This is a genomic window from Actinomycetota bacterium, from assembly GCA_040757835.1.
In the GTDB taxonomy this organism is placed as follows: Bacteria; Actinomycetota; Geothermincolia; order Geothermincolales; family RBG-13-55-18; genus SURF-21.
In genome coordinates this window covers 54,150-111,114 of sequence record JBFLWJ010000009.1, presented here as the reverse complement: position 1 = coordinate 111,114, position 56,965 = coordinate 54,150, and the positions used below count along the sequence as shown (strand labels likewise).

Annotated in this window: 51 protein-coding genes and 1 pseudogene (1 of these 52 running past the window's edge); 28 read left to right on the top strand and 24 right to left on the bottom strand. The window is 63.8% G+C overall.

Translation table 11 applies throughout. The features are described 5' to 3' along the window. Positions 1-527 carry the beginning of a hypothetical protein gene (locus AB1384_09260; GenBank protein MEW6554460.1) on the bottom strand. The gene continues 559 nt to the left of window position 1, outside the view, so the window shows 527 of its 1,086 coding nt (coding positions 1-527); the start codon lies at positions 525-527; the stop codon falls past the left edge of the window. A gap of 202 nt (positions 528-729) precedes the next feature. On the opposite strand from AB1384_09260, the gene AB1384_09255 reads away from it, so the two are divergent. Both AB1384_09255 and AB1384_09250 read left to right on the top strand, forming a co-directional pair. Further along, positions 730-2,145, top strand: a complete 1,416-nt coding sequence (locus tag AB1384_09255; protein ID MEW6554459.1) for an aldehyde dehydrogenase — start codon at positions 730-732, stop codon at positions 2,143-2,145. Positions 2,146-2,303: 158 nt separating this feature from the next. Then, the gene (locus AB1384_09250) at positions 2,304-3,575 is read left to right on the top strand and encodes an NAD(P)/FAD-dependent oxidoreductase (protein ID MEW6554458.1); all 1,272 of its coding nucleotides are present in this window, start codon (positions 2,304-2,306) and stop codon (positions 3,573-3,575) included. Here the strand turns inward: AB1384_09250 and AB1384_09245 are convergent. Continuing rightward, positions 3,547-4,635 carry a lipocalin-like domain-containing protein gene (locus AB1384_09245; GenBank protein ID MEW6554457.1) on the bottom strand — a complete coding sequence of 363 codons (1,089 nt, stop codon included), beginning with the start codon at positions 4,633-4,635 and terminating at the stop codon, positions 3,547-3,549. The genes AB1384_09250 and AB1384_09245 overlap by 29 nt on opposite strands. 94 nt (positions 4,636-4,729) lie before the next feature. Beyond that, a complete protein-coding gene (locus tag AB1384_09240; GenBank protein MEW6554456.1) occupies positions 4,730-5,938 on the bottom strand; it encodes a M28 family peptidase in 1,209 nt (402 codons plus the stop codon). Between the two features lie 199 nt (positions 5,939-6,137). Here AB1384_09240 and AB1384_09235 point away from each other — a divergent pair, with 199 nt between their 5' ends. Further along, positions 6,138-6,983 (top strand): hypothetical protein, encoded by an 846-nt coding sequence (locus AB1384_09235; GenBank protein ID MEW6554455.1) that lies wholly within the window; start codon positions 6,138-6,140, stop codon positions 6,981-6,983. A gap of 15 nt (positions 6,984-6,998) precedes the next feature. Here the strand turns inward: AB1384_09235 and AB1384_09230 are convergent, their stop codons facing one another. Genes AB1384_09230 through AB1384_09220 form a run of 3 tightly spaced genes read right to left on the bottom strand, consistent with a single transcriptional unit; the run spans position 6,999 to position 9,322 of the window. Then, positions 6,999-7,349, bottom strand: a complete 351-nt coding sequence (locus AB1384_09230; GenBank protein MEW6554454.1) for a DUF3795 domain-containing protein — start codon at positions 7,347-7,349, stop codon at positions 6,999-7,001. 16 nt (positions 7,350-7,365) lie between these two features. Beyond that, entirely contained in the window at positions 7,366-8,664 is a 1,299-nt protein-coding gene (locus AB1384_09225) for a radical SAM protein (GenBank protein MEW6554453.1), read from the bottom strand. Positions 8,665-8,710: 46 nt separating this feature from the next. Beyond that, a complete protein-coding gene (locus AB1384_09220) occupies positions 8,711-9,322 on the bottom strand; it encodes a hypothetical protein (GenBank protein MEW6554452.1) in 612 nt (203 codons plus the stop codon). Between the two features lie 221 nt (positions 9,323-9,543). Between AB1384_09220 and AB1384_09215 the strand changes: the two genes are divergently transcribed. The 4 genes from AB1384_09215 to AB1384_09200 all read left to right on the top strand — a co-directional run bounded on the left by AB1384_09215 (position 9,544) and on the right by AB1384_09200 (position 13,958). Beyond that, positions 9,544-10,794 (top strand): alkyl sulfatase dimerization domain-containing protein, encoded by a 1,251-nt coding sequence (locus AB1384_09215; protein ID MEW6554451.1) that lies wholly within the window; start codon positions 9,544-9,546, stop codon positions 10,792-10,794. Beyond that, on the top strand, positions 10,794-11,540 hold the full coding sequence (locus AB1384_09210; GenBank protein ID MEW6554450.1) for a sulfite exporter TauE/SafE family protein: 747 nt from the start codon (positions 10,794-10,796) through the stop codon (positions 11,538-11,540). The genes AB1384_09215 and AB1384_09210 overlap by 1 nt, the downstream gene beginning before the upstream one ends. A gap of 125 nt (positions 11,541-11,665) precedes the next feature. Further along, positions 11,666-13,390, top strand: a complete 1,725-nt coding sequence (locus AB1384_09205) for a thiamine pyrophosphate-binding protein (GenBank protein ID MEW6554449.1) — start codon at positions 11,666-11,668, stop codon at positions 13,388-13,390. A gap of 142 nt (positions 13,391-13,532) precedes the next feature. After that, positions 13,533-13,958 carry a hypothetical protein gene (locus tag AB1384_09200; protein ID MEW6554448.1) on the top strand — a complete coding sequence of 142 codons (426 nt, stop codon included), beginning with the start codon at positions 13,533-13,535 and terminating at the stop codon, positions 13,956-13,958. Between the two features lie 53 nt (positions 13,959-14,011). On the opposite strand, the gene AB1384_09195 is transcribed toward AB1384_09200, so the two are convergent. From AB1384_09195 to AB1384_09185, 3 genes are all read right to left on the bottom strand, one after another. Beyond that, a complete protein-coding gene (locus tag AB1384_09195) occupies positions 14,012-15,232 on the bottom strand; it encodes a M24 family metallopeptidase (protein MEW6554447.1) in 1,221 nt (406 codons plus the stop codon). Positions 15,233-15,319: 87 nt separating this feature from the next. Then, on the bottom strand, positions 15,320-15,718 hold the full coding sequence (locus AB1384_09190) for an SCP2 sterol-binding domain-containing protein (protein MEW6554446.1): 399 nt from the start codon (positions 15,716-15,718) through the stop codon (positions 15,320-15,322). A gap of 229 nt (positions 15,719-15,947) precedes the next feature. Further along, complete coding sequence (locus tag AB1384_09185) at positions 15,948-17,246, bottom strand: DUF362 domain-containing protein (GenBank protein MEW6554445.1); 1,299 nt, start codon at positions 17,244-17,246, stop codon at positions 15,948-15,950. 147 nt (positions 17,247-17,393) lie between these two features. Between AB1384_09185 and pruA the strand changes: the two genes are divergently transcribed. The 3 genes from pruA (at position 17,394) to AB1384_09170 (ending at position 21,423) form a co-directional block, all read left to right on the top strand. Continuing rightward, on the top strand, positions 17,394-19,025 hold the full coding sequence (pruA, locus tag AB1384_09180; protein ID MEW6554444.1) for an L-glutamate gamma-semialdehyde dehydrogenase: 1,632 nt from the start codon (positions 17,394-17,396) through the stop codon (positions 19,023-19,025). Positions 19,026-19,503: 478 nt separating this feature from the next. Further along, positions 19,504-20,898, top strand: a complete 1,395-nt coding sequence (locus AB1384_09175; protein MEW6554443.1) for an FAD-dependent oxidoreductase — start codon at positions 19,504-19,506, stop codon at positions 20,896-20,898. 15 nt (positions 20,899-20,913) lie between these two features. Next, entirely contained in the window at positions 20,914-21,423 is a 510-nt protein-coding gene (locus AB1384_09170) for a DUF2284 domain-containing protein (protein ID MEW6554442.1), read from the top strand. 168 nt (positions 21,424-21,591) lie between these two features. Here the strand turns inward: AB1384_09170 and AB1384_09165 are convergent, their stop codons facing one another. Together AB1384_09165 and AB1384_09160 are read right to left on the bottom strand one after the other, a co-directional pair. Next, on the bottom strand, positions 21,592-23,094 hold the full coding sequence (locus tag AB1384_09165) for an NAD(P)/FAD-dependent oxidoreductase (protein ID MEW6554441.1): 1,503 nt from the start codon (positions 23,092-23,094) through the stop codon (positions 21,592-21,594). 36 nt (positions 23,095-23,130) lie between these two features. Beyond that, entirely contained in the window at positions 23,131-23,382 is a 252-nt protein-coding gene (locus AB1384_09160; protein MEW6554440.1) for a hypothetical protein, read from the bottom strand. A gap of 611 nt (positions 23,383-23,993) precedes the next feature. Between AB1384_09160 and AB1384_09155 the strand changes: the two genes are divergently transcribed. Then, on the top strand, positions 23,994-24,521 hold the full coding sequence (locus AB1384_09155) for a hypothetical protein (protein ID MEW6554439.1): 528 nt from the start codon (positions 23,994-23,996) through the stop codon (positions 24,519-24,521). A gap of 108 nt (positions 24,522-24,629) precedes the next feature. Here AB1384_09155 and AB1384_09150 read toward each other — a convergent pair whose 3' ends face one another. The 4 genes from AB1384_09150 to AB1384_09135 all read right to left on the bottom strand — a co-directional run bounded on the left by AB1384_09150 (position 24,630) and on the right by AB1384_09135 (position 27,154). Continuing rightward, on the bottom strand, positions 24,630-25,436 hold the full coding sequence (locus AB1384_09150) for a methyltransferase domain-containing protein (GenBank protein MEW6554438.1): 807 nt from the start codon (positions 25,434-25,436) through the stop codon (positions 24,630-24,632). A gap of 34 nt (positions 25,437-25,470) precedes the next feature. Then, positions 25,471-26,151, bottom strand: a complete 681-nt coding sequence (locus AB1384_09145) for a DUF975 family protein (protein ID MEW6554437.1) — start codon at positions 26,149-26,151, stop codon at positions 25,471-25,473. Between the two features lie 98 nt (positions 26,152-26,249). Further along, positions 26,250-26,699: a DUF3795 domain-containing protein gene (locus tag AB1384_09140; GenBank protein ID MEW6554436.1), complete on the bottom strand. Its 450-nt coding sequence runs from the start codon at positions 26,697-26,699 to the stop codon at positions 26,250-26,252. A gap of 2 nt (positions 26,700-26,701) precedes the next feature. After that, positions 26,702-27,154: a GNAT family N-acetyltransferase gene (locus AB1384_09135; protein ID MEW6554435.1), complete on the bottom strand. Its 453-nt coding sequence runs from the start codon at positions 27,152-27,154 to the stop codon at positions 26,702-26,704. 217 nt (positions 27,155-27,371) lie between these two features. Here AB1384_09135 and AB1384_09130 point away from each other — a divergent pair, with 217 nt between their 5' ends. Together AB1384_09130 and ilvD are read left to right on the top strand one after the other, a co-directional pair. Beyond that, positions 27,372-28,235 carry a Sir2 family NAD-dependent protein deacetylase gene (locus AB1384_09130; protein ID MEW6554434.1) on the top strand — a complete coding sequence of 288 codons (864 nt, stop codon included), beginning with the start codon at positions 27,372-27,374 and terminating at the stop codon, positions 28,233-28,235. 54 nt (positions 28,236-28,289) lie between these two features. Beyond that, positions 28,290-29,933, top strand: coding sequence for a dihydroxy-acid dehydratase (gene ilvD / locus AB1384_09125; protein ID MEW6554433.1), 1,644 nt, complete (start codon positions 28,290-28,292; stop codon positions 29,931-29,933). A gap of 22 nt (positions 29,934-29,955) precedes the next feature. Here ilvD and AB1384_09120 read toward each other — a convergent pair whose 3' ends face one another. Then, entirely contained in the window at positions 29,956-30,120 is a 165-nt protein-coding gene (locus tag AB1384_09120; protein MEW6554432.1) for a hypothetical protein, read from the bottom strand. Between the two features lie 183 nt (positions 30,121-30,303). Here AB1384_09120 and AB1384_09115 point away from each other — a divergent pair, with 183 nt between their 5' ends. Then, positions 30,304-31,419 carry a radical SAM protein gene (locus AB1384_09115; GenBank protein ID MEW6554431.1) on the top strand — a complete coding sequence of 372 codons (1,116 nt, stop codon included), beginning with the start codon at positions 30,304-30,306 and terminating at the stop codon, positions 31,417-31,419. Here AB1384_09115 and AB1384_09110 read toward each other — a convergent pair. Next, positions 31,416-32,372 carry an MBL fold metallo-hydrolase gene (locus AB1384_09110; GenBank protein ID MEW6554430.1) on the bottom strand — a complete coding sequence of 319 codons (957 nt, stop codon included), beginning with the start codon at positions 32,370-32,372 and terminating at the stop codon, positions 31,416-31,418. The genes AB1384_09115 and AB1384_09110 overlap by 4 nt on opposite strands. Before the next feature lie 145 nt (positions 32,373-32,517). Between AB1384_09110 and AB1384_09105 the strand changes: the two genes are divergently transcribed. The 3 genes from AB1384_09105 (at position 32,518) to AB1384_09095 (ending at position 34,618) form a co-directional block, all read left to right on the top strand. Continuing rightward, the gene (locus AB1384_09105; protein ID MEW6554429.1) at positions 32,518-32,814 is read left to right on the top strand and encodes a hypothetical protein; all 297 of its coding nucleotides are present in this window, start codon (positions 32,518-32,520) and stop codon (positions 32,812-32,814) included. 23 nt (positions 32,815-32,837) lie between these two features. Continuing rightward, entirely contained in the window at positions 32,838-34,022 is a 1,185-nt protein-coding gene (locus AB1384_09100) for an acyl-CoA dehydrogenase family protein (protein ID MEW6554428.1), read from the top strand. Positions 34,023-34,126: 104 nt separating this feature from the next. Next, positions 34,127-34,618, top strand: a complete 492-nt coding sequence (locus AB1384_09095) for a PaaI family thioesterase (GenBank protein MEW6554427.1) — start codon at positions 34,127-34,129, stop codon at positions 34,616-34,618. Between the two features lie 15 nt (positions 34,619-34,633). Here AB1384_09095 and AB1384_09090 read toward each other — a convergent pair whose 3' ends face one another. Further along, positions 34,634-35,116, bottom strand: coding sequence for a GNAT family N-acetyltransferase (locus tag AB1384_09090; GenBank protein ID MEW6554426.1), 483 nt, complete (start codon positions 35,114-35,116; stop codon positions 34,634-34,636). Positions 35,117-35,290: 174 nt separating this feature from the next. Here AB1384_09090 and AB1384_09085 point away from each other — a divergent pair, with 174 nt between their 5' ends. Further along, a complete protein-coding gene (locus AB1384_09085; GenBank protein ID MEW6554425.1) occupies positions 35,291-35,977 on the top strand; it encodes a DNA alkylation repair protein in 687 nt (228 codons plus the stop codon). Between the two features lie 99 nt (positions 35,978-36,076). Here the strand turns inward: AB1384_09085 and AB1384_09080 are convergent, their stop codons facing one another. Continuing rightward, a complete protein-coding gene (locus AB1384_09080) occupies positions 36,077-38,884 on the bottom strand; it encodes a hypothetical protein (GenBank protein ID MEW6554424.1) in 2,808 nt (935 codons plus the stop codon). A gap of 126 nt (positions 38,885-39,010) precedes the next feature. Continuing rightward, positions 39,011-40,159 carry a nitronate monooxygenase gene (locus tag AB1384_09075; GenBank protein ID MEW6554423.1) on the bottom strand — a complete coding sequence of 383 codons (1,149 nt, stop codon included), beginning with the start codon at positions 40,157-40,159 and terminating at the stop codon, positions 39,011-39,013. A 259-nt stretch (positions 40,160-40,418) separates the two neighbouring features. On the opposite strand from AB1384_09075, the gene AB1384_09070 reads away from it, so the two are divergent. From AB1384_09070 to AB1384_09030, 9 genes and pseudogenes are all read left to right on the top strand, one after another. Further along, a complete protein-coding gene (locus AB1384_09070; GenBank protein MEW6554422.1) occupies positions 40,419-41,270 on the top strand; it encodes an SDR family NAD(P)-dependent oxidoreductase in 852 nt (283 codons plus the stop codon). Between the two features lie 20 nt (positions 41,271-41,290). Further along, positions 41,291-42,142, top strand: coding sequence for an SDR family NAD(P)-dependent oxidoreductase (locus tag AB1384_09065; protein MEW6554421.1), 852 nt, complete (start codon positions 41,291-41,293; stop codon positions 42,140-42,142). After that, positions 42,142-43,422 carry a saccharopine dehydrogenase NADP-binding domain-containing protein gene (locus AB1384_09060; protein ID MEW6554420.1) on the top strand — a complete coding sequence of 427 codons (1,281 nt, stop codon included), beginning with the start codon at positions 42,142-42,144 and terminating at the stop codon, positions 43,420-43,422. The genes AB1384_09065 and AB1384_09060 overlap by 1 nt, the downstream gene beginning before the upstream one ends. Positions 43,423-43,616: 194 nt before the next feature. Further along, entirely contained in the window at positions 43,617-44,564 is a 948-nt protein-coding gene (locus AB1384_09055) for a polysaccharide deacetylase family protein (GenBank protein ID MEW6554419.1), read from the top strand. A 155-nt stretch (positions 44,565-44,719) separates the two neighbouring features. Beyond that, the gene (locus AB1384_09050) at positions 44,720-45,724 is read left to right on the top strand and encodes a cation diffusion facilitator family transporter (protein MEW6554418.1); all 1,005 of its coding nucleotides are present in this window, start codon (positions 44,720-44,722) and stop codon (positions 45,722-45,724) included. A 153-nt stretch (positions 45,725-45,877) separates the two neighbouring features. Continuing rightward, positions 45,878-46,348 carry a helix-turn-helix transcriptional regulator gene (locus tag AB1384_09045; GenBank protein MEW6554417.1) on the top strand — a complete coding sequence of 157 codons (471 nt, stop codon included), beginning with the start codon at positions 45,878-45,880 and terminating at the stop codon, positions 46,346-46,348. 270 nt (positions 46,349-46,618) lie between these two features. Beyond that, positions 46,619-46,744, top strand: coding sequence for an RCKP-type rubredoxin-like domain-containing protein (locus AB1384_09040; GenBank protein MEW6554416.1), 126 nt, complete (start codon positions 46,619-46,621; stop codon positions 46,742-46,744). 116 nt (positions 46,745-46,860) lie between these two features. Beyond that, positions 46,861-47,232 (top strand): annotated as a pseudogene (locus AB1384_09035) (cation transporter). Between the two features lie 412 nt (positions 47,233-47,644). Further along, a complete protein-coding gene (locus tag AB1384_09030; protein ID MEW6554415.1) occupies positions 47,645-48,088 on the top strand; it encodes an Hsp20/alpha crystallin family protein in 444 nt (147 codons plus the stop codon). 145 nt (positions 48,089-48,233) lie between these two features. On the opposite strand, the gene AB1384_09025 is transcribed toward AB1384_09030, so the two are convergent. Both AB1384_09025 and AB1384_09020 read right to left on the bottom strand, forming a co-directional pair. Beyond that, positions 48,234-49,784 carry an NAD(P)/FAD-dependent oxidoreductase gene (locus AB1384_09025; protein ID MEW6554414.1) on the bottom strand — a complete coding sequence of 517 codons (1,551 nt, stop codon included), beginning with the start codon at positions 49,782-49,784 and terminating at the stop codon, positions 48,234-48,236. A gap of 28 nt (positions 49,785-49,812) precedes the next feature. After that, positions 49,813-51,309: an NAD(P)/FAD-dependent oxidoreductase gene (locus AB1384_09020; GenBank protein MEW6554413.1), complete on the bottom strand. Its 1,497-nt coding sequence runs from the start codon at positions 51,307-51,309 to the stop codon at positions 49,813-49,815. Between the two features lie 372 nt (positions 51,310-51,681). Between AB1384_09020 and AB1384_09015 the strand changes: the two genes are divergently transcribed. Then, a complete protein-coding gene (locus AB1384_09015; protein ID MEW6554412.1) occupies positions 51,682-52,509 on the top strand; it encodes an ATP-binding protein in 828 nt (275 codons plus the stop codon). An 18-nt stretch (positions 52,510-52,527) separates the two neighbouring features. Here AB1384_09015 and AB1384_09010 read toward each other — a convergent pair whose 3' ends face one another. Further along, entirely contained in the window at positions 52,528-53,850 is a 1,323-nt protein-coding gene (locus AB1384_09010; GenBank protein ID MEW6554411.1) for an MFS transporter, read from the bottom strand. Positions 53,851-54,014: 164 nt separating this feature from the next. Next, on the bottom strand, positions 54,015-56,965 hold a 2,951-nt coding region (locus AB1384_09005), incomplete at its 5' end, for a hypothetical protein (GenBank protein MEW6554410.1).

The following is a 56,965-nucleotide window of genomic DNA, read 5'->3' as shown; positions in this document are numbered from 1 at the left end:
TCCGGCTTCTTTTCGGAGACGGTGATGGCGATGACGTCGTTTCCGTCGATCTCCATCCAGGTGTGTTCGAACGGCTTCTGCTCCAGGCTCTCGAAGGCGCCGAGGATGATCGCCGCCATCAGCTCGCGGTTATAGGGGTTTCGGATGAGCGCCTCGCCTTCGTGACCCGGGCGGTAGCGGATGGCCTTGGCATAGGACTGCCCGGTCACCAGGGCGATGGTGCAGAAGACGCGCACGACCAGCTTCTTGTTGTAGCCCACCCGGCCCAGCGAGAAAGGGAACTTGTTGAGGACGCCGTCTATGACCTCCTTGGCCGCGTTCCTCTGGGCTTCGAAGATGAGGTGGGAGAGGGATATGCCCATCTTCTCCTCGATGCGCGCGAAGAGGTCGTTGAAGAGTTCGGCCTCCAGCAGGACGGCACGCAGGTCCGGCATCATGCGTTCGCATATGGTGCCGTTGGAGTTCCACCTGATTATCCTGGAGAACATGAAGGGGAAACCGCATTTCGGGCACTTGAGTGTGCGCAAACGACTCTCCTTTTACCGAGAAGCCCCACAACTGACATCGCCAGGCCAGCTGGAAGCCGGCGGCAGGCCTATTTAATATTCGGCACAACGCCGCCGGCTGTTAAGCGTGCTTGCTCAACTCTGGGTGCACCCTTTTTAAGAGCGGCGGTTTAAAGGCGCCGTGCCCTACCCATAATAGATGTGGACAGCAGAGGGGGGGAAGATGGCATCCTCACGCGAAGAGATAATAGAGCTGGTGGGGGAACAGCGCCGGTATTTCAGCACCGGGATTACCAGGGAGGTCTCTTTCCGCCGCGAGCAGCTCGAGAAGCTGCGTTCCATGATCCGGCAGAACAAGGGCAGGATCACGCGGGCCGCCATGGAGGACCTGCGTAAGCCTCCCTTCGAGATGTTCGTGAGCGAGATCGCTTTCCTGCTGGCTGAGGTCGATTATGCCCTCAAGAAGCTGGATTGCTGGACCTCTCCCTCAAGGGTGCCGGGCCCGCTCATCTTCCTGTGGGCGGAATGCCGCATCCATCCCGAACCGTACGGCGTGACCTTGATCATCTCCCCCTGGAACTACCCTTTTATGCTGCTCTTTGCCCCGCTCATCGGAGCGGTGGCCGCCGGTAACTGCACCGTGCTCAAACCATCGGAGGTCTCCCCCCATTCCTCACGGGTCATCGCGGAGCTGATCCGAGATACCTTCGACCCGCATCACATCGCGGTAATAGAGGGAGGCATGGAGGTCAACGGGCCGCTGCTGGAGCAGGAATTCGACTATATCTTCTTCACCGGAAGCACCGGTGTGGGCAAAGAGGTCATGAAGGCGGCGGCCGAGAACCTCACCCCGGTCACCCTGGAACTGGGCGGCAAATCACCGTGCATAGTGGATGAGTACCCACGCCTCAGGTATGCGGCGCAGCGCATCGCCTTCGGGAAGTGGCTGAATGCGGGCCAGACCTGCATCGCACCCGACTACGTTCTGGTACACCACGAGATGAAACCGCGGCTCCTGGAGGAATTGATCAAGGCCGTCCGCTCCTTTTACGGACAAGACCCCCGGTACAGCCGCCACTATTCCCGCATAATAAACGATCGTCACTTCGAACGCCTGACGCAACTGCTGGGGGAAGGTACGATAATATCGGGGGGAGAGATCGACGCCGGCGGGCTGTATATCGCCCCGACCATCATCGACGAACCGGGGTGGGAGGCTCCGGTGATGTGCGAGGAGATCTTCGGACCCATCCTCCCGGTCATCTCCTATCATGAGCTAGACGAGGCTATCGGACTGGTAAACTCGCGCCCGAAGCCCCTGGCCCTTTACTTCTTCTCAAATGATAAGAGGAAGCAGCGAAGGGTGTTGCGGGATACCTCGGCTGGCGGGGTCTGCATCAACACCACCATGTTGCAGGAGTCAACCCAGACCCTGCCCTTCGGTGGGGTGGGCAACAGCGGCATGGGTGCCTATCACGGCAAGGCGAGCTTTGATACTTTTTCCCATTGCAAGGGCGTGTTCGATCAGAGACTGCCCCTGGATATGGTGCTGCGGCCGCCCTACCCCCGCTCGAAGATACTGGACCGCATACTGCAGCAACTGCTGCTCAATGGCAGGAAGTGCCGTACCCGAGGTTAGTGCGGCCGGGTTCCTGCCAGCGTGGTGAAATCCTCTCCGGGCTGACATCCATCGCTACGGTTTGTTGACCAATTAGCCGAAATTTGTATAGTAAGGGTGAGTGTAATGGTGATCGGAGCCTGGAACAGCGGCAAATCCGGGGAGACGAGATCATACGGATGGACGCAAGAAGATACAAGGTAATAGTGATCGGGGGAGGACCGGCGGGTTCCATGACCGCCCTCTCCCTCGTGCGCCTGAGGCCCGAGCTTGCGGGGGATATCCTTATCCTTGAGGCAAAGGCTTTCCCGCGTGAAAAGGTATGCGGCGGGGGGATCAGCGGCAGGGTCACCGACGCCCTGTATAAGCTGGAGATCCCCATTGATGGATTGCCCAAGGTGCCGGTTGAGAGGTTCTCGGTCCACTTCGAGAAGGAGATAGGCAGCCCCTCGTTCGGGAACGACAGATGCTTCATCACCAGGCGCAGCTCCTTCGACGACCTGCTGCTCTCCACAGCGGCGGAACGCGGCGTCGAAGTGCGCACCCTCACGCCGGTGGTGGGGGCTTATCGCGAGCGTAACCGCGTGGTGGTGCTGGACAAGGCGGGAAATACCTATCGTGCCGAGATACTGGTGGGGGCCGATGGGGTCAACGGCCGGAGCCGCATCTGGTTCGGCTCGCCCCACCGGGGGCGCAAGACCCTGCTGCTGCAGACGGAATTTCCCCGCGACCCCGCATGCGAAATCCTCCAGGACAACATGCTCATGGACTTCAGCGTCACGAAGCGCGGCATCCCCGGCTACGCGTGGTTCTTCCCCTCGCTGGGGAGGGACGGCGAGCCGGTGGTAAACGCGGGCATATCCGGGGGGTCATTCAGCAAGGGGATATACGCCAGGATGAGGGAAGCCTTCCTGGCCTCCCTCGGCAACTACCCGGAAATAGAGAGGATGGCGCCGTCGCAGATCCACTTCAAGCCCTACCCGGAGCGCGAGTTCTCCCCCTTCCAGGCGGGAGCGCGGGAGAGGGTGATCTTCGTGGGCGAGCAGATAGGCACCGATCCGTTCACCGGCGAGGGCTTGAGCTTCTGCGCCGATTCGGCGGATGCGGCCGCGCGGGAGATCACCTCGGGCCTTGAGCGGGGGGAGTTCTCGTTTAAGGGCTACAACCGCAGGATAAGGACGGCGGGGTTCTTCCCCCTTTACGTGGTCGGCAAGGCATACTGCCTGCAGAACAACGGCATACAGCCCAACTTCTTCCTCACCATGGCCACCCGGGAGAAACCGGCGGGCAGGTGGAACGTGGTGGACTTCTATACCCGCGCCTTCTCTGGGAAGGAGAGGAGCGAGATACTCTATTCCCCTAAGTACTGGGGGGTGGCGATGCGCGATATCGCCGCGGTGCTGCCCCGGTGGATGCGGGAGGTCAGTGGAACATCATCTTCTCGAAGATGACCCTGCCGCTCGTCTTCTCCTTCACGCCCGCGAGGTCCACGCTCAGCTCAAGCTCGGCATCGAAGTCGTAATACAGCGGATTTCCGAAGATGTGGGCGAGGGATCTCCGCCAGTGGGACAAGTCCTCCGTCATGTCCAGGACCTCGATGAGCTTGGGATCGCGGATGGCCATCTCGACCCTGCCCTCCTCGGCCTCCCAGGTGAAGTCGAGTTTCCTGGGGTAAGTCTGTCCCATCGGTCCATCCACCTCGTCTGCCGTCTCCAGCCTGAGGGGCAGGCCGTCGTCGGTGAGGATCCGGTCTCCCTTGGAGAGGAAGAAGACGGGGAGCTTGATGCCGCCGAGGCCGAAGACCTTGATGGTCACCAGTTGGGAGAAGATGATGCTGAAATCACCGACATGGGCCCGGCCCCAGAACCAGTGGTCCAGCATGTTGCCCATCACCGCGTTGCCCCAGTTGTGGTCGTGGTAGACAGATCCCTTGACCGCCGTGGTGGCGCCGCCGCGGGTTATGGTGCCCTCGACGGTGCCGTAGGGCACCGGTACCACCCAGGCGAGGTACTTGGTCTTCGCGGAGTTGAAATAGCTCACCGCGGCCCCGGGGCGCCATGATGGTCCCTGGCGCTTCAGGGCCAGGTCCACCGCCATGTCCTCAGCCTCCGCGTGCAGTTCGTAGGAGGCGAGGTCGCCCTTGACCCAACTGGGCCCGATGCGCACGTCGCAACCCTCACTGGACGCCGCAAGCTCCTCCGGCGCGTACCCGGGGCTGTATCTCACGCTCTCACCTTGCGGAGACCGGTACATGATCAAGACTATCGGTGCGAGAGGGCCCTTGGGTTTGGTGTGTGGCTTGGTGGAGAAGGTGACCACCGCGGTCGAGCCGTTGTCAAACTGGGCATCGAAATACCACCATTCGAAGGCGTCCTTTTCCTCGGCCGTGCGGTAGCCGTCCTCCCACACCTCCACCGTGTCCGGCTTCAGGCCCATGCGCGCCAGGGAGGCGGCGTTGTCCTCGGCGGCCTTCTTCCTGAACTCCGGTGTTACTTTAAGTTCCCCGCCCATGTCCTCTCCTTCTCGTCCCGGTGATGCTAGCCTTGCGGCCATCACGATATAAAATCGGCCTATATATGGTTATCGGAGCAAACGGGAAGGTGTCTTAATCAAGACCCTGGTCGATGCGGTGGAGCATGTCGATGACCAGTTGCAGGGCGACCGCAAGGGACTCGGGCCGCACGTTCTCGATGACGTCGTGGCGGGTATGGTAATTGGGCATGAGGCGGCTGGAATCGTAGCAGCAGATAGAGACGGAGGGGATGCCTTCGCGGGCGAAGGCGCTGCCGTCGGTGGCTCCTACCGCCATCACGGTGGTGATGAGTTCGCGGCCGTTCGCCGCCGCCGCTTCCCGGGCCATATCGACCAGGTAAGGGTCCATCTTCGCGCCGCACCAGATCTCGCGCTTGAAGGCGGTGAGGAAGTCCTCGTCCGCGATGTTGTCCAGGAAGATGGCATAGGTGGGAAAGTCGGTGTATTCGCTCTTGTGCCTCGCGGCGTAGCGTTTGGCGCCTCGCAAGCCTGCTTCCTCGGAGGAGAGCGCCAGCAGGACCACCTCGGTGTTCTCGGGATAGAAGCCGCCGCTCTCCCTGGCTTCGCCCAGGTATTTGGAGAGTCCCGCCAGTACGGCGATGCCGGACATGTCGTCCATGGCGCCCGGGACCACATCCCGGGTGTGGAAGAAGAAGAAGACCGCCACTATGGGGGAGAGGGCTATGAGGATGATACCCAGGACCCAATATACGATGCTGTCGGGTGCTCCGCTCGAGTCTGTTATGGTCCGTGCCAGGCTGGCGCCGAGGACCAGAAGGGGCGCGAGGAAGGCCACGGCCATGGCGGGCACGGACAGCCCCTTCAGCCAGTACCACACCTTGAACTCGTATGCGGAGTCCAGGTGGGCGGAGACGATGAGCCTCCTCTTCGCCTCGCCCCTCGGCGGAACGAAACCGGCCACGTTCTCGCCGCTGCGCCTGGGAAAAGCGAAGTCTATGAACTCGCGGTAGCGCACTACCTCGTAATAGAGGATGGCGATTCCGATGGCGGCGAGGATGACAGAGACGGGGGGGTAGACGAAATAGAGGACCACGCCGCCGAGGTAGAGGAGCACCAGGAAGGGAAAAGAGCCCAGGAAAGCCTTGGGGTGACAGTTGAACTCCTCCACCTCTACCCGCTCGCATACCGGCGCGATCTCCTGGGCGTACATGCGCCCGAGGCGCTTCTCTTCCTCGCCGCACGATTCACGCGGCCCGATCTCGGCTACCGCGCGGTCCACCAGCCCGTACATATAATCGGTGTATGCGTCCGCAGTCGCCATGGTCCCCTCCGTTTCCGCCCGGCAGAGACGTCCCGCACCAGTTTAACACGACCGCGTGACGGCAAGGCAGCACTAATGACAAGGGGGACCCGATCGTGCCGCTTCTCTGACGGCCCGCCTTCATATACTATATTCGCAAAGTTTCCGCCCGGTCTCGGGGAGGCATGCAAAGCCGGGCCATCTATTGTCTGGAGGGATCATGGAGGAGATAGCAGAGGTCGAGAGCCCGCTTACCCCCACGGAGGAAGCGCTGCGCGGTATCACCGGCAGGGTGGTTACCGCGGCCATCATCGCGGACGCCCCCGGGGTCATATCGGGGTCTGCCGCCGTCGCGGAGGCGGCCCAGGAGCTGGGTCTTGGGATGGAGATGATGGCGGAGGAGGGGAGCGAGGTCTCGCAGGGAGAGGAGGTCACCCGCTTCACCGGCACCCCCGCACAGATGGTCCAGGCGGATGGGCGCCTCATCGGGGCGCTGGCCAAGACCTCGGGCATCGCCACCTCCGCCCGCGATTTCGTGAAGGCGGCCGGCAAGAAACCCAGGGTCGTATGCGGGGCCTGGAGCAGGATGCCGCCCGCCGACCAGGAGGCCGTCCGTCGGGCGGTGGTCGCGGGAGGAGCTGATCACAGCATCACCGAGAAACCCCACGTCTACCTGGACGTGAACCTTATCGAGATGATCGGGGGCATCAGGGAGAGCATCGAGGCCGTCTCGCGCCTGGCATCCGGGCGGACCATCGTGGTGCAGGTCAAGGGCAGGCATTCCAGCGTCGCCAGGGAGGCGCTGGAGGCGGCGGAGTGCGGTGCGGGGATCGTCTTCATAGACACCGGCGCCAACCTCGACTTCATGGAGGCGGCCTTCGAGCTGGACCGTGCCGGCCTGCGGAGGAAGGTCAAGATCGCCTTCGGCGGAGACCTCGACCTCAAGGGCTTGCGCGGCATCAAGAAAGACAAGTTCGGGATAGAGATCGTCGATGTCGGCAAGAGCATCGCGGACGCGCCGCTCCTGGACATGCACCTTGAGATCATCTCCGTGCAGGAGGCATGACCCCAGGCTGCTGGCCTACCCCAACTTGTCGCGGATCTCGTCCAGCCGGTCCTTGCCCTCGGCGCTGTAAGCCGGGCAGGCCCGCAGCGTCTCGCAGCCGTACTCGTCGCAGTGGGCGCAGGTGACGACTCCCCCCTCCAGGGCACAGATACGCACTTGGCACGTGTCGCAGTAACCTGACCTGCGTGCTCCTTCGCCCGACTTGCAGCTGTCACAGAGGATGCTCTCGGGAGGTATCTCCATCTTGAACTGCTCGCTCCACTCCTTCGCCACGCGGGCCAGTTCCTCCATGTCTCCTGCCTGGGTGGCGCGGTAGGCCGGACACTCCGAGCAGTCCAGCCCACAGAAAGATATCATCTCGTACATCCGCCTCTCCTTTCCGTCACAGGCTCCAGCCCGTATGGCGGTCGCATACTTCGCGCATATATGGGTAGAGCCAGGGCTCGACCTCCGGGGATAAGTAGAAAGCGGGAAAGAGCAGGTTCTGGCCCGGCTCGACAACTCCCTCGCGCAGGGCGATGCAGTGCAGCTCACAGTCGGGGTATATGCGTATGCCGGCGGTGACCCCCAACATGTCCGGGTCGAGCTCCTCCATGAGCTCCACACTCTCCTTGACCGTATCCTCGCTCTCACCCGGACCCCCCAGCAAGAGAAAACAGTTGATGCGAAAACCCAGCTTCTTCGCGCCGGTTATGGACTCGATGACCTGGTCGCGGCTGAAGCCCTTCTTCAGGGAGGCGAGGATGTCTTCCGAGCCGCTCTCGTTACCGATGCTCAGCCCGCTGCACCCGGCCTCACGCATCAGTTCCATCATCTCGAGGTCGCAGTATAGAGGGTTGAGGTTCGCGATCCAGTGCAGGGACGGCCTGGCCGCGATGATATGGCGGCAGAGTTCCTTCGTATAGTCAGGGGGGTAGTTGAAGAGCGAATCCACGAAGGCGGCGGTGCCTATGCCGTAGCGGGTCTCGAGGGACGCCAGCTCGTCCGCGACCTCGGCGGGCTCGCGTACGCGCACCAGCCGGCCTTCGACCGTGGGAGAACTGCAGTAGATGCAGCACATGTGACATCCCCGCCGCGATTGCAGGTTGGCGATGAAAGGGAACCTGCTCCCCGGTCTCAGGTTATAGCGGGTGACGTCGAAGAGGTCGCGCTCGGGGGGCGGGAAGAGCCCCGGCCAGGTGTGGGGGCCGGGTGGGTTAACGCGGGAAATGGCTCCGCGGCGCAACGCCAGGCCCGCCATGTCGTCCACTTCCGCCCCCGCCTCCATCCTTTCCAGCAATTCCACGCAGGCCCTTTCGCCCTCACCGACGATGCCCATCTCCACCCCCATGTATTCCAGGCACTCCAGGGGGAAGATGGTGAACCCGGCGCCGCCAAGCACTATGGGGGCATCCGTCTCGGATCTTATTGCGTCAGCCACTTCCTTCGCCGCCGGAGGGTAGAACTCGCTTGCGTACTTGTCCTGGTTGTCGATATTGCGCAGGGAGAGGCCTACACAGTCGGGGCGGAAGTCGCGGATCCGCTCCACGGTGTCCGCGGCTGCGTCCTCCGAGAACATGAGGTCGAGGCAGGAGATGTCGTGGCCCGCCTGCCTTGCCGCCGCGGCCACACAGGCGATGCCCAGCGGGAAGGGTATGAGGTTGTCGCGGCAGCGGTTCTCGCTGATAAAGAGGACTCTCATCCGTGTTCCGTTCCCCGGGATCGGTCAGGGTCTGCCCTTGATGGTATCACGCGGCGGCAGGTTTCTTCCTTGCGTGCAGACGGATGGCCAGCTGTGTGCGGTAGATGAAGCCGGCGGCGACCAGCGCAGCATAGAAGTAGAGCAGGACCGTGAGGAAGCCCCCATCCGCCAGGTCCGTGCCCACCTGGAAGGCGTGGATGAGGGCGACGGTGAAGACGGCGTAGTTCAACCGGTGTACCATCCTCCAGGAACGCTTAAGGTATTTCCTCAGCAGAACGACGGTGGTGGTCACGGTGAAGATATACAGCGCGACCGGCCCGAGCTTCTGAAACCCCGGCCACAGGCCTTCCGCGATCACCAGCACCATGTGGGCCACGGCCATGGAGAAACCCACGATGCCGGCGGTGTTGTGCAGCCGGAAGAGGAGCCGGGGCTTGAAGACCTTGACCAGCAGGGGCCGGAAAGAGCCGGTGATGATGTTGAGGAAGAGCACCGTAAGGGCGTAAAGAGCCAGTATGCGCAGTGCGGTCCAGGAGGCGGAATAGGAAGCGGTCCCGGAGGCCGCGACCACCAGTGGCGGAACGACCAGGGTCCCCGCCGCCAGTGCGGCGAGCACGGTCTGAACCGCGATGCGCCGGCTACCCTGCAGTGCTTTCAATCCGTCACCTGCCTGTCTTCCGCGAGTTCGTCTCCATGTCCCGGGCGCCGCCGGCACCGCGGCGGCACGCACTCAACTCCTTTATTCCCGCCCCGGAGAGGTTTTTATCGCCCCACCGCCACCTTATAATTACCACACCGGTGCGATGCCGGGGGAACCGAGCGACGACCGGCGGGAGGCCAGGCCGGGATTCCCCCGCTGAGCGAAATGGAGGTGGATGGATGGCAGGGGACACATCTCTCGGGAGCCAGGCGCTTTTCTCCGATGCGGGCGGCATGCGGGACTTCGGGGACGGCGTCTTTATGCTGCAGGGGTTCGCCAACGTCTGCCTGATCGAGACCGGCGAGGGCCTGGTCCTCTTCGACGCCGGGCTGCCCACGGACGGGTGGCGAATCGTCAAAGAGCTGAGGGCAGTCAGCGAGCGGCCGGTGCGCTACATCGTCTACGGCCACGGCCACGCCGACCATGCCTTCGGCGCGAGGCCGGTGCTGGAGGACGCTGAGCAGCGGGGAGACGGCAAACCGGTCATCCTGGCCCACGAGGCCCTGCCGGCGCGCTTCGACCGTTACCAGAGGATGCTCCCGTACCACGAGCACATCAACCGCATCCAGTTCGCCATCCCCGAGGGCATCCCGGCCTTTCCCTGGGACTACATCTATCCGGACGATACCTTCCGCGAAGAGAAGTCCTTTCGCCTCGGAGGCACCACCTTCGAGCTGAAACATGCGCGGGGGGAGACGGATGACCACGTGTGGATGTGGGTGCCGGAGAGGAAGGTGGTTTGCGCCTCCGACTTCTGGGTGTGGTCCTGCCCCAACGTAGGCAACCCCTTCAAGGTGCAGCGCTACGCCCTGGAATGGGCGCAGGCCCTGGAGGACATGGCGGCATTGTCCCCGGAGCTGCTGCTGCCGGGCCACGGCGCAGCCATCAGGGGTAAAGCGGGGGTAGAGGAAGCCTGTACAACGGTGGCCAGTGCCCTCAGGTATCTCGACGGCCAGGTGGTGGACATGCTCAACCAGGGAAGGTGGCAGGAGGACATCCTGGAGTCCTTCACCTGGCCGGAGGAGTTCGCCGCAAGCCCTTACCTGGCCCCCATCTACGGTCACCCCTATTTCGTCGTGCAGGCGCTTCTGCGGCAGTACCACGGCTGGTACGGAGGCAACCCCTCCCGGCTCTTTCCCTCCCCACGGTCCGAGCTGGCGGCCCAGATGCTCGAGCTGGCGGGAGGAGCAGATGCCGTCATGGACAGGGCTCGCGGGCTCGGGGATGAGGGCAGGGCGCAGCTGGCGCTGCACCTGGTGGACCTGGTGCTGGACGTGGGCGCCGAGCCGCGCCGGGAAGCCCTGGAGCTCAAGTCCTCTCTCCTTGAAACCCTGGCTGCGCAGGAGAAGAGCCTCATCGCGAGGAACATATTCCTGGGAGGAGTGCGGCAGATAACAAAAGAGTTGCGGGAAGGGGAGAAGCCGGGATAATGCAGGTCTTCACCATCGCGCTGGCCGCCTTCGCGGTATCCTTCGTCTTCTCCATGATGGGGGCGGGTGGTTCCCAGATCCTCGTGCCCATCCTCTTCTGGCTTGGCCTCGACTTCAAGACCGGCGCCATCCCCGTAGGCCTGCTCGCCGCGGCCGTCACCTGTTTCTCCGCCGGGGGGCTGTACTGGCGGCGAGGGATGGTGCGCCTCTCCACCGCCTGGCCCTTCGCCCTGGCGGTACTCGCCGGCAGCCCCCTGGGAGCCCTGCTGGCCAGGCCCACGTCCTCCACCGCTTTGATGATCGTGTTCGCGGTGGTGAACATCGCCGTGGGCCTGTTGGTGCTGCGGGACCGCAGCATGGTCAAAGGCGAGGAGCTGCCGCGCCGCAAGGAGCTGACCATCGCCCTGCTGGTGGGGTTCGGGATAGGTTTCTTTATCGGCTTCATCGCCCGCGACGGAGGCCCTTTTACCATGGCCATCCTGGTGCTCATGGGCTTCGAGGCCAGGGAGGCGGCGGGGACCGCACCGGTGATCGTCGCCCTGGGCTGCCTGGTCGCCTTCGCCGTGCACGCCTTCGATATGACCGCCGGCTGGGCCATCGTGCTGGCGGTGTCGCTGGCGAGCCTGGTGGGTTCGCAGGTGGGCGCCCGTTACATGAGCGAGCGCATGGAGTCCCGTTCCATCCGCATCCTCTTCACCACGGTAATGGTCCTCGTGGGCGTGGTCATCCTCATCCAGGCGCTGTAGAGCCAGGCGGTCGGTTTGCGGCGCTGCGTACTTGTCCACTGGCTGTATTTGGGTTATTTCACCCCGCATGATGAAGGTTTGCTTGCTCTGGATGCTAGAATATCTTCAGCAGGGGAACGGATACGATGGATGCGCAGACCGCCGTCCGGGGGACGGCCGCATCGAAGGGGGTAAGGGTCATGGGAGAGGTGCACGGAGGCAGCATCACCGCCAGGTATCTGAAGGAAGTCGAGGGCGTAGATACTATATTCTCGCTATCCGGAGGGCATATCCTCCCCATCCTGGACGGCTGCATCGACCGCGGCATCAGGGTCATCGACGTGCGCCACGAGCAGGCCGCCGCGATGATGGCCCATGCCTGGTCCATCTACAAGGGGCAGCCGGGGGTGTGCCTGGTCACCGCCGGCCCCGGTTTCACCAATACCCTGACCGGCGTGGCCAACGCCTACCATGAAGGCGCGCCCATGGTGGTGATAAGCGGCGTGGGCTCCATCCGCGAGCTGGACAAGGGGGCCCTGCAGGACGTGAACCAGGTGGACATGATCAAACCCGTCACCAAGTGGACGGGGAAGTGCCACGATATCACCAGGATTCCTGAATACCTGCAGGCGGCTTTCCGGCACGCTATATCGGGCAGGCCGGGCCCCGTCTACCTGGAGCTGGTCCCGGATATCCTCTTTGACCGGGTCGATGAGGATGCCGTCGGCTTTCCCGCGGGGCCGAGTGCCGCGACGCCGGTGCCGGCCGACGGGGCTGCGGTGGCGGAAGCCGCCGCGCTCCTGAACGGGGCCGAGAAGCCGTTGCTGCTGGGCGGAGACGGCATCTGCTGGAGCCGTGCCGGAAATATACTCCAGACCCTGGTGGAGAAGGCGAACATCCCCACCCTGCTGGCGAACTGCGGGCGGGGCGCCATCCCTGACGAACATCCCCTCTCCCTGTGGCGCGGCGGCTTCGGGGGGCTGATCACCGCCCTGTCCATGGCCGACGTGGTTCTGGCGGTGGGGATAAGGTTCAACTGGCTGCTCAACTACGGCGACTATATCGCAAATGCCAGGGTGATCCGGGTGGACATCGATCCCGTGGAGGTGAACCGCAACCGCACCGCGGACGCCGCCCTGGTGGGCGACGCCGGCACGGTGCTGAGGCAGCTGGAGCCCGCGGTGGAGGCGAAGGACCGCGGCGGGTGGCTCGCCGAGCTCGACGGCCTCCTGACAACATTGAGCGCGGGCGACCGGCAGCAGATGGAGACCCCCGTCCACCCCATCCACCCCTTCCGGCTCATGCACGGCCTCAGGCAGGGAGTAGGAGACGACGCCATCTATATCATAGACGGGGGAGACACCGTCTACTTCGGCCTCGTCTCCCTGCGCGCCGGCGAGACGGCGGGGGTAATAGCCAACGGCCTGCAGTTCGGCAGCCTGGGGATAGGGCTGCCCTTCGCCATGGCCGCCAAGCTGGCCCAGCCCGAGAAGAAGGTGGTGGTGGTCTCCGGCGACGGCTCCTTCGGCTTCAACGCCATGGAGTTCGAGACCGCCGCCCGCCACGGCATACCGGTGCTGGCCGTGGTCTGCAACGACCAGGCATGGGGCTCGGCCAAACACTCCCAGGAGTTGTGCTTCGCGCCGGACCGCGTGTGCGGCACCCAGCTGGGCGCTGTGCACTACGAGGGCATGGTCGAGTCCCTGGGGGGTTACGGTGAGCTGGTGGAAAGGGACGAGGATATAGTGCCAGCCCTGGAGAGGGCGCTCGCTTCAGGCAAGCCCGCCTGCGTGAACGTGCTCACCGACCCCACCGTGACCAGCCCCTCGACGCTCATCTACGCCGAGAGCATCAAGAACTGGTCGGCGTAACCGCCTGGCGCGGGGTCAGTGTCCCCCCGCCGGCAGGGTATAAGTCAGACCGCCCAGCTCCGGGCACGCGGCTGAGTCATATGTGGTCGTTCCCACGATATCCCTGCCGGGGATGTTAGAATTATGGCATCAGGAGGTGGGAATGGAACCAGGGCAAGCAGACATTGATATTCTAGTGGGTTTAAGGGAGCAGGAGCTACGTTTCTTCGCAAAGTGGTCACTCATAGCTGGTATCGGGGCATTCGGTATCCTGATATTGATTATTGCCGTGGGCGTAATAATAGAAGTCCTAATAGCTCATGTTTCAGACGATGGAACTCTGAGGATACTGTGGTCACTTTCCTTCTTCATTGCACGGATTATGATTGTGTCGACCTCTTGTCCAACAATCATAGCAATAGTGCTAGCTGTTCTAGGCAAGAGACGCCTTACACCCGATTCCGAAAGGGGGATACGTAGAAGATTGAATGCAGGTCTGGTCCTCGGGATAATATACCTTTCGCTCGTCCTCATCGCCATTTTCATTTCGAGCATAGTCTACTTTCAACGACTCAGTTGGTACTACTAGGTTAAGGGGCCGGGCGAGGAATGAACCGCCCGGCCTTTGTTGTTTCTAATGTCCTATGAGATCTCGTCGATGGTGAGGGGGGTCTTCGAGGTCAGCTCGCAGCCGTCCTTGGTGATGACGATGGGGTTCTCGTAGCGGAAGCCCACGTCGTCCTCCTGCGCGGCGTACTGCATGGCCAGGATGACCATCTCGTTCTCCTGGTAGGAATGGTCGGGGTCGGTCCAGTAGGGGATGGGTATGTCCATGCTCGCCCCCACCCGCCACTCATCGCCGAAGAGGCCGATGCCGTGTTCCACCCCGGGCAGGATGAAGTCGGAGCAGCCGCGGTCCTCCGCGAACTTCCCACACTCGGTGATGAGGTCGCCCGGCGTGGCTCCGGCCTTATAGCTGTCGGCCACGAACTGCACGCAGGCCACGAAGTTGTCGGCGTGCCAGCGTGCCCTCTTCGAGGCCGGTGCGATGATGTAGTTGCGGGAATGGTCTCCCAGGGCCAGCTTGAACATGGCGTGCAGGTCGAACATGAGCGCGTCCCCCGCCTCGAACTCCTTGGTGGTGGGAGGGGTGCAGGCCCCCAGCCCGGTGCGCCAGCCGCTGGAGATCTCGTTGAGGCCGGCGAAGTTCCACTCCGAGACGCTGCCCTCGCGCCGCATGGCCAGGGCGGCGATGCCCGCCAGCTCGGTCTCGGTCATCCCCTTCCAGCCGCCGTTCTCGATGGCCTCGCGCGCCGCCTTGTGGCCCGCGTCCACGATGCGTCCCGCCTCGCGGAAGCGGTTGATGGTGCCCTCGTCCTTGATGAGGGAGGCTTGGTCCACGATGTCGTGGGCGTTCACGAACTCGAAGTCAGGCAGGGCGTCCCGGAAGCGCTCGTACTCGTAATGGGTCATCCAGCCTTCGGCGGTGTAGGTAGCCATCCCGGTCTCGTAGCCGATGCGCCCCTTGGAGAGGCTCAGCTCGTCCTCGATAAAATACTGTATGACCTCGATCTGGTCGGCCCCGCCGGCGCCGAAGTAGCCGCGCACGTGGTCTTCGTCCAGCCAGGTCTCGCTGAGCAGGCGCGCCGAGTCGATGACGAAGGTGAAGACGGTGGGCAACCCCTCGGCGGGGATGACCATGAAGCTGCGCCAGGGCACGAAGGCGTCCAGCACGAAGCTCATGGTGCGGATGCGAGAGGCGAGGTAGACGTCGATGTCGCGGGCGTGCATCCCGGCCTGTATGTCCACCAGGCGCGTGTCCAGGTCTACGGCGTAGGGGTCGTTGGGGTCGTATTCGGGCATGGTCATCATCTCCTGTGCTCATCCCGCGATGCGCGTTGCACCGGGGGTCCCTGCTGCTTCGCTATGTACAAGCCAGCGGTTGCCTTATCAGTAATCGGTGGGGATGGTCGCGAGGACCTTGTTGAGCTTGTCCACCAGGGGGGCCAGGCGCAGCGCCTTGGCCATGTTGCCCCGCAGCGCCAACTTGCGCGAGGTCAGCGCCCTCACCGCGCCTAGTTCGGCCCGGCTTATCTTGGCGAAGGTGTCGTAGTCCGCGATGATCTTGAACTCCGCCTTGGGGCCCTCGCCCTCACCGGTCTCGAAGGCCGCTATCTTGCCGTCCTCGAAGGCCACGTAGAAGTAGTGCTCTTTCCCGTCGGGGCAGTTCCTGTAGATGTTGTTCATGGAGCTGGTCACGTGATGCAGCGCCTCCTGCGTCAGCTCCGCCTCGACGCGCCTGCGCCCTTCCTCCGCCCACTCCGGGCTCAGATAGACGAAATTCGCCATAGCGTCCTCCCCTCCTATTGGATGAACCTCTCGGTCGTCAACCATTCCTATGGTACCACGCGTTTCATTGTGTGGTGTCAGCTTCAGTATCTTCTGCCAGACGTATACGTGCCAGGCCTTAACGCTCGGAAGCATTAAGGCACTGGACACCGTCGCGCTGTAGACGGCGCTGTCGCTTACGCGATGCAGACTGTCGAGCGCGGAAATGACAATCAGACCCTTGAACCTGCTAGCGCGGGAAAGAATAGCGCAGGCCGTTCAGCTTACCCCAGACGAAGAGCAGGCCGACCTTGGGCGCCTTCACCGGGGACATGGCGAAGGCGCTGACCCCCAGGCGCCGCAGGGCGATGTTTAGGATGTTGTCGCAGTGCCCGCAGGTGTTCAGCTCGTCCACCACCTTATAGGAGTCGCTGATGCGGGGAAGCACCTCCTTGCAGGCGCACTTGCCCAGCACCATCACCGGTTCCTGCAGGCCTGCCAGCTGCTCATCGTCGAAGCCTTTCCCGGTCAGGATGGTCAGCGGCCGCCCCTCCAGCTCTTCCGGCGTGCCGGACTCGTTGACCACCAGCTCCAGGGTCTGCTCCGCGTGGCCCAGGCAGCCCTCGTAGCAGGCGCCGTCCCTGCCGACCACGAAGCGTATGCTCGATGGCAGGTGCGCCTCGAACTCCCAGGGGACCTTCTCCTGCGGTGGCAGGTCGCCGTCGATGGTGATGGCGTCCATATCCGCGATGCCGAGTCCTTGTTCCGCCGCCAGCTTCACGTGCTTTATCTCGTGGGGCTCGTGGCCGAGGACGCGTGCGGCCACCGCGTCAACCGCCACCGTGTCGGTGCCGCCGAAGACCATGTCGCGGTCGCGCAGCAGTCCCGCGACGTAGCGCCCCGCCGGCATGGGCCCGCGCGCGACCACCTTGATGGCGTCGACGAGGGTGAAGTCGGGCTGGATGTAGGCATAGATGTCCACGATCTTATGGTGCAGGTCGCGGTTGTGATGGCGGGCGCGGTCCGCGTCGTAAAGCAGGCCCATCTGGTTCTTGAGCCCGGCCGTCATCTGGGCCTGGCAGTGCGCTTTTAGCACCGGCAGGTTGAGGTAGAAGGAATCCTCCCGGTTCTCGACCAGGTGCCGGTAGAGGATGCCGGGGAACTCGTAGCTCTCGTCGGAACCCTCCCGGAGGGAGACGGCTACCGGCTTCTCCTCGTCCAGGTAGAGGCACTTAGCCCCCATCTTCCTGGCCTCCTTGGCGATGCTGGTGGCCGCGAAGCAGTGGCGGGTGAAGTTGCCCTGCGAGCAGTTGTCCATGATAAATATCTTCTTGCCGGCGCCGTGCTCGCGGATGACGGCTACCGCCGCCTCGATTATCGGGAGGGACGTGAAGAGGTGCTGGTGGTGCCAGACCGCGTTGATCTTTATGAACACCGTGCTGCTCTTGATCAACTTGGATTTGGCGTCATCGAAACAGCCCAGGACCTCCCTCACGGCCTGGACGGGGTCGTTACCGACCTTGCGGACCGCTACGCGAGACCTCTCCATGGGCACCTCCAGCCGTTTCCACCTACCCTACCGTCTCCAGGATTATACTACGGGGCAGCGCCGGAAGTTTCATCGCGGTCGCCCTTGCGGTATCATATGCGCGTATTGTTTTTAATCCCCGGTAACCATAGAGAAGGAGGATGGCCCATGTTCAACGGGATATTCCACATCCGCAAGCCGGAGAACGAGCCGGTTTACGGCTATGCCCCCGGCAGCAAGGAGCGCGCCGAGCTCAAGGCGGCGCTCCAGGACATGCTCGACAACCCCGTCGAGGTGCCGTGCATCATCGGGGGTCGCGAGGTTGAAAGCGGCGACCTGGTGGAGATGCGCTGCCCGCATAACCTGTCGCAGGTTCTCGGGTCCTACCACCGTGCCGGCCCCAAGGAGGCGGAGATGGCCATCGATGCCGCCAACGTGGCCAAGGTGGCGTGGAGCGAGATCGAGTGGTCCTCGCGGGCCACGGTGCTGCTCAAGGCGGCGGAACTGCTCTCGGGCAAGTACCGGCAGACCCTCAACGCCGCCACCATGCTGGCCATGAGCAAGACCTGCCACCAGGCCGAGATCGACTCCGCCTGCGAACTCATCGATTTCTGGCGCTTCAACCCCTACTTCATGACCCAGATCTACGACGACCAGCCCATCTCAACCCACGGCGTGCTCAACTACATGGAGCACCGCCCCCTGGAGGGGTTCGTCTTCGCCATCACCCCCTTCAACTTCACCTCCATCGCGGGCAATCTGCCTACGGCGCCGGCGCTCATGGGAAACGCCGTGGTGTGGAAGCCGTCATCGGACGCGGTGCTCCCCGCCTACTACATCATGAAGATCCTCGAGGAGGCGGGGATGCCGGAAGGCGTCATCAACATGGTGCCCGGGCCCGGTCCCGTGGTGGCGCCGCCCGCCCTCAACCACCTCGACCTGGGGGGAGTGCACTTCACCGGCTCCACCTACGTCTTCTCCACCATCTGGCTGACCATCGGCTCGGATATCCGCAAGTATTTTTCCTACCCGCGCATCGTGGGCGAGACGGGGGGCAAGGACTTCATCTTCGCGCATGTCTCCTCCGACATAGACGTGCTGGTCGCGGCCATCGTACGCGGCGGCTTCGAGTACCAGGGACAGAAGTGCTCCGCCCCCAGCCGCGTCTACATCCCGGACAGTATCTGGCCCAAGGTCAAGGAGCAGATGCTTGACGAGATCGCCACCATCAAGGTGGGGGACGTCTGCGATTTTTCGAACTACGTGAATGCGGTCATCGCCAAGGACTCCTTCGACAAGATCGCCGGTTATATCGAGTTCGCGCGGCAGGACCCGAACATGGAGATCCTGTGCGGCGGGACCTGCGATGACTCGGTGGGATATTTCGTCCAGCCCACGGTGGTGCTCTCCAGGGACCCCCGCTCTAAGTTGATGTCGGAGGAGATCTTCGGTCCCGTGGTCACCGTCTACGTCTACCCGGAGAAGGAATACGAAGAGACCCTGGAGCTGTGCAACACCACCAGCCCTTACGCCCTCACCGGCGCCATCTTCGGACAGGACCGCTACGCCATCGTCAAGGCGGTGAAGAAGCTGCGCCACGCCGCGGGCAATTTCTATATAAACGACAAGCCCACCGGGGCAGTGGTGGGCCAGCAGCCCTTCGGCGGCTCGCGCGCCTCGGGCACCAACGACAAGGCGGGGAGCTGGCTCAACCTGGAGCGCTGGATCTCCACCCGCTGCATCAAGGAGAACTTCCTGCCGCCCGCGGACTACCGCTACCCGTTCCTGGGAGAAGAGTAATGGGGTCTTGGACTTTGGATACCATAATATGCCAGGCGCGGTATAATGCCAGCTTAGAGGGGATGTATTTAGCCGTTTTGCACGAACATACCAGAGTATCCAAGATCCAAGACCTGGCCCCCTAAACGTCCTTGGGGGGGACATGAAGCCGCCGGCGGTGCGTTCCGCCAGGGGAGTCATGCTCCGGCATTCCTCGAGTTCCACTGCGGTACCGGTGAGGAACTCGCCCAGACGCAGAGCCTGTTTCCCGATCTGCTTGTGCACGTATGGCTCCGTATCCAGGTCTTCCCGGGAGAAATCATCCCGCGCCAAGGAACACCCCGCCTTTCCCCTCTCTTATGCGTTCACCCCTTGTTCAACCACGGGAACCTCTCGCGGGGCACGTGCCGCCGGCCGCTGGCCCTGCCACTGGCCGCCGGCAATGTTATATATTAGAACCTGCATGGGAGGGGGAAAGGAGCACGGCGGGAGGAGAGTAATGCGGGAGGATTTCGACAGCATAGTGGTGGGGGCGGGGATAGCCGGCCTGGGGGTCGCGTCCATACTGGCCTCGGAGGCCGGAGAGAAGGTGCTGGTGCTCGACCGCAACGACCGGCCCGGCGGTCGGCTCATGAGCTACGCGGACACGCCCGGCAAGGGCTGGAAGGTGGATATCGGCCTGCACATGACCGAGTTGGGCGACGCCTCCTCCATCCACGCCCTCAACGCGAGGGTGGGGGTGGACGTGGCCTGGGGTCCGTTCTCCGAGACGGTGCAGTTCTACCACGAGGGGAAGTTCGTGAACATCGCGGAGCTGGTCCCTATGAGCGGAGAGGAGCGGCGTGCCTTCGGCTCCACCTTGCGCCTCATCGCCGAGATGGAGGACGCGGAGATCGCCGCCTGGGACGACCGTTCCCTGGCGGAATGGCTGGCCGAGAACGTGCCCAGCGAGGCGGTGCGGGACCTCTTCACCGATATGGGGATGATCATGACCACCATCCCCGAGGCCATAGACATGGCGGCGGGGGAGGTGCTCTACATCGGCCGTGACAACCTGCGCAAGAAAAGCCAGCTCCTCACCTCCAGCTACCCCATCGGCGGCATGGAGGCCTTCACCCGCGGACTGGTCAAGGTCATCGAGGACAACTGGGGCAGGGTCGAGACGGGCCGCGAGGTCGCGGAGGTGATCATCTCCGGGGGTGTTGCCCGCGGTGTCAGGGTGGCGAAGAGCGGCGGCGGTCCCTATCCCGGTTACTACGCCATGCCGCAGCTGGAGGAGATCACCGCCGGTAAGGTGATCTGCGCCCTCCCTATCTACCAGCTTCCGTCCATCATCGACTTCTCACCCGCCACCTCGCCCATGCCGTCGTGGTGGACGAAGCGCATCGCGGACATCATGCACGAGGTGACCTGCCTGGTGGGTTTCATGTTCGGGCTCTCCGAGCCGGTGACGGACAAGCTGTGCTTCTTCAGCGCCCTCGAGACCCCCCATGCCGGCCTGCCCTTCCAAGCCTTCCCGGCCTCCAACTTCGATCCCGGTATAGCTCCCGCGGGCAAACAGCTCCTCCATACCGACGTGGTCTGCGAGTACCCCGAGGCGTCGGACCCCTTCGAGCGCCGGCGCATCCTGGACGCCCTGTGGCTGGACCTCGGCGAGATGTTCCCCGGTATCGCGGACGCGGTGGAGTGGAAGGTGCCATATTACGTGGCCGGATGCGACGGGCTTGCCCGCAAGCCCGGCCTGGTGGGGGAGTTCAAGCCCAAACTGCAGGCGCCGGGCGTGGACAACCTCTTCTTCGCGGGCGACACATATATCGGACGCGGCCTGGCCATGAACGGGGCGGCTCTCTCGGCCATGCAGTGCGCTGATCTTATCCTGAAGGGGATGGAATAAGGGAAAGGAACAGAGATGCCCATCGAGAGAGACCTCGAGGCCTTAAAAGACTTTGCCCTGGAGGAGGGTGCGGTATCGGCGGAAGTCATACCGGCACACGAGGTGGTCTTTGACGAGAGGACGGTCCACAAGTGCCAGTTCGGGTGTCCCTCCTACGGGTGCTACCTCACGTGCCCGCCTTTCACGCCCACGCCATCCGAGTTCGAGAAGGCCCTGCGCACCTATAAGTGGGCGGTCATGGTTGAGTGCGACCTTGCCGACCTCAACCGGCTGGTAGTGGAGGTCGAGAAGGAGGCAATGCGGCGCGGTTACTACCTGGCGCTGGGGCTGAAGGGACAGCGCTGCCTGCTGTGCGAGGAATGCGTCCCCCCCGGCGAAACCTGCCGCGACCCCCTGAACGCGCGCCCCTCCATGTCCGGGCTGGGGATCAACGTCTTCGCCACGCTCAAGAAGGCCGGCATGGAACGCAGACTGGCCACCGGCGGGGAGGACTACGCCTCCTGGGGCATGGTCCTCGTGGACTAGCTAGGGGCCGTATCTTAGTTCTTCTGTCCCCCGCCCTACCCGGCATCTTATCGATCCCGTTGCATGGGGATTGAAGAACGAAGATACGGACCATCTATTCCCCGGCCCGTGCCACAACCAACCGAGCCTACGCGGGTAAGATCTCGCTGCGATGTTGCGTCCTGATACTCAGGCCTCGGTGGTGATAAAGGGACGCTTGTCCCGGTGGCAGATGATCTGGATGACCTCGCGGCCGGAGGAGGCGGCAGGGGGCAGCCCTCCGCCGGGCTTTACCCACTGCCCGATCATGTAGAAGCCCTGCAGGCCGGGCAGCGTCATGTCCATCCCCTTGACCACCTCGCCGATATTTCCCGTCGTGAGCATCCAGCCCTCGTAGCTACCCTGCCAGTTATTGGTGTACCGCTTGTAAGTCATGGGCGTGGCCACATCCACCATCTCGACTTTCCCTGCAATAGCGGGAAATCTCCCTTCCATAGCTGTCACGATGGTGTCCGCGATACGCTGTTTCTCTTCCCTGTATGCGTCGCGGTCATCGTAAAGCCTTTCCCAGTATGCGTAGGCCGTCGTGAAGGTGGTGATAAGGACCGTTTTCCCCGCCGGCATCTGGACGGGATCGAACCTGTGGTTTACCACTTGCATGCGCCGGTGCTCCTGTCCGGCGATCTCTACGGGGCCGGGCAGGGGGAAGTTGATCGTCTGCGGCTCATCGGGCAGTTCATCCGCTATACCCAGGGCGACCTGCACCAGGGGCTCGAAGATAGGATGGCTGCGGTAACGCTCGCGCAGCTTCTCGTCCACGTACTTTCCCTCCAGCATGCCGAAGATGGTTGCGTGCCCGTCGGCGGCTGAGACCACGATGTCGGCACGGTGTTCGCTGCCGTCCTCCAGCCGCACCCCTACCGCGCGGCCGCTCTCCACCAGGACCTTCTCCACCCGTGACTTGTAGGTTATCTCGCCGCCCAGGTCCAGGTAACGCTTCTCGATGGCGCGGGAGAACTCGAGGGACCCTCCCACGGGATATCCGGCGTCGCGGTTGTTCAGCCACGCCATGGTGAAGAGGAGCCCGAGGAGAGGAAAGTCGGGGAGGTCGAATATCGAGGCGAAGAACTCATGCAGCAGGGGGTCGGTGAAACGCTCCCCGAACGCCTTGGCGGTCGTCCTGCGGTATTTCAACAGGGGCCGCAGCAGCGGCAACATCCTCGGCAGCATTTTCAGCCCGTCGAGCGGGGAGGAGATCTCCCGCGGCTTGGCCAATGGCATGTCCACGCGGCTGATTGCCCTGATGGCCCCGGTGAACTCCTCGATGAGCGCGGCGTCGGCCGGGGCCAGCTCCTTCATGTGCCGCTCCAGGCGGTCGACGTCGGTATAGAGGTCGAACGATTTACCGCCGCTGCCCTCGAAGTGTATGAACACGTCGTGGTTCACGATCTCGCTGCCCTTGAGGGCTCCGAGTTCCCGCCAGATGCGGTTGAAGCTGGAACCGGGCTTGGACCCGACCAGCCAGTGGATGCAGCCGTCGACGGTGTAGTCCCTGCGTTGCCAGGCGGTGCACAGCCCGCCGGGCTTGTCGTGCAGCTCGAAGATGTGCGTGTCGTAGCCGTTCATGCGGCCGTAGCAACCCGCGGACAGTCCGGCGATGCCCGCACCGATGACGATTATCGATCTGGCCATGCTTTTCCTTCCTCGTTGTCCGTATCTCATAGACGATCATAGCAGCCGGGTGGATGAAGAGACCAGCTGGCCGGTGCCGCAGGACAGCTCCCGCGGCAGGGTGGGGGAGTACGGGGTCCATCCCCGGACCGCACCGGCGAAGATGCTGGCGTAATGGTCCATGCTGAACCGGTGTCCGTCTCCGTTCTTGTTCAGTATCAGGGGGAAGAGGATATCGAAACGGCGGTCGGTCAGGCAGGCGGTGATGATCCCGCCCGCTATCCACAGGGCCAGGGAATCCGACTGCATCAGGCGGAAGCCGTAACTCCTGAACGAATGGTCCCCGCGGTCGAGTGCGGCCGGGAATGCCTGGCGATCTACCGTTTGCGGGGGTCCTCCACCGGAATCCCCTGCCGCTTTTTTGCCGGCACCCTCGTTTGTCTCGGGAAGATCCCCATCAACAAATCGTCATTCCGCTACACGGCCTTTATGCAGGCTGTTTGGTATTGATGCGAATCCTGGCCTGGTCGCCTCGTGAATGTACATTTCCCTGGAAACCGTTTGAGGGCGCTCTCGCCGCCGGCTGCGCCGCACGCCGGAGGGGAGGTTGCCGTTGACCCCCGTATCTTGCCGCTCAGGGCTGGAAAGGCGCCGCTCCCTGGATATGTTTTCACCTCTGGCCGGGCCGCTGAAAGCGAACAACCACGGTTCCCAGAAAAAAATAGGCGTTATGTATGGGGGGATTTAAGCTGTACTCAGACATAAAAAGAGGTCCGGTCAGGCGGACAGGACAGGGGGAAGGAGTGAGGAAGATGTTCAGGATCAGGGAGATGCGGGAAAACGAGGGAGTACTCTTCCTGGCCAGCTTCCTCGTCGTTGCTGCCACCTGTCTGCTCTATACCATCTAGGGGAGGTGAAAAATGGAAACCCTGGAACAGAGCGTCAAGAAGTGCGAGAAGAGCGTGAGCAAGTGCCGCAGCTTCTTCGTGAAGCGGCTGGAGCAGCACTTCATCGACAAGGGCATCAAGATCCCCGAGGGGATATTCACCCTGTTCGATACGCCCTTCAGCCAGTTCACGCCGGAATACAAGGCCATGTACGAGCAGAAGATCAAGGGGCAGGCGCTCTTCCACATCTTCTCGGACATGCTGGTGGAGATCTACCAGGAGCTGGATGCGGACAAGTCGGGATGGGAGGCAGCGGCCAACTATCTCGAGGACACGCCCATGAGGATCTGTGCCCTGCTGGCCATGAAGAGGATCGACGAACTGGAGGAGCTGCCCGACAGCGACTACCTGTATATGGTGGAGCAGTTCAACAGCCTCTCGGAGGCCAGGATTACCCCCAGGGAGCAGAAGTTCGGTGTGCGGCCTTATACCGGGGCGGGCAGGAGCCACTGGTGGAAGAGGGAGGACCAGCAAAGGTTGGAGAGCAACGCAAGGAACTGAGACCCGATATCGTAGGAGTGCTTTTATCCATTATTTCAATCCGTAAGGTCTCAACTCACGATAGAAGGTGAAGCCAACCTCTCGTTGAAGCGCCGGGATCCCGGCGCTTCAGGCTTTTTCCGCCTCGATCTCCAGCCGTACGGCATCGACGTGGACCAGCCCTTCCGCATCCGGAGGGAAGCGTTCGACGTAGCCCTCGACTATCGCGGCGATGAAACCCTCGCGCAAATCCTCGGGAAGGCGCTGCGTCAAGGGCAGCCAGGTGGTGCGGATCCAGGCGGTGAGGCCACGGCTGCCCTCGTGGGTCATGTCCTTGGGGACCAGCTCGACCCGGAGCGGGCGCAGGCCGGCGTCCTCCAGCCATCGCGTGTATTCCTCCGGGCCACAGAAACGGTACGGCAGGGCGAAATCGTGGAAAAACCTGCCCCAGTCCCCCCGAGAGAGCACGGACATCATCACCTGGACCACGTTTGCGGCCATCCCCCTTCCCCCCATCTGGAAGAGCAACCGGCCGCCACCCTTCAGGCTCCTTTCCACGCCCCTCAGGACCAGTCCCTGGTCGGGGACCCAGTGCAGGACGGCGTTGGAGAAGGCCACGTCGAACTCTCCGTCAAAGCTCAGCTCCTGAGCGTCCATGACCTGCCAGGAAAGGTTGGGGTAATCTTCCGGAGGGAAGCTGTCGCGGGCGAAGCTGATCATCTCAGGGGAGCTGTCGATGCCCACCACGGCGCCTGAAGGCACCAGTTCCGATAGCTCCACGGTGAGCCTGCCGTCTCCGCACCCGATGTCCAGGACACGCTCGTCGCCCCGCAGGTTCAGCTTGGGGAAAAGCTCGCGCCCCCACTTCTTCTGCTGGGACGACGAGTCGTGGTAATCGGCGGCGTCCCAGAGGTAACCACCCGTGTCGCGGCTCATACTCGCGCCTCCTCAGTCGGGCGACTGGCGGCACTCAGGCCTCGGGAGAGGACACGGTTTCCGGCGCCTGCGGCACCTGCCCGGAAACGGCGCCATATTCCAGCCTGCGGTAGACGTACGCGTGGGCCACCATGGTCGTGGGGATAGCGGCGAAGAGGCCGACCACGCACGCCAGCACGCCCAGCAGGATGATGCCGAAGAACAGAAGCCCCAGCAGGAAAAGGTCCCAGGTGTTCCCACTGGTGATCTCCCAGCTCCTCTTGATGGCCTCCACGGGACCGATGTTGCGGTCGATGATGAGGTAGCCGAAAAAGGAGAACCTGATGCCGAGGTAGATGCCGGGGATGATGCAGAATATGAAGCCCACCATGACCATCAGCCCGACCAGGATGCCCCCCACGAAATAATTAAGGAAGAGACCCCAGCTGGACCAGACGTCGGAGACCTCGGCGGTCGCCTCCGGCGCTGCGCTCAAGCGCAGGCCGATGGTCGTCTGGGCCATGGAGATGAGGATACCGACCAACCAACCGAGTACGCCGAAGATAAAGGGGAACACGGTCAAGCCGGACCCCCTGTTGATGCTGCCGAGAGCCGATAGTCCACCCGAGACCACCCAAGCGACGATCAGGAACAGCAGGAAGAAGACGAAGTTGTTCTTCATCGCCTCCCAGCCGAACCTGATCGCCTCACCCTTGGAATACCTGTCGCTCGCCATCCCGGACCCTCCTTTTCGCTAACCGCCCGCCGAGGCCGCTTTCCTCCATAGTATAGACCAGCCCAGGGATACCTTCGTGCCGTGTGGTCCGCCCTCCTCTAAGACCAGGGGTAATGCTTCCCCCTCCGGTCCGCCCAGCCCTCCACCCCGTGCTCCGCGACGGCGTCGAGGTTGCCGTCGATGCTTCCGCCGTGGAAAGCGCGTAAGGGTTCGAGTAGAGCACACCCCCTCCTGTCCGGGCATTCCCAGCACCCCGCGAAATCCTTGTCCAGCGCGCACTCCCTGATGGCGCAGGTGGGTTTGCCGCCGCCCCCGCGGCAGGGGGCGGGGCACCGCAGACCGGACAGCAGGGCGAGCATTTTCTCGAACGCGGCGTAGTCTCTGAAAGCCTCGTCTCTGCGGGCGATCAGTGCCGCGTAGTCATCCAGGTGCAGTTCCGCGGCGATCCCGCGCAGTTCCTGCAGCAGTTCGAAGAGGCGAGCCTGGGAGGGGATGCAATCGCCGCAGTAAAGTCCGCAGTAAGCGGTACGGGCCGCGTTATCACCCATCCTCAGAGTTGCGCCTCGAAGTACATGCGCTCATGGGTGAAGCCCATCTTCTTGTAGAAACCCGTCGCTCCCGCGTTATCCAGGTCGGTGGCCACGGCCATGATGGAGCACCCCCGCTGCAGGGCCCGCTTCTTGGCCTCCTCGATGAGCCCCTTCCCCGCGCCCCTGCCGCGGGCCCTTTCCGTCACGATCATCTCGGTGATGATGGCCTTGTTCATACCGGTAGTGAGGGTCGGCCTGATGTAGAAGAGCACCAGGCCCAGGGCTTCGCCGTCCTCGAGGGCGAGGAGAAAGACCCAGTCCGGCGAGGATAGCATCCTCTCGAGGGTCTTCGACCAGATCCCTATGTCGATAAGGGGCGCTTGCTCCGCGAATCCCACGGCATCCGCCAGTTCCCGGATCAACCGGAAGATCTTCTCTTCGTCCTCGATGGCGGCCTTCTTTATTTCCAGCATCTCCCCTCCTTCCCGCATGTGAGTGATGTCCCCGGCTCTCTATAGTATAGCGGGCGGTCGCGCGGATGGAAGCTCCAGGGCCCTTCGCCGTCCTGGTGCGGGATGGGGGGAGCGGCGAGCGCGCCGCGGTTTCCCATGGTCGCTGCCGGCTTCTCAGGTTATCATATCCCTAGTAGTGTGGTGGCAACCGTTCTCTGGAAGCAGCGGGGAGATCACCATGGGCGGAAAGGGACCCGGAAAAAAACCCAGAAAGGAACTCGGGAAGGAGCAGCTGGAGGCGGCCGCGATAATTGGCAGGTCCAGGAGGCTCGTGGCCTTTTCGGGCGCCGGCGTTTCGGAGGAGAGCGGCATCCCCACCTTTCGCGACCCCGGTGGACTGTGGGACCGTTTCGACCCCCTGGAACTGGGTGGGGGAGACATCTTCACCTCCATGTTCAGCGGGGCCAGCATCCCGCAGGCCGCGGTGGATTTCGTCTCGGAGATGCTCAAGGTGCTGGAGGGGGCCCATCCCAACCCCGGGCATTATGCCCTGGGGGAGCTGGAGCGCCTGGGGATACTGAGGTCGGTGATAACCCAGAACATCGACAACCTGCACCGCGAGGCCGGCAATACCCGGGTTATCGAGGTGCACGGCAACCTCTTCCGCCTGGCGTGCATGGTCTGCGGTAACAAGATACAGCTCGGGCGCGATGAACTCTTCGCCCTGGGCTGGGAACTGGTGGAACTCATGGGCAGGGGAGACCTGCGGGGGATAATCAAGCTGGTGTCGAGGTGCCCATGCGGTGGCCCCTGCCGCCTGGACGTGGTGGGGTTCGGGGAGCCGGTACAGGACATGGGCCTGGCCATGGGGGAGGCGCGGGACGCTGACGTCCTGCTCATCCTGGGGACCTCGGGCATGGTCTACCCCGCCGCCTATGTCCCTGAGCACGCCAAGAAGACGGGCGCGAAGATCATAGAGATCAACGCCACCGGCATCTACTTCCCCGACCTTGTGGATGTGGGGATAATCGGTAGGTCCGGCGAGATCCTGCCCCCCATACTCGAACAGGTCAAGGACATCAAGAGCTACGATATCTTCTGAGCCCGCGCGCGAAGCCGCGGTTTCGTGAACCCGTGCTTATGGAGGAGGGGGACCATGGACAAACCCAAGAGCGCACCGATCTTCGATGAGAGGGACTTTCCCGTCAGCGTCGCCCGGCTGGCCATCATGCAGGGCCTGGGCGTGGAGATCGAGGAGCTGAAGGGGAAGCCCATCGTGGCCGTCGCCAACTCCCACACCGAGATGAACCCGGGCCACATGCACCTGCGCACGCTGGCGGAGCGGGTCAAGGAGGGCGTGCACGCCGCGGGAGGGATTCCCTTCGAGTTCAACGTGCCCGCGCCCTGCGATGGCTTCACCGAGGGAAACGAGGGCATGCGCTTCGTGCTGCCCCAGCGGGAGCTAATCGCGGACACGGTGGAGACCTACGTGCGCAGCATGCTCTTCGACGCCGTGGTCCTGATAGCTTCCTGCGACAAGATAATCCCGGGCATGATCATGGCCGCGGCACGCCTGGACCGCCCCACCATTATGCTCACCGGGGGCCCTGGCGCTTTCAACATCCGCTACACCATGGGCATGAAGGGGAGCATCTTCCACAAGGACTATAACGACCTGCTTGACAAGCTGAACTGCGCCACCTGCGCCACCTGTGGTTCCTGCGAACTCATGGGCACCGCCAACACCTTCCAGTGCCTGGCCGAGGCCATGGGGCTGACCATGCCTGGCTCGGCAAACATACCCGCTTACTTCTCGGAGAAGCTGCTCTACGCCCGCCGGGCCGGGAAGCGTATCGTGGAGATGGTGGAGGAGGGGCTGACGGCGCGCAGGATCCTGGGGAAGAAGGCGGTAGAGAACGCCCTCATGGTGGACCTGGCCATCGGCGGCTCGACCAACTCGGCCCTGCACCTGCCGGCCATCGCCCACGAGCTGGGCTTCGAGCTCGCCCTCTCCCGCTTCAACGACTTCAACCACCGCATCCCCACCCTGTGCTCCATCGCGCCCAACGGACCCCATGGCATCCAGGACCTGCACCGGGCCGGGGGGGTGCCGGCGGTTATGAAGGTGCTCGCCAGAGACCTCCACCTGGACGCCGTCAACGTCATGGGCCAGACCCTGGCGGAAGTGGTGGAGGCGGCCGAGGTGAAGGACGCGGAGGTCATCCGCGGACGCGGCGACCCCTGTTTCGCCGAGGGCGGGACGGTGGCGCTCTTCGGCAACCTGGCGCCGGAGGGCGCGGTTGTGAAACAGTCGGCGGTGGCCCCGGAGATGCTGCGCTTCTCCGGGCCCGCCCGGGTCTTCGAGGCGGAGGCGGACTGCCTCGCCGCCCTGCGCGATGGCACCTTGAACGAGGGCGAGGTGCTGGTCATCCGCAACGAGGGACCGCGGGGAGGGCCGGGGATGCCTGAGACCCTGGCGGTGACCATGGGGCTGGAGCTGCATGGCCTTGCGCGCGTGGCCCTTGTCACCGACGGCCGTTTCTCGGGGGCGACCGCAGGGCCGTGCATAGGACATGTATCGCCGGAAGCCGCGGCGGGCGGTCCAATCGCCGCCCTGCGCGACGGCGACGAGATCAGCATTGACATCCCGGGACGGCTGCTCGAGGTCGAGCTGACTCCGGAGGAGATCGCGTCCCGCATCGCCGCAGCGCGACCTCCGCAGCGTGAGATACCCCCGGGGTTCATGCGCCGTTACGTCAAGACGGTGAGCTCAGCCGCGCGCGGTGCCGTGCTCGAGTGAGAGTACCCCCGGAGCCTGCAGGTCAGGCAGCCCCGCAGGTGATGATGTTATGGCTGAGATGGGCGGTGAAACCCTCCGGCGTGGGGATGTAAGTGCCCGGAGTAGGTCCGTACCTCGCCAGGATCTCCCTCGCCAGGCACAGAAGGGCTCCCGGCTCGATGCTGAAGCGTTGCGCCAGCTCTGACATGGTTTGCACCAGGCTGGGCGTTGCCGGTAGTGTTCCTAGGCCGTTCTTGCTTCTTCCCGTGTCACACCACCTCACCCATGCCGGGTACTGCGATCGTCGACTCCCGGGGTATGGGAGCTTGAGCATTGTCCGGTTAATATAATGTCTGGCGAGGGCGCTATCGACGCTTCGTAAAGGGGTGCGATGGTCACGTACACCGAGCGGGAGTTCAAGTCCATCCTCATCGTGCGCAAGTATATTGACGGCTGGTTCTGGGACCGTTACGGCGTCAATCCCTACCAGGGCTGCCGCTTCGGTTGCGTCTACTGCGATTCGCGCAGCGAGAAGTACCGCCTGCCGGCCGATTTCGACGACGACATCATCGTGAAGAGAGACCCTGCGGGGATGCTGGACAAGCGCCTCTGCCGCGCCCGTGCCCTGCTGCCGGACGTGGTGGCCATGTCCGGCGCCTCGGACCCCTACCACCAAGCCGAGGCCAGATACAAGAGCACCAGAAAATGCCTGGAGGTGCTGGAGAGGCACGCTTATCCAGTGCACGTGCTGACGAAATCGCGGCTGGTGTTGAGGGACCTGGATTTGCTCGAACGCATAGGGGGTAAAAACTGGTGTACGGTCTCGGTGACCATCACCACCGCCGACCCCGTGGTGGCGCGCTTTCTGGAAAAGAGGAGCCCGTCCCCACAAGCCCGTTTCGAGGTCATCGAGACCATAAAGCGAGAGACCGATCACGTGCGGGCAGGGGTGCTGCTGATCCCGGTCGTCCCCTTCCTGTGCGACTCGCGTGAGAACCTGGAGGCAGTGGTAAGGGGAGCGAAGGAAGCCGGTGCCGACTACGTCCTCTTCGGAGGAGCGATGACCATGCGCGACCAGCAGGCGCTGTGGTTCATGCGCCACATCGCGGAAAGTTATCCCGAGCTGGTGGAGGGATACGAGGACCTTTATGCTTTCAACTACGATCCTGGAGCTTACCGTGGCCGCTACACGGCGAAGGAGAGTTATAATATCGCGGTAGGACGCGATTTCCTGGGGCTCTGCGAGAGATACTCCGTGCCGTTCAGGATCAAGCGCTACATCCCGGATGATTACCGCTCGGATAACTATGCCGTCGCAGAGAAGCTGCTCAACCAGGCCTACGGACTCATGGTCGCCGGCAAGGCGTGGAACGGCCTGCACCGGGCAGGCATGAACATCCAGAACCTCAAGGAGCCGATCGGCGATATTGCCAACCGGAACGAGCTGCGCAGGATCAGGAACGTCGATAGAAACATCGAAGCCATGATCCTGGAAGAGCTGGACTAAGCCCGGAAGGTGAGGCGGGTGCCCGCCATGTTCAGGATGAACTCATCCGGCATTGCCTTCTCGAAGGCCATCACCGCCTTGCGGCCGGTGCAGTGGGTGGGCACGACGTAGTCGGGGCTGAATGCCTGCAGGCCCGCGATGGTCTTGTCGACGATGGGCTCGAAGGCGGGGCCGGTGAGGTGAAAACCGCCCATGACCACGTGGACCTTGTCTATGCCGGTGACCTTCCTGGCGTGGGCCACGGTGTTGACGATGCCGGAATGGGAGCAGCCAGAGAGGACCACCAGGCCCTTGCCTCGGAGGTTCACGGCGATGCCGCTGTCCTCCTCGATGGGGTCCCACGACTCCTCGCCGTCCTTTTCGAAGTAGGCATTGGGCATGCCCTTCTCGAAATCGGTGAGCCGCTCTATCTCCCCCAGGAAAAGGACCGTGCCGCCCGCCAGGAGCGCCGGCCCCACGCTCTCGATCACCTCGACCCCCGCCTGCTCCCAGGTGGAACGTTCCGCCGGTGGAAATTTTATCCGTATGTCTCCCACCCTGAGGTAGCGGTTGCCCTTGAAGGCCGCAGGGTGCACGTAAAAGGGCACGGGCTTGTTGGGGAGGGCCTCGATCATCGGCACCAGGGCCCCGAAATGGTCCATGTGCCCGTGGGACAGCACCGCGGCCTCGATGCCGGACAGGTCCAGGCCGAGCTTGTCCGCGTTGTAGGGCACGGCCACGTCCGAGAGGCCGAAGTCGAAGAGCAACTCGTGGGTCTCATCCCCGGATATGGTCTTGATGGCGGCGGAGAAACCGTGTTCAGCGAGGATGGAGCCCTTCACCTCCATGTCCTTCACTGGAACGGAGCGGGTCACTATCTCGTTCGAGTCCATTGATACCAGGTCGTTGTAATTGTCGGAGAGAGAGAGTATCTCGACCTGGTCGACTTCCTTCAGCTCAACGTTCCCGTTCATCTTCGCTCCTCCCGCTTCTCATGATTCAGGCATATGTATAATTAATCATACCCCCACCGCGCCCGTTTTCCTATATTCCTATATTATTGTCTGGAGGGGCTGTCGGTGCGGTGACGGGCGGGGCGGACGGAGGAGAGGCGGAGCCATGGGAGACGGCGTTTACAGGTGTGCTTACTGCGAGAAGAAGGTGCGGCCTGGCGCTGAGGTCTACGGCCTCGGCGTGAAGCTGAGGAAAGGCCTGGAGTATCCAGGGGCGATAGGCCGGTCGATGACGGTGGAGCTTCCCGTCCAGGGTAGGGAGCTGGAGTGCATGGTCACCGCGGACGGCTCCCAGGCCAGGCAGGAGGGATGGGACCTCATCTTTATGGTCTGCAGCGAGGGATGCGGGGCCGCCTTGAAGGCCCTCCTGGAGGAGGAAGACCTCTTCGAGGAGATCATGTGAGTCGCTTGGGAGGAGGGGTTTCCATGTCGCCGACGCGCGATGACGGCGGGATTTGTCTCGAGCTCACGGCGGAGCAGCGGATGGTGCAGGCGCAGGCGGCGGAGTTCACCGACCGCGAGATCGTCCCCAGGATAGCGGAGCTGGACAGGTCGCACACCCTGGATATGGGCATCGTGCGCGGCATGGGCGAGCTGGGCATGCTCGGCGCCCCCATACCGGAGGAATACGGTGGAGGAGGGCTGGACTTCGTCTCCACCGCCCTTATATGCGAGGAGATCGAAAGGGGCGACGGGGGATTCCGCACCCTGCTCTCGGTGCACATGGGGCTGAACTCCCTGACCTTGCTGGAGTTCGGGAGCGGGGAGCAGAAAGAGAGGTACCTGGTCCCCCAGGCGCGGGGCGAGAAGATAGCGTGCTTCGGGCTTACAGAGCCCAACGCCGGTTCGGACGTGGCCTCCATGGAGGCGACCGCGCGCCGGGAGGGGGACCGCTATATCTTGAGCGGCCAGAAGGAATGGATATCCTACGCCAACGTCGCCGACCACTTCCTGGTCTTCGCCAAGACGGACAGGGAAGCGGGGCACCGCGGCATATCGGCCTTCCTCCTCGACCGCTCCATGCCGGGCCTCGAGACCAGGGACATCGAGCACAAGCTGGGGGTGTGGGCCGGCTCCACGGGGGAGATCTTCCTCTCCGATGTGGAGGTGCCGGCGGAGAGCCGCCTGGGGACGGAGGGCGAGGGGTTCAAGATAGCCATGTACGCCCTGGACATGGGGCGCTTCACCGTGGCCGCCGGGGCCCTCGGCACTATCCGCGCGGCCATGGAGGCCTCGCTGAGATATGCCAGCGAGCGCATCACCTTCGGGCAGCCCATCGGGCGTTACCAGTTCGTACAGGAGATGATCGCGGAGATGGTCAGGGGATACGAGACATCCAGGCTGCTGGTGCTGCAGGCCGCGTGGCTCAAGGACAGGGGGGTGCGCAACACCCGTGAGACCTCGCTGGCGAAATGGCACGCCACCGAGAGCGCGTTCCAGGCGGCCCACATGGCGGTGCAGATACACGGCGCCTACGGCTACTCCGCGGAATATCCCGTGGAGAGGATCTTCCGCAACGCCCGCGCGCCGCTCCTCTACGAGGGCACCACGGAGATCCACAAGATGATGCAGGCGGAGCACGCACTTGGTTACCGCAGGCTGAACGGGTGAGAGCCAAGGGCCACTGCATCCCGGGTAAACGGACCCGGGGCGGGGGGGGAGATAGATCCACCTCTCGGGAAAGCCTGCGCAACGCGTCAGCGGAGGATTGAACGTTGAACGATATCCCGCGGGAAGGGAACGGATATCCTGGCCAGGCAGGCCGCGTTTACCTCTGGGACGCCAGTGACGGGGAGGAAGAGGGCCGCTTCAAGAAGATCGTGGAAGACCGCGTGAAGCACTCGCCCTTCTACGCCCACATCGGGATGGAGGTGGCGGGGCTCGCGCCGGGGGAGGCGCGGCTCAAGTTGGTGGCCGGGTCCCGCCATTGCGACGAGGATGGAGTAGTGCACCCCGGCGTGGTCTTCGCCCTGGCCGACGCCGCGTCCGGCGTAGCCATGGCTACGCAGGTACCACACGGCTCGCGCCGCGTGGTCACCGTGGAGATGAAGGCGAATTTCCTGGCACCGACCCGGCAGGGCGAGCTCACCGGCACGGGCAGGGTACTGCAGGCGGTCGAGGACATCGCCGTCTCCGAGGCCGAGGTCCGCGACGAAGCCGGCACGCTCCTGGCCACCAGCATGGCCACCTTCATGATCATCCGCTGAGACGGGGCCCGGTTTTCATCCCAGGTCCAACTCGATAAGTGCCTTGTGATACAGCCTCATCTCTGGGCAGGAGATCACCTCAGTCGAGAAGCCGAAGCTCTCATACAGGGGCCTGCCCATGGCGGTGGCGTTGAGGGAGACGCGGCCCACGCCCCGCTCACGACACTCGCGGAGCACGTGCGAGAAGAGCGACTTCCCGACGCCTCCGCCGCGATACTCCTCGTAGACGGCGAAGTTGTGGACCACCGCCAACAGGCCCGAGGGGTTCCTGGTGCCGGGGAACAGCCGGTAGAAAGATGCCGCGATACACCCCAGCACCGCGCCCTCCTCCTCGGCCACCAGGCAGAGGGGGTCGTCGTAGTCCCAGTCCGCGAAGAACTTTTCGATGACCTCCATGTCCTCCCCGGGGACCGGACCTCCGATGACCTGTTCGAGCATGATGGCCCGCAGCCTTACCAGGTCGGCTGCATCCCCCCTCTCCGCGTTCCTGATCAACATCCCTGACAGCGCTCCTTTTCTGATCCGCTTCCTACAACCTAAAAGTACACCATCCGGGGGGATGGTTCCTCCGGCGGCGCGGTTTCATGCCTCAAAACTTGGGTAAATATAGAAATAGAGGGAGGTTGCCGGAAGACCGCGAGCGGTCCCGGCAGGGCTGAAAGGAAGCGGATGATGGCAGTGCAGACGGCGACCGCCAGGGAGATGATGAAGGAACTGATGGTCTGGACCAGCCCCCAGAACGTGAAGGTCTACCGCAGGCACGGCGCGGGAGACGATCTCTTCGGGGTGAGCTTCGCGGACTTGAGGAAGCTGGCCAGGCGCATCAGGACGGACCACGTCCTGGCCCTGGAGCTGTGGGAGTCCGGGAACGTGGACGCCCGCCTCCTGGCAGCCATGATCGCGGACCCCGGGGAGCTGACACCGGCCACTCTGGACAGCTGGATAGATGATGTGGACTATTATGCCATCTCCGACGAGCTGGCCGAGCTCATCTCCCGCTCGCCCCTGGCCCTCGAGACGGTGCGGAGGTTCACGGCCTCACCGGGGGAATACCGCCGCGCCTGCGGGTACGCGGCGCTCGCGGCGGCGCTCAAGAACGGAGTGGACATACCCGATGACGAATGCCGCGGTTACCTGCGCATCATCGAGGAGGAGATCCACGCCTCGCCGAATCGCGCCCGCTACAGCATGAACAGCGCCGTTATCGCAATCGGGGTATTCAAGCCCGCCCTCACCGCCGACGCCAAGGCTGCAGCCGCGAGGATCGGCAAAGTGGTGGTGGACCACGGCGACACCGTGTGCAGGACCCCGGACGCCGCCACCTATATCGAGAAAGCCCTGGCGCGAAGGAAACAGTGACCCGCCCCGGGCCTTCCCCCGTGCAGCCTCATCGAACGCCCGTCGTGCCATGGGCATAACGGGATCCACGCAGATCGGCAATGACCGTGACACCCCGTTTCAGTTGCGCCGCAGGGCCACGTCGTCGAAGAAAGCGCTGCCCGAAGCCCCGTACTGATTGGGGTTGATGGTGAAGACGATCACCTTGGCATAGGCCGCGTTCGCCGGGCAGGCGGCGGTGATCTGCACCGGGGTCCAGTCCCTGCTGCCGTGGAACCCCGTCGAGGAGCTGAGGCTGACGGGGGTTCCGCTGGCGTTAAGCCACAGGATCGCCACCCCCGCGTTTGAAGTGTATAGTTCGTTGTACTTGCCGCCGTCGCTCAGCCTGGTGGTACTGCCCAGGACCCTGGTCTTGGCGAAGGCGCTCGCGGTGTAGCTGGCGCCCGCGGTCACGGCGACAGGACTGGAATCCCACGACGAGATGAACGGCCAGCCGTTGGCCCTGGCGTCCTTGATCCTCACCGCGTACCCGCCGCTGTGGGCGGCTTCTCCGGTGGCGGCGGTGCTGGTCAGCTCGAAGGTCCCGGTGCCACCTCCGAAGAGATGGTTGCCGGGGGTCCAGCCGGCCGTGCCCGACTCGAAGCCGGGGTTGGCGATGAGGTTGGCCAGGCCGGCGGGGATGGTGACCTGCAAGGTGGCGGGGCTGGCGGAGAGCGGTATGCCCTCGACCGTGAGCGACGTGCCCGTCTTCATGCAGTTGACCGGAGCTCCGTTGAGGGTGGCCTTATAGTCGGCTGAAGGCCACCACGTCCCCACCAGCTTGAGATCGGTCTTCTTCCAGCTGTCCGCGACGGGTTCCGCTTCCGGGGCGGTATTGCTGTCCATGGTCATGGTTATGACCGCTCCCGGGGAAGTGTTCAGGCCCATGCTCACCACGTCCAGGGAAAGGGTCTTCACGTTCTTGGCGTGTACCGCTGCGCCGTTGCTGGCGGGTGTCCTGCGCACCCGCGCCAGGCCGGGGTTGTTGGCGTCGGGGTATGCCGGCTCGATGGACAGCCACCATGCGCGGGTGTGGCGGTTGTCGTAAGTCTTGTAGGCCACCTCGCCGGGGTTGGCGCGCTCGGCGTGGAGGGCGGCATCGGCCCGGCGGAAGAAGTCGGTGATCCTGGAGCAGACGAAGGCGTCCATGAAGGCCGGGTTCACGTAGCCGTTGCCGTGGGCGCCGGCCTTGGCGCCCGGGGAGGTGAGGTCCCCGAACTTGGCGTGCGCCGAGTAGTCCCAGCTGTCCCAGATGTTGCCGGGATCGGCGGGAGCCCCCCCGTCCGCCCCGTAGCCGCTGGTCTCCTTGAGGCCCTTGCTGAGGCTGGGATACTGCAGCCACTTCTGCCATATGTACTTGGAGTGGGCATAGGTCGGAGTGGAGCTGCGCATCCTGGCGAGCGCTCCTGAGGCCAGTGACCACCAGATGTTCATGAGCGATGTGGTGTTGGGGATGAGGACGTCGTACTCGGGGTGCTCGATACGTACCGAGGAGTTGAGTGCGTTCTCCAGGATGAAGCGGGCGCTGTTCTCGCGCAGCTGGCTCCTTACCCCCTCGGTGATGCCCGATGGTTCGCAACCCAGGAATGACCTGAGGGCCTCCCCGATATGCACGTCCTGATCGGCCACGTACAACGCCGGGTTTATCCCCGGGAAGATGGTGGGATCGGCCTTGTCCGGGTCGGGGAACTGGGAGGCTATCCACCGGTACCCCTCTTCCAGGTCGGTACTGGCGTAGGAGGGGTGAAGGGCGGTGAAGACGTCGGGGTAGTGCAGGCCCAGGCCCCAGGTCCCCAGGCCGCCCATGGAGTAGCCGGAGACGAAGACGCGTGACGGGTCGATGCGGCGCGCGGGGTCCACGCTTACCTCCTCCATGAACTGCTGGATGCAGTCCATGATGTCGCTCTCACCGTAGAGGAAATCGTTCTGCAGCCGGAAATCGTCGAACTGGTGGCAGGCCCCGAAGCTGGCCAGGCCCACACTGCCCGCCTTGAAGGCGCTGTCCGCGCGGTATGGTGCCTCGCTGCCGTCGCTGTGGAAGCGGTAGGACGCATCCAGGTTATGGACCTCGCTGTCCACGTGAACCTCGATATATTCCTGGAAGGCGTTGACCTTGAGCTCGTACCACTCCCCGTCCTTCCAGTTGAAGGGGTCCTCGGCCAGTGGCACCCAGTTGTAACCCACCCGCTTGTAGAGGCGCAGCTCCCTTCCCCTGCCCAGCACTCCGGCCCAGTCGCACAGGTCCACCTGGTAATAGTCGCTGCTCCCCTGCCGGCGGAAGGTCACCCCCATGGCGCTGATGCCACCCGTGTTCGGCTCCTCGCGCAGCCTGACGCTCACGGTGTAGTCGCTCCCCGAGGAAGAGGCGCGCACCGTGTTCTTCCAGGCCATGGCGGCATCCCCCTGGCGGTAGGCGCCGCCGTTCACCGCCCACGACCCGTTCTCCTGTGCCCATCCCGTGGCGGCGCCGGTGAAATCGTCGTAGATGAGTGGGGCGGCCGCTCCTTCCACGGCGTCTCCGTACATGCTCTTAAAGTTCCTCCCCCAGGGCGCGATGATGGCCATCCCGCAGGCGTCGGCCGCCGCGGTCTGGCTGTTGGCGGGGTCCGACGATATCCCCCCGTGCCCCCCGAAGGCGTGGAGGTCCACCCAGAGGGAGAGGAGGTTGCCCTTGGAATAGCGGTCCGGACCGGGGACGTAGATGCTGCAGGGCAGGGTGGCCCCATCGATACTCGACTTGTAGTAGCGGGTCATCACCATGCTGTACTGTAGCGGGCTGTTCACCGTGTCCGCCGCGGCGGGCGGGACGCCCGGCAACGTCAGCGGGATGATGGCCAGGGCGAGGGCCGGCAAGAGGATATAGACGAGACGTAATGGCTTCACAGGCATATCTTGCCCCCCGGACTACGGATCCCGGTCTCCGGCTGACCGGGATCAGCGCCTATCTATATGCATGATACCACAGACAAAGGCCGGGTTTCCTGTTCGAAAACCCGGCCGAAAACCCCTGTTTTTCTATTCGACCGTCACGCTCTCGGGGAGTTTTCTGGTGAGGATATCCGAGGCCTCCTCCACCATCTCCTCGAGCACCTGGGCGGCAGGCTTGATCTCCTTGATGATGCCGGAGACCTGCCCGGCGAAACCGCCGATATACTCGTCCATCTCGGCCTTGATGAAGGGGCTGAGCAGGGCCGAGGCGATGAGCATCTGCAGGGGGAAGGGCAGGGGCGACAGTCCCGACTCCTCCCACATGGCCATGAACTGGCTCTGGATGGAGCGCAGGGTCTTGCCGGTGAACATGGTGCTCACCTTGGTGGACTCGTCGGTGGCCTCGACGATGTGGCGCTTGACGGATTCGGGGGCTCCACCCTCGACGGTGGCGAGGAAACGCGTCCCCACCCAGACGCCCACGCAGCCCATGGCCAGAGATGCCGCCAGGCCGCGCCCGTCGCCGATACCCCCGGCCGCGAGCACCGGGACCGGGTAGGCGGCGTCGATGCAGCCGGGTACCAGGGCCATGGTGCCGATCCTGCCGGTATGCCCGCCGCCCTCGTGTCCCTGTGCCACCAGCAGGTCGATGCCCGAGTCGGCCATGCGTTTGGCGTTCTTGGTGTTGCCGGTGATGGCCAGGACCTTGATGCCGTTGGCATGGGCCTCCTCCACCATGAAGCCGGGGTTGCCCAGGCCCGCGGCGAAGAGGGGGATCTTCTCCTCGATGCACACCTTCACCGCCTCATGGGGCATGGTGGTGGTGGAGTTCATCTTGACCATGATCTCGACCTCGGGCAGGTTCAGGTCCGTCCTCACCTTGGCGATGAAGTCTTGGTGCGACTGGGGCAGGCTCTTCAGCAGGTCCTCCAGGGGCACCTCCCCAGGTCCCCCGGTGTCGGGCAGTTCCGTGAGGTTCTTGGGCAGCAGCAGGTCCACCCCGAAGGGCTTGTCGGTGCGGGACTTTATCTCGCGTATAGCGTCTCGCATCTCGTCGATGGAGTAGCCGCTGGCCCCAAGAACGCCCATGCCGCCCGCCTCCGAGACCGCCACCACCAGGTCCACCGGTGCCCCGGTCTCCTCGCCGAGGAGGTTGGGCCCCATGCCCGCGCTGAGGATGGGATACTCGATGCCCAGCATGTCGCACAGCTTGGTCCGGAGAACTCGTTTACCCATGATTACCCCTTTCGTCCGATAACAGGAGATCACACTGCAGTGTTATCGCGTGGCGCAGGTCCCTCCCCGCTGGCCGTTTCCAACCTATTATAATCCGGTACAAGCTCGACCTGAAGTCAATAATGGGTACGCGGCATATATCCCGGCGGCGGACATTCCCGTAGCTCCGCTGATGTCCTCCCCGGAGGGGTTCCGGGTATAATGTCACCTGAGCTGTCGGCTGGAGATGGGCAGGTAATGCCTGGAACGGGGGTAGCACATGTACAAGCTGGATGCTAAGAGGGCGGTCATCACCGGGGCGGCCTCGGGGCTGGGGAGGTCGCTGGCGCTCGCGCTGGCCCGGGAGGGCTGGCGTATCGGCATCGTGGATATCAACGACGCCGGCGCGGCCGGGACCCTGGATATGGTGGAGCGGGCTGGGGGCTCGGGCGAGGTCTTCCATGCCGATGTGGCCGATCCTGAAGAGGTCGCCGCGATGGCCAGCTATTTCTTCGACCGCTGGGGCGGGGTGGACCTGTTCATCAATAACGCCGGGGTGGCTTCCGTGGGGTTTGTGGGCGACATCCCCCTGGAGGACTGGAAATGGGTCTTCGAGGCCAACTTCTGGGGCATGGTCTATGGCTGCCACGAGTTCGTGCCGCGCATGAAGAGACAGGGCGGTGGGCACATCGTAAACGTGGCCTCCTCTGCGGGGCTCCTCGCCAGCCCGGAGATGGGCCCGTACAACACCACCAAGGCCGCGGTGGTCTCCCTCTCCGAGACGCTGCGGGCGGAAGTGTCGCCGCACAACATCGGCATCACGGTGGCCTGCCCCATGTTCTTCAAGACCAACCTCGTCGATACCGCGAGATACTCCGACGAGTGGGAATACAAGTTCTTCAACTGCACCTTCGATAACGCCAGGATGGACGCCGACGAAGTGGCGAAACGGATAATCGCGGCGGTCAAGAAGGACAGGCTCTACGTGGTGCCCCAGCTCCCCGGGAAGATTCTGTGGCTGAACAAGCGGCTGACGCCGGCCGTCTTCCACGACCTCTTCCGTTTTCTCAACCGCCACGGCATGCTGAGGCCGCTCATGTACGCGCTGGCGCGCCTGGGTCTCCTGCAGTGACGGGCGCGAAGGGGAAGGCGATGGAGAGATTAGACGGCAAGAGAGTCGTGATCACCGGGGCGGCTTCGGGGTTGGGGAGAAGCATGGCCCTGGTCCTGGCGCGCAAGGGTTGCAGGATCGGCATCGTGGACATCGATACGGTGGGCGCCGCGGAGACCCTGCGCATGGTCGAGCGGGCGGGCGGCAGCGGCGAGGTATACGAGCTGGACGTCTCGCAACCGGACAAGGTCGAGGCCATGGCGGAACACTTCTTCACGAGCTGGGGCGGCGTGGACCTGCTGGTCAACAACGCCGGGGTGGTCGTGACCGGGTGCGTGGGCGACATCCTTCTTGATGACTGGGAGTGGCTCTTCGGAGTGAATTTCTGGGGTATGCTCTACGGCTGTCACTCTTTCATCCCGCGCATGAAGAAGCAGGGCGGGGGTCACATACTCAATGTCGCCTCCGAGGGGGGGATCATCTTCCTGCCCTGGATGGCGCCCTACAACACCAGCAAGGCCGGCATCGTATCTCTCAGCATGACCCTCAAAGCGGAACTGGCCCCGGAAGGGATCGGGGTGACTGTGCTCTGCCCCGCGTTCTTCAATACCCACCTCCTGGACAACATGAGATGCGGAGAGGCATTCGAGGCCGAGTTCGCCCATGCCACTTTCGAGCATGCCAGGATGACCGCCGACGAGGTGGCTGAGGCGGCTGTCAGGGCGGTGGAGAAGGGCAGGCTCTTCTGCGTGCCGCAACCATCCGCCAAGATCGGATGGGCTCTTGAGCGCCTGAATCCCGGCCTGTTCCAGGCTTGCCTGGCCGCCCTCATCAGGCAGCCGTGGAGCAAACCCCTGTTCATGTGGATGGCCGGTAAGGGCCTGCTGCAATAATGTACAGGATAACCGTCATCGGCGGGGCGGGGGACATGGCGCAAGTGGCGGCGAGGACCTTCCTCTCCCAGATAGGCGATGCACGCCTGGTGCTGGCCGACTACGACCTGGCAAAGGCGGAGAAAGTGGCCGCCTCGTATGGATCTCCGGAAGTGGAAGCCGTCTATGTGGACATCTACGACCCGGCTGTATTGCGCGAGGTGATCAGGGGGAGCGACCTCGTGGCCAACTGCACCGGTCCCTACTACCGCACCGGCCGTCCGGTGGTGGAGGCCTGCATGGACGAAAAGGTGGACTATATAGACCTGGGTGATGACGAGGATTCAGCCTTGGAGCTGCTGGCCTTGCACGAACAGGTCGAAAAGGCGGGCATCACCGCCCTCATCTGTTGCGGGGTGGCGCCGGGACTGGTCAATGTCGTTGCGCGCGCATGCGCCCAGCAATTGGACGAGGTGGAAAATATCGACCTCGCCTGGGTGACCGGCTCCACGCCGCCCGAGGAGGGTAAGGAGAAGGGCGGGGCCGCGGTCTTCGAGCACATGGTGCACGCCTGCATGGGCATGTGCGGCACCATAAGGGACGGCAGGCGCGTGGAGATACCTTCTTTCCGCATCGGGCACGTCCTGGACTTTCCCGAGCCCCTGGGTTCCTACATGCTCTTCGAGCTGGGGCATGCGGAGGTAGCCACCATGCCCCGCTATTTCCCGGGCGTGAAGACGGTGCGCACCATGGGCTCCCTCTATCCGCCCTGCTTCAACGGCGTCTTCCGCGGCATCTCCGACGCTGTCAACAAGGGCAAGGTGGATATGAAGGACGCGGTCCGGTTCCTGCTGGCCTTGGACGCGGGAGAGAGCCCGCGCGGCACCAGGCTTTACCTGAGCGTGTTCGGAGGGGTGGTCTCGCAGCTCTGGCGCCGGGAACTGAAGGCACGTGAGTTTGTCGCCTTCCTCAAGGAGGTGGCGGGCAAGCGTTCCGGTTTCTCAATAGGAGGAGTGATGGTGGCGGTGGAAGGGGTGAAGGACGGCAGGAGGCTGCGCGTACAGGCGGTCAACGCCGGCTACCAGGGAGGCCCGGATGGGGGTTTCGACATGGACGACTGGACCGGCACCCCCCTGGCGGTCTTCGCCTCCATGCTCCTGGACGGGTCGATAGCGGAAAAGGGGGTCATGTCACCGGAGGCCTGCGTCGACCCGGAGGAGTTCACCCGACGCATGGCCGCAGCCATGCCCATCGCCGCGGAGGCCCTGCAGGTCGAAGTCACGGGGGCAGGCACTCCCTGAAACCGGTCAATGTGTTTTCAGCCCATCACTGCAAGAATGTCTGCGATGGCTCACAAGAATGTCTCTCTCTACCGCACCCGGGGGCTTGTCTTCAAGCGCCTGGTCCCCCCCCCGTCGTGTTGTTCATCGCCGCAGTTGCCATTGTTATACCGGTAACGCCGGCTTTATGCGCCTGGAGCGGTGGGCATGATGTCATGGGGAGTGAAGGAGCCAGCACCACCTGGTTCTTCGCCGAGGGCTGCTCCCGCGACGGCTTCGATACCTGGCTGTGCCTGCAGAACCCCACTGGCGAGGCGGCCGTCTGCGATATCCGCTACTACTGCGGCGACGGTGCGGTGGAGGCGAGGCCGGGCATAACCCTGGAGCCCCACTCCCGCGCGACCATCCCCGTGCACGAGCCCGGCCTGGGCCCGGGACGCGCCAACAACCCCCACGGCGACTTCTCCATCGCCGTCTTCTCGACCAACGGCGTGCCCATCGTGGCCGAGCGCCCCATGTACTTCCGCTACCGCAGCAGCCAGCCCGAGTGGCGATGCGTCGACCGCGACCAGCTGGTGCTCTCCCTGGGGCTCGCGGAGATATTCAACGGCGACACCTCGCTCAGGCGCATCGCCCTAACCTTCGACGCGGAGGGCGACCGCGCCGCTACCGTCGCCATCCTGGATGCGCTCAAGGCATGCGACGCGCACTGCACCTTCTTTGTGCTGGGGACCTTCGCGGACTCGAATCTGGACCTGGTGAGGCGCATGGCCGACGAGGGGCACGAAGTGGCCAGCCACTCCTACGACCACCGCGAGTTCACCGGCATCTCTGCGCAGAAGCGCTACGAGGAGATCGTCACGTCCGGCGTCGCCATCTCCCGGATAACAGGCTACTCCCCGCGCCCTACTTCCGCTTCCCCTACGGGTCCCGCAATGCCTCCGCCCTCGCCCAGCTCAACTCCCTGGGCTACATCAGCGTCTACTGGAACATCGACTCCCATGACTACACCGGCATATCCGCGAGCGCCCTCTACGCGCACATTATGGCCAGGGCTCGACCCGGGGCCATCGTGGTCATGCATGCGGTCAGTGCCTCTCAGAAGACGGCAGCCCTGCCCCCTCTCATCCGCGACTTGCGCGCCTCCGGCCTCGAGCCGGTGACCATCACCGAGACCATCATCACGGACGACTGAGGTCCTGCCCGGGAGGAAGTCCGCTCATTTGCCGTCCGCAAGAAGTGGCAGGACAGCGCCGACGAGGCGGGAAGAATATCAATGAGGCTTCCTGGTCCAAATCCTGGATACAGGGGATACCCGATGAAGAGGAGCATCGACGCACATGAGCCTGGTCAAGGGCACGGGTACGGCCATAGCCATGGCACCACCGACCCCCTGATCCTTTCCACCCGGCGGGGGATCCAGGCGGTGAAATGGTCGCTGCTGGTGCTGCTCATCACCGGCATCGTCCAGGTCGCCGTGGTACTGCTCTCGGGCAGTGTGGCGCTGCTCGCCGACACCATACACAACTTCGGGGATGCCTTTACCGCCGTGCCGCTCTGGATCGCCTTTCACCTGGGGCGGCGGCGCCCCACCCGACGTTTCACCTACGGCCTGGGGAGGCTGGAAGACCTGGCGGGAGTGCTCATCGTGCTCATCATCCTGGGCAGCGCCGCCTTCGCGGCCTACGAGGCCATCGACCGTATCCTCAATCCCCGGGACATCACCAACCTGTGGGCGGTGGCGGTCGCCGCCGTGGTCGGTTTCGTGGGCAACGAGGGAGTAGCCCTGTTCCGCGTCAGGGTGGGCAGGGAGATCGGCAGCGCGGCACTGGTCGCCGACGGCTACCATGCGCGCGTGGACGGCCTCACGAGCCTGGGGGTCCTCGCCGGGGCTATCGGGGTCTGGCTCGGCTTTCGCCTGGCGGATCCCATCGTGGGGCTGATCATCTCCGCGGCCATCCTGCGCATCGTCTGGCAGTCGGGGAGGGCGGTCTTCATCCGGCTCCTCGACGGGGTGGACCCGGAGGTAACAGGCGAGATCGCTCTCACCGTCTCTCATGTCCCCGGCGTGAGGGAGGTGACGGGAGTGCGGGTGAGATGGCTGGGCCACCGCATGCACGCGGAGCTCAACCTGAGCGTGTGCGCGGACCTCACGGTGGAGGAGGGACACGACATCGCCATCGAGGCCCGCCACCAGCTCCTCCACCACCTGAAATACCTCTCCGACGCCACCATCCATGTCGATCCCGAACATGCCTCGGGAGGGGAGTTCCACTGCTTTGGCGGCCATGCGCATGATGATCTGCCGCCGCATTCCCACTGAATTTCTTCATTCCCTCGAAGGCAACCAGGTTTTAGCTGCATATTTACCTTCAGAGAACAATGAAATAGATGCACTATTGACATTAATACAATAGTGAATAATACTCTATATAGGATATGGTCCAATCCGTTGGTTCGAAGGAAGGTGAGGAGAATGTTTTTCGGGTCATCACACGGGGAAGGGGATTGTGGCTGTGGAGGTCACCATGGCGAGGATCTCCATCATGGCGAGGGCCTTCACCCCGGCCACATGCACATGGCACGCATGATAGCCGACCGCTGCAGCTGCGGTCCGGACATCAGCAGGCGGTTCATCAGGCCCATACTAATGCTCCTGCTGGCGGAGGAGCCGGTGCACGGATACGAGCTCATGGGGCGGCTCAAGGAATTCGGCGTCGGCCAGAGCGGCATGGACCCCTCGCTGCTCTACCGCCTGCTGCGCCACCTGGAGAGGGGAGGCCTGGCCGAGAGCAGCCTGGACGACAGCGGCTCCGGACCCGCCCGCAAGGTCTACCGCCTGACCCCCGAGGGGATGGAGGTGCTGGACATGTGGGCGGCCAACCTCGACGAGGTATCGACCCTCCTGCAGAAGTTCAAGCAGCGCTACGGCAGCCTGGCGAAATAGCTCGCCCTTTTCGTGCTGCGCCTTTCACTTTGCCAAGCCCGCCCCGCGGATATCGGGGCGGGCTTTGCGGCGATCCCCGGGATGTGCCCGCAATGCGTGAAGCCCGTGGGCCGAAGGCCGGGAGGGGCGAACCCGGCGAGCGGGATCTTTAGCATCGGGACCGTGCCATGCCATGTTGACAACGGTGTGTCCGCGGGCAGAATAGTTATGGATAACCGGAAAGGCCGAGGCGGGGAGCCCCGCCGGCGATGAACACGTGGAGGTGCCGAGATGGCGGATTGGGTATGCAAGAAGTGCGGCTACGTCAGGGATTCCCGCTGCAAGCCGAAGAAATGCCCCAATTGCGACGGGCCGGGCCCGTTCGAGAAGAAGGAAGAAGACGCCAAGAAGAAGTAGCGCGCGACCGGCGCGGCCAACCTGTATCGCGGCGATGGATCTCTACAAGAGAGGCCTCCACCTCGAGTATTTCACCATCGGGTACAACATAGCCGAAGCCGCGCTTTGTCGGCGCCACCTTCTTCATCCTGGCCCTCTACGTCTTCCATGAATCAGTGACCAAGCTGCTGTACGAGGAGATCCCCGAGGCCTCTCTGCCGGGGATCATCCTCGCCCTGGTCTCCCTGGCCTTCATGCCCTTCCTGGCCAGGATGAAGAACGACACCGGCAAACGCATCGGGAGCAGGGCGCTGATCGCGGACTCCAGGGAGACCCTGGCCTGCGCTTTCCTGTCCCTGGCCCTCCTCCTGGGGCTGGGAGCGAACTACCTCTTCGGCTTCTGGCAGGCCGATCCCATCGCCGGCATGGTCATCGTCGTCTTCCTCCTGCGCGAGGGCTTTGAGGTGTGGGAGGAGGCCGTTGAAGACGGTGACGATGAGGAGGATTAAAGCAGCTCCACGACAGGCAACGACTCGAGACGACTGCCGCCTTCCGGCAGCCCCCCCACCCCCTGGATATGAGCCAGCTCATTTACCATATATTGTCATGGGGCTATTATTTTGAATTGAAGGAGAAGACTGAAGGGCCGGAATGGGCCGGCCATAAAATGCCTTGTAAACGAGGAAACGAGCGAAGATCGGCTCTAAGGGAGACGATCGAGGAGATGAGGGAGTGCGGCTGCCGCGAAGGATGAAAGAGAGAAAGAGGCGGAGCCTCGAGGGCGGCGTCCTAAACAGGACTCGATAACGAGTTGAACCCTTGAGGTTTGAGGTCTGGAGTCTGAAACCTCGAGGTTCCGCGGCGCCAGGGATGAGCAGAATCCGCACTCTCCGTAAGACGACCCGAAGGGAGGTGTGAGAGATGGCTATCATGAGATGGAACGCATCGTTCCCGTCGCTGGTCAGGGAGTGGTTCCCGCGGAGCCTGCTGCTGGGAGACCTGGCCGAGTTCCGGCTCCCGGCTGCGCGTTATCTGCCCAGCATGGATGTGTACACCGACGGGGGTGATCTATTGATCAAGATGGAGCTTCCGGAGTTCAAGTCTGAAGAGGTGGAGATCGACCTCGAGGATTCCTGCCTGACCATCTCGGGCAGGCACGAGCATGAGGAGAAGATCGAGGAGAAGGACTATTACCGGAGAGAGCGCTATGCCGGCACCTTCACTCGCACCGTGCCGCTGCCGCGAGAGGTGAAGGAAGAGGACATCGCGGCCAACCTCAAGGACGGAGTCCTGGAAGTCCGCGTGGCGGGAGCCGTCGCCGGGGAGGTAACGGAAAAGAAGAAAATACCCATTGCCTCCTCGTAAGGGATGCTCGGGACTACGGCTCGCGATGGCTGGCGCGGACCTTCACAGGAAGGTCCGCGCTTTCCATTGTGGGTGCCCGCGTCGGAACTCGGAAGGCCCATCATCCAGGACGCAAGGCCCGCGGCCACGCCCCCGCTCGTTGCCCCTACCACAACAGCGATTTCGCGAAGCCCTCGTACATGCCCTCGGCCACCAGCTTGCCGGTGAGGGCGGAGAAGACGATGCCCCCGGGCCAGATGGCGTAGTGGCCGGCAAGGTAGAGGTTGTCGAGGGGCGTCTTGAACTGCGCGAAGCGACCGAAAAGCGGGGTCTGGTACATGTCGTAGGACCAGCCCATGATGGAGCCCTGCGGGTTCAGGGTGAAGCGGGAGAGCGTGCGCGGCGTCGCCAGCTCCTTGTATTCCAGCTTGTCGCGCAGGCCGGGCAGGACGTACTCCGTGTCCTCGATGACATCGTCCAGGACCCGTTCCTTCAATCTCCGGTAAGCGTCGTTGCGGGCCATGGGATCGGACGAGCCGGTGCCCCACCCGTTCATCCAGTCGTAGGGCACGGGGACCTGCACGATCATGGAGTTCTTGCCTTCCGGGGCCAGGCTCTTGTCGTGCATGGAGCACCAGCTGAGCATGGCCCAGCCCTTGCGGTGCAGGTCGGGGTCGTAGATGTCGCAGGGGACGTCGTACGTCCTCCAGTAGATGGTATGATGGGTCTTCATAGTCCTGGCCAGCTCCCCGTCGGACATGTCCAGGCCCAGGAAAGCGGTGATCACCGATACGCTCACCGGGCCGCTTTTTATCCTTTCCCGGAACTTCGCGGGCAGCAGTGAGGGTTCGATCATCTGCGTGACCAGCCGCTTGGGATTGCCGGTGTTCACGATCTTCTCCGCGCGGTACTGTTCGCCGTCTGCGGTCTCCACCCCCACGGCCGTGCTTCCCTCGCTCAGTATCCTGTCGACGGTGCAGGAGAGCCTTATCTCTCCGCCCTTCTCTTTGAACGAATCGGCCAGCATGTCCGCCAGTGCAACCAGGCCACCTTTGGGGTAGGTGTAGTCGTAGAGGAAGCTGTACCAGAAGGCATAGTACATGAAGAGCAGCATGTTCTTATCGCCGAATTCCCCGAAGAGGAAGGCCAGCCGCGGGTCGCGGAAGATCTCCCGCCCCTTCTCGCTGCCCGGCTTCCTCAGGGTCTCGGGCATGAGCTTGAGCATGGGGAAACCCACTTTGGACATCTTGGCCATGAGGCGGTACTTGTCGGCGCCCCGCGGCAGCAGCGGGAAGGGGGTGCCGCCCATGAGGTCCCTCATCATGTTGCATCCCGGCTCGATGAAATCGAACCACTTATCGATATCGGCCCCGGACTCCGGGAAGGCGCTCTTGAAGTCGCCCCGTATCTGCTCGAAGTCGCGCAGGACCACGTCGCAGTCGGGCGTCATCCAGCGCCAGTCCGCCTGGTCCCATTCGGCCGGATCGAAGATCCCCAGGTCCTCGAGGATGGGGAAGAGTATGCCCACGTTCTCCGTGGACTGCGAGCCGGCATCGAAGAAGAAGCCCTTGCGGCGGATGCCCTGGATGTTCCCCCCCACCATCTTGCCGTGCTCCAGGATCAGGACCTTCTTGCCCTTGCGCACCAGGTAGTTCCCGCAGACGAGGCCGGCCACGCCGGCGCCGATGATGACCACATCGTATCTGTTCCCGGCCATGCTAGTCCTCCTTCACCGCTGAGAGATATCAGCTGAAATCCTTCTCGATGAGGTCTCCCGCTACCACGCCCGAACCTATGGTGGGGGCGATGCCGCCTCCCAGGTGGGTGGAGGCCCCGGTGAGGTACAGGCCCTTCACCGCCCGCGAGCGCGTGCCCGGGCGGAAGGCCGCCGAGCAGGTGACGTCGCTCTGCAGTCCGTATACGGCGCCCCGGGGATGTCGCAGCATCCTCTCGAAGTCCTTGGGCGTGTTGACCCTGGCCGTCACCACGTGGTCGCGGAGATTGAGGCCGAAGTTCCGCTCCAGGACGTCGAGCTGCTTCTCAAGGTAGGGCTCCTTGATCACGTCCCAGTCGCCCTCCGAGGGCTCGTAGGGGGCGAAGGCGATCATGTTCAGGATGTGGTGCCCCTCCGGAGCCAGCGAGGGGTCGGCGTGGGTGGGCCAGGAGATGAGCCCGGCACCGAAAGCGGGTATGCGGTTGTTCAGGTACTCGTCGAACCAGATGCTGTTCATGTTGTCCAGGGTGGAGTAGGGGATGGTGTGATGGGCGTCGAGGTCGGGCCTGGTGTCCAGGCCCAGCATGATCATGGGCGAGGGCATGGAGACCTCGTAACTCTTGATGGCCCGCTTCGCCCAGGTGGGGAGGTTCTCCTCTCCCACCAGTTCGAGGTAGAGCGTCTTGGCGTTGATGTTCGAGACCACCATGCGCGACCTTATCTGGGTGCCGTCCTCCAGCTCGACGCCGCAGGCGCGCCTGCCGTCCAGAAGGACCCTCTTCACGGTGGCGTTGAACCTTATCTCTCCCCCGAAATCCTCGCAGGCCCTGGCGATGCCCTGGGGTATGGCGATCATGCCTCCCCGGGGATAGAAGACCCCCTCGTGCTCGGAATAGGCGAGGAAGGCCACGTATCCCGGGCAGAGGGCCGGAGGCAAGCCGATGAAGTAGGACTGCAGGCTCATGGAGGCCCTGACGGTGTCGTTTTTGAAGAAGCTGCACAGGGTGGACTCGAAATTGAGGACGAAATACTTCATGAACTTCATGAGGGCGGGGTTCTCCATGCCCACCTTCACCATGTTCCGCATGGTCGCCATGGGCTTGGCCATGACGTTGCCGAAGGCCTTCCTCACCGCTTCCGAGCTTACCTTCGCGAAGCGGTCCCAGGCCCGCGCATCCTCCTCCGACAGGCTCGCGATGACCTCGCGGGTCCCCGCGACATCCACGGGATAGGAGAAACGCCGCCCGTCGGCGGTGATGAAGCCGTAGATGGGGTCGATAGGTATGAAGTCGATAAAGTCGGAGGTCTTCTTTCCCATGCGCTCGAAGAGTTCATCGATGACCCATTCCAGCTCCACCACGCTGGCGCCGATGTCGAAACGGTAACCCTCGTGGTCGTAGGACGAGCAGCAGCCTCCCACCCGGGAGGTGTTCTCGCACACCAGGGTCTTTAACCCCTTCTGCGCCAGCATGGCGGCACAGGACAGTCCCCCGAGGCCCGCTCCTATCACGATGGCGTCGTAATCCATGGCCCTGCACTCTCCCTTCGCGACAGAGATCGAGTTCCTCAATTCACGATAGTAACACCGTGGATGAATATTAGCTAGCGCAATTGACTGTAAAGTCACAGCAACTCACCGCAAGGGGGAAGAAACGCGGTCTCACGCCTCTTTCGCGGGGATGGATCCAGCTCTACCGCGACCTGGCCTGGACGGGGGATCATCGGCATGAAGGCGAGCCCCAGGCGGGGGGCAGCTCCCTGCCGCGGGAATACGGTGTTAATATGGCAGGCCCGCCTGACGATAAAATGATGAAGGGCGAAATGCATGCAACTCCGGCGATCATCGCGTACACAAACCATAAGTTGCTATCCGGCTATCAGTCTTGCCTGGGTGAGGATATTGAAGGACGAGGACAGGTCGAAGGGCAAGTTCCTCTCCGAGTTGGAGGAACTGGTAGAGGACCGTACCCTGCAGCTTATGATGACCAATGAGAGGCTGCAGAACGAGATCGACGAGCGCATCCGCATCGAGGAGGAACTCCGCGCCCGCAACGCCGAGCTGGAGGCCTTCGCGCACACCATCTCCCATGATCTGCGCAGCACCGTTTCCGTGATCGAGGGTTACGCCCAGGTTGCGCTGGAGGGCAGGGACGAGCTGTTGCAGGAGTGCCTGGAGAAGATCGTCCACCTGGCCCACCGCATGGACGACTTCATCGCTTCGCTGCTCGCATATTCGGAGGCGGGCCGTCCGGAGGGGAAGCCGGAGGCGGTGGATCCCGGTGAGATCCTGAACGAGATTGTGGCGGAGAGGGAGGCCGAGATACGCGCCAGGAAGGTGAGGGTGAAGATAGAGGAAGGGTTGCCGGTAGTGCGGGTGGATCCCTTGAGGCTGCAGCAGGTCTATCGCAACCTGGTGGATAACGCGCTCAAGTATATGGGAGACAACCCCGAACCCGTGGTCGCTTGTGGCGCCGATGCGCGCGAGGGCGACGTGGTCTTTTATGTCGAGGACAACGGCATCGGCATCGAAGAGGGCGAGCATGCCAGGATCTTCGAGCCCTTCTGGCGGCTGAGTAGCGAATATCACCACGGACTGGGCATCGGCCTCTCCACGGTAAAGCGCGCGGTCGAAGGCTGGGGGGGAGAGGTGTGGGTGGAATCGGCTCCCGGAGAGGGCTCCACCTTCTTTTTCTCCGTCCCCATCGGTGGCGCCTCATCCCACCTGTGAGGCGACATGCCCCAAAGACTATATTCCAAGCCGAGGTCGGCGATGTGCAACCTTCTCCCCGGGGACGGACACGAAGAGGGCCACGAACAGGGCGACCATGACGCAGGCGGAGCCCGCGATCAGCAGCGCGGTCTGCACGGAAAGGGCATCGGAGAGGACCCCGAGCAGCATGCCCCCGAGGGGGAAGACGCCGATGTATGCCACCACCCACATGCTCGATACCCGCCCCTGTATACCGGGGCTGACGTTCCCCTGCAGGGCGGCCCCCGCCCCCGTGTTGCAGACGAGGAAGCTGCCCCCGGCGCCCGCGGCGAGGAGGCAGGAGAGCCAGTAGGTGCGCGAGAAGGAGAAAGCGATGAGGAAGAGCGCGGTGGAGAGCGCGCCCAAGCCCATCATCGTCTTGAGCCTGACCTTGTTCTTCAGCAGTGAGACGGCGGCCATGCCGGCGAGCGCCCCCAGTCCCGTCATGCCCATGAGGAGACCGTAGTAGCGGTCGTCCACCAGCAGGACCTGTGAGCAGACCGATGGGATCAGTACGATGAAGGAGAAGCCGAAGAAGGAGAGGCCCGCTACGGTGGCGAGCACCCTGGCGATCCAGGGGTCCTCGCGCACGTATCTGAAGCCAGCGACGACGCTCCGCCCCATGCCCTCACGGCGCGGCTCGGGCGGCGGCAGCTCGGCTCCGGAGAGCATGATGAGGAGCATGAAAGCGCCGAAGGTAAGGGCGTTCAGGTAGAAGGGCACGTAGTCGCTGGTGGCCACGAGAAGCAGCCCGGCGATTATCGGCCCGATGAAGCGGGCCAGGTTGAACTGCACGTTGTTCAGGGTCACCGCGCTCAGGATGTTCTCCCGGGTCACCAGAAAGGGGATGGTGGATACCCAGGCGGAGACGAAGATGGCGTAGGCCACGCCCGAGATCCCCAGAAAGACGATGAGCGTGAGGTCGTGGATTGAGGTGTGGATGCACACTCCGATCATGATGGAACAGAGCATCATCACCGCCTGGCAGGCCAGGATGAGCCGCCTCCGGTCTAGGCGGTCGGAGATGGCTCCCGCGAAAAGGCCCAGGAAGAGGCAGGGTATCCAGGAGACCATGTTGGTGAAACCGACCAGGGAATCACTGCCTTCCGCCCTCACGAACCAGAGGACGGCGGTCATCTGCAGCCAGCTGCCCACGCTCGAGATGAAAGCTCCGGACCAGTACATGCGGAAACCGCGGGACGAAAGGGCGCTCAGGACGCCGTGCCGCAGTTCTTGCTCTGCGTTCCCGCCGCCCGACATGATGTCCCGCTGCCGCCTGGACCGCATCTGCCGCAGTGTCTCCTCTCGCTGTCCTCCCATGGACGCCCCGTACCATACTACCCCCTGCCGGGGCCGCCTGTAACGTTTCGCATCTTCCACGGGCCGGAAACGTTAGAGAGCCGTGCTTCCAGTGCGCGAGGTGCGGCCGCAAATAGGGATAGGCATGTCAGGGGTCGGAGGAGGAGGGGTTTCGATGGCGGATGTCACGGCTGCCGGTCCGCCGTCTCCATGTAGACCTGGCCGAAGACGGCGGCGTTCACCGACTCCTTGGTGGACCAGTAACCGGGCGACGTACCCTCCCCGTTGGGACGCTCGGAGCCGGTGCGGAAGGCCTGCGCCGCCAGGTCCAGCAGGTCGTCGCCTCCGCCGTAGAGGTAGGCGTAGGTGAGGCAGTCGGCGGAGAGGAGGTGCCAGTTGCAGAGGTTGACCACCCCGAAGGTCTCGTCCGCCACTCCCGCATAGCTCCAGGCGTAAGGAAAACCCTGGTAGCCCTCGGCGCCCGTTCGCCAGCACTGCTCAACCTCGTGCCGCACCAGGTTCACCAGGTAGCCAGCCAGGTTCCCGGTGTCGGGCAGTCCCGACGCCGCCAGCAGGTCCAGGTGGCGCCCCAGGGAGAAGGTGAACATATCCAGAGAGAAGATGGACGTGCCCCCGCCGGCGCCCGCCTGGGGGGAGGCCAGGAAGGGATCGGCGGCACGGTGGGAGTTCGCGATGATCCAGTCGGCGGTGGCCAGGTACTTGCCGTCGCCGCTGGCCGCGTAGGCCTCGCCCATGACGCGCAGGCCGTTGGCGAAGGGGCGGAAGGAATCGCTGCCGTAGTCGTTGTAACCGTCGGCCCAGCCCTCGCCGTTGCCCCTGCCGTAACTGTTCTCGTAACGGTAGCGCATGTTCTCGATGACCTCGAAGGCGGCCTCCCGGGACTCCTCGTAGCCGGTGAGGTAGTAGTGCAGCAACCCACCAGACACCGCGAAACAGAGGTCGGGATGGGGAGCGCCGTAGTTACGGTGGGGGTTCGAGTCGCCCGGCTCGTCGTGGTAGGAGTGGCCGAAGTAGCCCCCGTCCGACCAGTGGTCGATGCCGCCCTCGTAGTGGAGCACGTCCTCGTCGGCCACGTGGCGGCAGGCGGGTACGGCCAGCTCCCACCAGCGGTAGTCGCCGGTGCGCAGGAACTGCAGCAGCATGCCGTAGTCGAAGTCGTACTTGAGGTTCATCTGGCCGGAAGGCGTCTCGTAATCCAGCGGCACGTCCCCGTAGTCGCACCAGCCGTAGAAGTCGTTCTCCTCGATACTGCGCAGGAGCGAGTTGCCGGTGGTGCCGATGGAGGCGTCGAAGGCGGCGCGGTTCTGGTCCTCGTAGGCGGAGAAGGCGGTATCGGAGCCGCGCACCGCCATCCTTCCCAGGGCCCCGCTGCGGGCGTACCATGCGGGGGCGGCCAGGGCGAAGAGGGGCGCGTTCATGGCGGCCATGGTGCCGGCCACTCCCGCCTCGGCGGCGCTGCCGGCATGGAAGTAGAGGAGGACCTCGTGGGTTTTGTGCTCGCCCGGGCGGAAGCGGAAGTCCCCGCCGTACTCCTCCGGGAAGATGGCCAGGCGGATATAGTCCCCTTCCGCATACAGGCCCTTGGGGTGGTTTTGCCAGAACCCCCGCAAGGCCATGGCCAGCCCCTTGCCGCCGCCGGACAGGTCCAGCCAGGGCTGGGCGCGGTCGCCACCGGCTATCTCCGTGCCGCCGCGCCGGGCCTTCCATCCCCTGAAAGAGACGTAGGACTGCGGCCGCGGCGTATGTCCGCGGTGCACGTCCCACCAGGCGGACCCCGAGGAGTCCTGGTAGAGGGAGAGGCCGCTCCCGGGGCCTGAAAAAGCCTCCTTTCCCTCCTCGCCGGGGTCCAGGGTGGCGGTGGGCGAGGGTCCCAAGTCCGGGTACAGTTCGAGATCCAGGCCGGAAAAAGCCCGGCTGCCCGGACAACCGATGTCCCAGCACTGGGGCTGACCCATGGCGTCTGGCTGGGTGGCCTCGTGGTTCTCCAGGGTGTAGAGGACCCGGACGCGGGGAGAGCCGGCATAAAAATGGATGCGGGCCGTATAGTCCAGCAGGGTGCCTCCACCGGAGAAGGCGTGGCTTCCCCGCGCCGTCACCGTCGCCCGCAGCGGTCCGGCGTCTTCGACGGAGAGCTGGGCGGGGGGAGAGAGGCTGGAGCGGAAATCGCGGCCGCCCGAGGATATGGTGAAGCCGTTCTCCTGTGAGGGCGCCAGCAGCGTCCCTGCCCCCGCGAGCTCGACGCTCTCGAAGAGGTCGAAGCCGCCGCGGCCGAGGCGGAAGGTCGCCGCGCCTGTGTCCACGGTGATCCCGGTGGCGTCCTCCATGACATCTATGTGCGGCTGGCTGGAGGGGCGGACCGCGGCCGTCCGCGCTCCCGGCCGCCGCAGGTAATAGGTGGACTCACCGCCCGCCGCGACGCTGGCCGGGAAATCCAGCAACACCCACCTGGCCGGCTTCGAGGTGTCTTCTGGAGCGCCGCCCCAGCGGGCGGTCACCTCCACCTGGCAGGGGACGGGTGAACCGTCGGTGTTGTACAGCCCGATGTCACCGGCCGTGAAAACGGCCATATCGCGGGGAATGGGAACGCCGGAGGTGGTGATCTCACCGTTCCTCGCGACCCCCGCCGTCTCCTTGACGCGCAGCTCCACGTCCCCCGGTTCCACGGCCGGGGTCGTGGCCCCCTCCGCCAGGTACCACACCGGCGCGGGGGAGGTCACCCCCACCGAGTCGTGCCCCCCCGCGCGCCCGTTCCAGTACATGGCCCGCTCGCACACCACCCCGCCGCCCGTGCTGGTGACGGTGGTGGAGACGTCGTAGGTGTCCACGTAGCGGTCGAGGCTGAAGGTACTGCGGGAGCCGCCCGCCACCTCCAACCCCTGCAGTTCCGCTGGCCTGATCTCGCCAGCGGCGGTGTTGAGGGCGAAGTCGACACTCACCGCTTCTTTCCCGGGGTTCTGCACCAGCACCCAGGTCTCGAACTCGCCGGCGGTGGCCCCCTCCGCCAGGTACCACACCGGCGCGGGGGAGGTCACCCCCACCGAGTCGTGCCCCCCCGCGCGCCCGTTCCAGTACATGGCCCGCTCGCACACCACCCCGCCGCCCGTGCTGGTGACGG

Coding starts and splice junctions, on each gene's coding strand:
- AB1384_09050 (MEW6554418.1), top strand. CDS start 44,720: ATGAAGAGGAGCATCGACGCACATGAGCCTGGTCAAGGGCACGGGTAC.
- AB1384_09100 (MEW6554428.1), top strand. CDS start 32,838: ATGTCGCCGACGCGCGATGACGGCGGGATTTGTCTCGAGCTCACGGCG.
- AB1384_09245 (MEW6554457.1), bottom strand. CDS start 4,635: ATGGGCGGGGAACTTAAAGTAACACCGGAGTTCAGGAAGAAGGCCGCC.
- AB1384_09175 (MEW6554443.1), top strand. CDS start 19,504: ATGCGGGAGGATTTCGACAGCATAGTGGTGGGGGCGGGGATAGCCGGC.
- AB1384_09075 (MEW6554423.1), bottom strand. CDS start 40,159: ATGGGTAAACGAGTTCTCCGGACCAAGCTGTGCGACATGCTGGGCATC.
- AB1384_09115 (MEW6554431.1), top strand. CDS start 30,304: ATGGTCACGTACACCGAGCGGGAGTTCAAGTCCATCCTCATCGTGCGC.
- AB1384_09155 (MEW6554439.1), top strand. CDS start 23,994: ATGGAAACCCTGGAACAGAGCGTCAAGAAGTGCGAGAAGAGCGTGAGC.
- AB1384_09020 (MEW6554413.1), bottom strand. CDS start 51,309: ATGGATTACGACGCCATCGTGATAGGAGCGGGCCTCGGGGGACTGTCC.
- AB1384_09080 (MEW6554424.1), bottom strand. CDS start 38,884: ATGCCTGTGAAGCCATTACGTCTCGTCTATATCCTCTTGCCGGCCCTC.
- AB1384_09225 (MEW6554453.1), bottom strand. CDS start 8,664: ATGAGAGTCCTCTTTATCAGCGAGAACCGCTGCCGCGACAACCTCATA.
- AB1384_09055 (MEW6554419.1), top strand. CDS start 43,617: ATGGGGAGTGAAGGAGCCAGCACCACCTGGTTCTTCGCCGAGGGCTGC.
- AB1384_09240 (MEW6554456.1), bottom strand. CDS start 5,938: ATGGCGACTGCGGACGCATACACCGATTATATGTACGGGCTGGTGGAC.
- AB1384_09205 (MEW6554449.1), top strand. CDS start 11,666: ATGGATGCGCAGACCGCCGTCCGGGGGACGGCCGCATCGAAGGGGGTA.
- AB1384_09235 (MEW6554455.1), top strand. CDS start 6,138: ATGGAGGAGATAGCAGAGGTCGAGAGCCCGCTTACCCCCACGGAGGAA.
- AB1384_09255 (MEW6554459.1), top strand. CDS start 730: ATGGCATCCTCACGCGAAGAGATAATAGAGCTGGTGGGGGAACAGCGC.
- AB1384_09210 (MEW6554450.1), top strand. CDS start 10,794: ATGCAGGTCTTCACCATCGCGCTGGCCGCCTTCGCGGTATCCTTCGTC.
- AB1384_09190 (MEW6554446.1), bottom strand. CDS start 15,718: ATGGCGAATTTCGTCTATCTGAGCCCGGAGTGGGCGGAGGAAGGGCGC.
- AB1384_09130 (MEW6554434.1), top strand. CDS start 27,372: ATGGGCGGAAAGGGACCCGGAAAAAAACCCAGAAAGGAACTCGGGAAG.
- AB1384_09150 (MEW6554438.1), bottom strand. CDS start 25,436: ATGAGCCGCGACACGGGTGGTTACCTCTGGGACGCCGCCGATTACCAC.
- AB1384_09230 (MEW6554454.1), bottom strand. CDS start 7,349: ATGTACGAGATGATATCTTTCTGTGGGCTGGACTGCTCGGAGTGTCCG.
- AB1384_09025 (MEW6554414.1), bottom strand. CDS start 49,784: ATGGCCGGGAACAGATACGATGTGGTCATCATCGGCGCCGGCGTGGCC.
- AB1384_09185 (MEW6554445.1), bottom strand. CDS start 17,246: ATGGAGAGGTCTCGCGTAGCGGTCCGCAAGGTCGGTAACGACCCCGTC.
- AB1384_09200 (MEW6554448.1), top strand. CDS start 13,533: ATGGAACCAGGGCAAGCAGACATTGATATTCTAGTGGGTTTAAGGGAG.
- AB1384_09045 (MEW6554417.1), top strand. CDS start 45,878: ATGTTTTTCGGGTCATCACACGGGGAAGGGGATTGTGGCTGTGGAGGT.
- AB1384_09120 (MEW6554432.1), bottom strand. CDS start 30,120: ATGTCAGAGCTGGCGCAACGCTTCAGCATCGAGCCGGGAGCCCTTCTG.
- AB1384_09010 (MEW6554411.1), bottom strand. CDS start 53,850: ATGGGAGGACAGCGAGAGGAGACACTGCGGCAGATGCGGTCCAGGCGG.
- pruA (MEW6554444.1), top strand. CDS start 17,394: ATGTTCAACGGGATATTCCACATCCGCAAGCCGGAGAACGAGCCGGTT.
- AB1384_09110 (MEW6554430.1), bottom strand. CDS start 32,372: ATGAACGGGAACGTTGAGCTGAAGGAAGTCGACCAGGTCGAGATACTC.
- AB1384_09250 (MEW6554458.1), top strand. CDS start 2,304: ATGGACGCAAGAAGATACAAGGTAATAGTGATCGGGGGAGGACCGGCG.
- AB1384_09065 (MEW6554421.1), top strand. CDS start 41,291: ATGGAGAGATTAGACGGCAAGAGAGTCGTGATCACCGGGGCGGCTTCG.
- AB1384_09215 (MEW6554451.1), top strand. CDS start 9,544: ATGGCAGGGGACACATCTCTCGGGAGCCAGGCGCTTTTCTCCGATGCG.
- AB1384_09140 (MEW6554436.1), bottom strand. CDS start 26,699: ATGGGTGATAACGCGGCCCGTACCGCTTACTGCGGACTTTACTGCGGC.
- AB1384_09085 (MEW6554425.1), top strand. CDS start 35,291: ATGGCAGTGCAGACGGCGACCGCCAGGGAGATGATGAAGGAACTGATG.
- AB1384_09195 (MEW6554447.1), bottom strand. CDS start 15,232: ATGCCCGAATACGACCCCAACGACCCCTACGCCGTAGACCTGGACACG.
- AB1384_09070 (MEW6554422.1), top strand. CDS start 40,419: ATGTACAAGCTGGATGCTAAGAGGGCGGTCATCACCGGGGCGGCCTCG.
- AB1384_09090 (MEW6554426.1), bottom strand. CDS start 35,116: ATGTTGATCAGGAACGCGGAGAGGGGGGATGCAGCCGACCTGGTAAGG.
- AB1384_09040 (MEW6554416.1), top strand. CDS start 46,619: ATGGCGGATTGGGTATGCAAGAAGTGCGGCTACGTCAGGGATTCCCGC.
- AB1384_09135 (MEW6554435.1), bottom strand. CDS start 27,154: ATGCTGGAAATAAAGAAGGCCGCCATCGAGGACGAAGAGAAGATCTTC.
- ilvD (MEW6554433.1), top strand. CDS start 28,290: ATGGACAAACCCAAGAGCGCACCGATCTTCGATGAGAGGGACTTTCCC.
- AB1384_09170 (MEW6554442.1), top strand. CDS start 20,914: ATGCCCATCGAGAGAGACCTCGAGGCCTTAAAAGACTTTGCCCTGGAG.
- AB1384_09165 (MEW6554441.1), bottom strand. CDS start 23,094: ATGGCCAGATCGATAATCGTCATCGGTGCGGGCATCGCCGGACTGTCC.
- AB1384_09105 (MEW6554429.1), top strand. CDS start 32,518: ATGGGAGACGGCGTTTACAGGTGTGCTTACTGCGAGAAGAAGGTGCGG.
- AB1384_09145 (MEW6554437.1), bottom strand. CDS start 26,151: ATGGCGAGCGACAGGTATTCCAAGGGTGAGGCGATCAGGTTCGGCTGG.
- AB1384_09160 (MEW6554440.1), bottom strand. CDS start 23,382: ATGCAGTCGGATTCCCTGGCCCTGTGGATAGCGGGCGGGATCATCACC.
- AB1384_09060 (MEW6554420.1), top strand. CDS start 42,142: ATGTACAGGATAACCGTCATCGGCGGGGCGGGGGACATGGCGCAAGTG.
- AB1384_09030 (MEW6554415.1), top strand. CDS start 47,645: ATGGCTATCATGAGATGGAACGCATCGTTCCCGTCGCTGGTCAGGGAG.